This is a genomic window from Clostridia bacterium (assembly GCA_017394805.1).
Taxonomy (GTDB): domain Bacteria; phylum Bacillota; class Clostridia; order Christensenellales; family CAG-1252; genus RUG14300.
In genome coordinates, this window is record JAFPXC010000001.1 from 1 (window position 1) to 57,671 (window position 57,671).

Sequence of the window (57,671 nt, forward strand, 5' to 3'; positions counted from 1 at the left end):
GACCGAGGTATATTGTCATCACGCTTGGCCTGCAACGCACGGTATCGTGAATCCTACCCGAATACTACCACTTTCCGCTATTACCTGTCAACGTATATACCATATTATCTTCCAATCAACATCATTCGACAATCCCCGACATGCCCCCGCGCTCGGCAATCGTTCCCAAACGAAAAACCGCAACGATATTCGTTGCGGCTCTTCGTTCGATAGGACGGGTTACTCGTCGTCCGCGTCCGCGTCGGTCGGCGGGGCGGCTTCGCAAGGGGCGGGGCTGTCAATCGAGGCGGGTTCCTCGTCTTCTTCGTTGTTGGCTTCGTCGGCGAGTGCCGCCGCCATTTCCGCTTCCTCGGTCTCGGCGAAGGCTTTTGCCTCTTCGATGACTTCGTCGTCCGACCGCGTTCGTCTGCTTAGCCGTTTGAAAAACTTCTTTCATTTTGACTATTTTGCCTCAAACACTTGCGCAAAGACGAATAATGTGCTACTATTACTAAGCACGGAAGAGTATCGAAGTGGTCGCAACGAGCCGCACTCGAAATGCGGTTGTCTGCAAAACAGGCACATGGGTTCGAATCCCATCTCTTCCGCCAAGAGCAACCTAAATCGAACCCATAAAGTTTGGTTTAGGTTTTTCTTTTGCAAAAATCCTGTGCTTTCCTGCGTTTTTCGGGTTTTATTATAGATTATCAGCGTGAAAAAGGTGTTCGTACAGGTGTGTTCGTATCGCTCTGTCCCTATCACCAAACGGACGTTTTATGCCGCGAAAGGTTCTTGACGTGAGAAAGGAGTGTGTTAGGCTATGTGCCGAAAAGGCAACGAAAAAGCCCCCCTTGGGGCTGTATCGGTTGGCTCTTTTAAGCCTTTCAATACACGCTCTGCGGAGGCTCGCGTCAAGAACACCGTGGAATAAATAGTCCGTGTTCTTATTCTACTTTCATTACAAATCTGAAATCCTGTGTTCCGTAGTTCTTCTTGTTTTGGATAACGTAAGGCATTTTGATATTACGCACATAAAAAGAAAAACCCTGACTTTCGTCAAGGTCAATCGTTTTAGGGGTGTTGTAGTGGATTATCATTTTGTCATCGAATAAGAGTATTTCTTTTATCAGATGATTTATCAGTTTCAACGGCTCTTTTTCAAGCCCTGCTTTGTAAAACCGAATGATGTCGGCTTTGGATAATCTGAAAGCGGATTTCGCTTTTTCTATCGTTATCTGTTTTTGCAAATCCTCGAGTTTTGTTTCAAGTTCTCGCAAACGCTTCATAACAGTTGCGCTTGTACCGCCTTGTTCTATGGCTTCCATAATATTGTTTATAGAGTTCTCCGTTTGGCGTATCTCTTTTGTCAATGCGTTTAATGCGGAGTTCTCTTTTATTTTGCGTTCTTGTATAGCCATAAGCCTGTCCGCTATGTAGTTTTGGATTTCGGGTTTGGATAATTGCTCGATAATGTTGTCAAGCACGTATTTCTCGAGTATCTCTTTCCGCACTTGCGACTTCTTACAGCCGTTTTGGTGTTTACGTCCGAGGCATTTGTAATAACGTATCTTTTCGCCGTTCTTTGCCGTTCCGCACTCTGCGGATATGGGACTACCGCAATAACCGCATTTGAGTTTGTTACGGAGTAAGTACACGACTTCAACGCTGCGTTTGCCGTATTTGTTGGTTTCTATCTTCTTGCGAACGATTTCGTATATTTCCGTCGGTACAATTTGCGGATGGATATTGTCAAACACTTCGTCGTTGTGTCTGTATATGCCCGAATACTTTTCGTTTTTGAGTATGTTATAAACGGTATTTCGGGCGAACTTCTTGCCACGATTGAATATCCCTTTTGCTGTTAAATGCGCAATAATGTCTTTAACGAAAACGCCTTGCGAATATTGGTCATAGATATAACGTACCACTTCGGCTTTTTCTTCGTCTATTAGTATCTTGTGATTTTCCACTTTATAGCCGTAAATGAGAAAACCACCCGTATAGTTGCCTTTCAATCTCGTTTCGTTCATACTGCGACGTACTTTTTGGGATAATTCTTCCGAATAGTGTTGTGCCATTGCTTCGAGCATACCTTCAAAGATTATCGCTTCGGGCGTATCGGGGATATATTCGGTTGCGGATACGACTTTTACGCCGTTGTCTTTAAGGGTTTTCTTATGTATCGCCGTTTCGTATTTGTTTCTTGAAAACCTGTCGAACTTATAGACGAGTACACAGTCAAAGTCCTTTTTCGCGCTGTCCGCTATCATATTACGGAAGTCGGGGCGATTATCGTTTGTGCCTGTCATAGCACGGTCGATATACGTTCTTATCACAAGCATATCGTGCGACTTAGCGTATTCGTTACATACGCGGAGTTGTCCCTCTATGGACTGTTCCGTTTGGTTATCGCTCGAATAACGAGCATAGATTACTACTGATTTCATTTTAACTTTTATCTCCTTTATGTTTTAGATTTGTCTTTCGACGGGAACGGACAAAACGAAAACGGCTTATCGTCTGTTTTGTTGTCGTCGGTTTTCTTTTCCGTCAAGGGTTGTGAAACAATGCACTTTACCCTTGACGGGAAAGACGGTTTCGTTTACGCTCCCCGATCCGAAAGACATATTGATTAGTTGCACTTCGGCAACTTCGCTATGGTTTCTTTGCTGACTTGCCCGATGATCTCGCCCTCGGTGATACAGGTAAAATCGTCGAACAATAACGCCTTTCTGTCGTCCACTCCGTAAGGACAGGCAATATCCGTTTCGAGAACGTCGGAAAGAAAGTAAGTTGGTAGTTTACCACCGTAAACAAGCCTTTCGCCCGTCTTTTCCAAATACTTGGTGATATACTTCGCCGCTTGAGATATATCGTCCTGCTCGTTTATCTCTCGGAAGTCGTTTCTCCCGAAGTGTTTGAGAAAATGACTGTTTGGATAGGTCGTTTGTCTGCGGCGATTCGTCGTGCTGTAATCTTCGATTGTTTCTATCGTTCCTATCATTTGCGGTATGTAGAATATTCCGTGGAAGTGTAAGCGTTGTTTGTCGGGTGAACGCTCCCATACGCCGATATACTTCCAACCGTTGCGATTGACAAGGTGTTTCAACGTGTTGGACAGTTTCTTTCTGAACGTTTCTTCGGTGTGCAATTTGTCGTCGTAGGTGAACGTGCAAAAATAGTTCCAGTCCTGCAATCGCAGTTTTCGCATAAGTCTGACCTTGCGTTTTATGGCGTTTGTCTTTACCTGCTCCATATTCGCATTGACGAAAGTGGTCAAATCTTCGCTATCTTCGAACTCGTCTTGCAAGGCTTCTTTGATTGCCTTTTTGCGTTCTTTTTTCGGTTTGGATAAACTATCCTTGTATGCCGTTTCAAAGTGTGTTGTTCTTTGGGTGTTTGTTTTCGCTTTGCCGTTGCCTTTTTACTGACTTTACCGCTCGAGAACGCGCCTTGCGGTATCGCTATGTAATGACTGCCGTCAAAGTAGATTTTTGCGTTTCGATAATTCATTTTCGTTTTGCTCCTTATTGAGATTTTCGTTTTGTCGGCAAGCGGAAAATAAAAAGAGCAGGACACAAAAAACTAACGTGTTTCTTGTATCCTGCTCCATAAACCCGACCACTGTTCCTATGCGGAAATCTCGGCTCGCGGTTGCGGTACTATCTCTCTATCTTAGACTTACCGTTCAAATATTCAGTTGTTTTGCAACGTGTTTTCAGCTTTGTTGCTTTTGACTTTCTTTGTACGTTTCGACTATGCTCTCATACAGCGAATCGAGAAAAGACGTTTGCTCGCTTTCCGTCATCGCCGTTATATCCGGCTTGCCGACCGTTTCAATCGTGAGTTCCGTTTTCAGCATTTCTTTCTACCTCCTTTTTTCGCTATGGTAACTTCCTAACTCGCAAGTTCTTTGCGACTTTGAAAAAAAGGAATAGAAAACGGACGAAAATTCTTTCGTATTCCGCCCGTTAAATGCAATCTCCGTCCCACAATACAAAAGATACCAAACGGAAAACAAATAAAAGACCACGGCGTAAAATGATGTAAAACTCAAAAACAGCCGACGGCGGATCATCGGGGCGATTCGCAAGCGGTTTAGCGAGAACGCCCCGATCCGCTCGGCTTTGAGTGTTTCATTTTACCGTGTCGATTTGGTTTTCGGCGGGTGCTTGACCGCGCCGAGCATCGGCGCGCTTGTATATGTCAAGCACCCGCCACAGTGCCATTTGTTTGTTTTATACATTTATGATATACTTTTATTTAAAAAGGAGGGTTATTTATGAAACCTATCGAAAAAGACTTTATATTGCAAACAACCACGCGCAAACAAATGAGAGACGATTTAATCAAAGAATTTCTCAAAGAAGAACCTGGCACTGGCAATGGAGATAATGCCTCCAAGTATTCATTTAGAGTGGAGACATTTGGAGTTTATCAAATCGTATTAGAAAGACCTGCACATAATAACAAAGGGATAGATTTTATTGTTAGAGTTAATGACATAACGTTTGAACATAAAGTAAATGGCAAAAAACTCAAGTATTCAAAATTCAACAATGCACCAAGCCATGATAATATACTTGATGCACTTGAATATTGCAAAAATAACTATACAAAACTATATAATTCATTTGTTATAAACGAGCTTTCAAAGATATATAACTGTAAAATAGTTGGGTATTCGAAGCCTTCTGGAGCATCATTTGTAGATTGTAAAGGAAACCAACATCCTATTGAAATGCTATTGTTGTCAATCAAGTGGCTTTTTATCGAGCAAGACTGTACATATTGGAACTACTCTGGTAGAAATATGTTATATACTGGTTTAAAAAATAAAAATCTTATTTAAAACGATAAAGATTTTCTTGCTATTATTCGCTATTTTGGAATATAATATTCTTATTAAAATTCGAGGTGATATTATGTTGAGTTTTATGTCCGCGAAAGAAGCCGCTGAAAAATGGGATATCTCTCAAAGGAGAGTTGCTATACTATGTTCCGAAAAACGTATCGACGGAGCAATGATGGTCGGCAATATGTGGATTATTCCGTCCACCGCTGAAAAACCTATTGATAAAAGAACCGTTCGTTATGAAAAAACAAAAACTGTCACACTTAAACCATTTGTAAAATGGGTCGGCGGTAAAAGTCAACTTGTCGATGAAATAGAAAAAATGTTACCGTCTGACGGTGAAAAAGTTTTGACGAAATACGCTGAACCTATGGTCGGCGGCGGCGCATTATTTTTCAATATCCTTTCAAAGTATGATTTTGAAGAACTTTATATAAGCGATATAAACGCTGAACTTATAAATGCATACAAGGCGGTAAAAACCGATATCGACAACTTGATCTCAAAACTCAATGAAATGCAAATGTCGTTCTTGCCTATGGATGAAAACGGCAGAAAGTATTTTTATTATAATATTCGCGAAAAATTTAATTCGACCATCTTATCTGCAGAAACTTCAACTGAAAAAGCCGCACAGTTTATTTTCTTGAATAAAACTTGTTTCAATGGCTTATATCGCGTAAATAGAAAAGGTCAATTTAACGTTCCTATGGGAGCATATAAAAATCCGACTATTTGTGATGATGAAAACTTGCGAAACATTCACGAAGCGTTGCAAAACGTAACGATTGTTTGCGGAGATTATTCGCTTTCAAAATCATTCATAGATAAAGATACTTTCGTATATCTTGATCCCCCTTATCGTCCTATTTCCGAAACATCTGCATTTACTTCATATAATTCTGAATCTTTTGATGATAATGAGCAGATACGACTTGCACAGTTTATTGATGAAATCAACAAGTTGGGAGCAAAGATTGTTTTAAGCAATTCGGATCCGAAAAACGTAAACGAAGATGACAATTTCTTTGATGATTTGTATAGAAATTATAAAATCAACCGTGTCGAAGCAAGCCGTGCAATCAATAGCAAAGGTGATAAGCGCGGTAAAATAAACGAATTGCTCATTTGCAACTGAGGTGAGTCAAATGACAAATGATAATTTCAGTATTTTGTTAGATTGTTTGCGGATAGTTGAAAATCCAAATATTGAACAGCAAGCAAAAGATAAGGCAATCAAAAATCTTATATGTAAAATGATAGATATGAATATGGCTTACGGCAATATTACTAAACAAGACTTGAAGCATTTAGTTGATATTTCTAATACTGCAAAAGAATTATACGAAGTGGCTTCAGTATATTTCGCGAGTCATGACATTAGACTCTAAGGAGAAAACATATGAAAAGAGATTTTAATGAGTGGCTTAAAACATTCAAGTCGAGCATTTGCAATTATGGCTATTATGTTGATTTCGAGAAAGTTTACGGCAATATCGAGAATATAAAAGTTGAGTTGAATATTCTCAATTCTCTTATCGGCTCTAAAAATATAGAACATGATTTTGAAAAGCTTGTTGCAGAATATCCGCAAGTGTTGAAATGTATTCCGATTTTGCTTGCGGTGCGTGGGCGTGAAATATATGCTATTGACGGCGATGGCGAATATCTTTTTAATTTCCATACGCTCAATTACACGACAAAAGAGTATATAATGTTTATGCAAAAGACGGGTTTGTTTGATTTAATCGCAAATCACGTTATCAATAACCTTGTCGATTATGTTACGGGCGTAGAAGTAGGACTTGACAGTAACGGTCGCAAAAATCGCGGCGGACATTTAATGGAAAATCTTGTTGAAGATTATCTTGTAAAAGCGGGACTTATAAAAGGTGAAACATACTTTAAGGAGATGAAACTATCCGCTATTGAAAAGAAATGGGATATTGATTTATCGGGTATATCAAATCAAGGAAAAGCCGAAAAGCGGTTTGATTTTGTTGTTAAAAAAGGTAAAACAATTTATGGCATAGAAACGAATTTTTATACCGGTGGCGGCTCAAAATTAAACGAAACTGCACGCAGTTATAAAACAATCGCATTAGAGGCAAAACAAATCGACGATTTTTCCTTCGTGTGGCTTACCGACGGTTACGACGGTTGGAAATCTGCACGGCATAATTTGGAAGAAACTTTTGACGTGTTAGACAATATGTATTGTATAGCCGACTTGGAAAATGGCGTTATTGCTAAACTGTTCGATTGATATGGCAAAAAAGATTCCTTTACAACCCGAAGATTTCGAACTCGAAACAAATACCGTTTGGGCTTTTCCCGATCGCGGTAAATGGGCAACGCACGACGCTAAATATCGTGGAAATTGGTCACCGTATATTCCGAGAAACGTAATTCTGCGTTATTCGAAAGAGAACGACATTGTTTTGGATCAGTTTGTCGGTGGCGGCACTACTGCCGTTGAAGCCAAACTGACAGGCAGAAATTTTATCGGTGTTGATATTAACCCAAACGCACTTGAAATTACAAAAAGCAAATTGAATTTCGAGTGTGAATTTAATCCGACGATAAATATTATGCAAGGCGATGCGCGCAATCTTTCGTCTATTGCCGACGATTCGATAGACCTTATTTGCACACACCCGCCTTATGCCGATATTATTCATTACAGCGAAGATATCGACGGCGATATGTCGCTTATGCCGATGAAAGATTTTTTGTTTGAAATCGGCAAAGTCGCAGAAGAATGCTATCGGGTATTGAAAAAGGATAAGTTTTGCGTTATACTTATGGGAGATATGCGCAAAAAAGGTATGGTCCAACCACTTGCTTTTGAAACGATGCGTATTTTTGAAATGGCAGGGTTCAAAACGAAAGAAATTATAATCAAAGAACAACACAACTGCAAAGCCACGGGCTATTGGAAAACAAACAGTATAAAGTTTAATTTTCTTTTACTCGCCCACGAGTATATGTTTGTTTTAAAAAAGCGGTAAGTTTTGTAAAATGCAAGGTTTATTATAACCATCCACTACGCTTGATAGTAGTCGATAGTAGATAAGAAAAGTTATTAGGAGTGAAAAAAATGACAACTATTGTACGCTCAATCGAAGATGCATTGCATTACGAAATATCTCAAGTACAAGTTGAAGAATATTGGAATTTGGGTGATACTCCAGAATTAAAAATACATAGTATTCATGCATACCCAGCAAAATTTCCGGCATTTATCGCAAGCAAAGCCATTCAGTTGGCATATAAAAGTGGAATTGAAGTGAATACGGTTTCGGATATTTTTTGCGGTTGTGGGACAGTTGCAATTGAAGCTAAACTTAATGGTGTAAATTTCTGGGGATGTGATATCAATCCCATCGCAACCTTAATTACTAAGGCAAAAATAGGAAATTATAGTATAAGCAAATTAGAGGAACTGTATAATTTTATTCAAGATTCATATTCCAATAACAGAACCGTATATAATTACGAAGAGTCAAATGAACGTATAAGATACTGGTTCAAACAAGAGCAATTCTATGACTTAAGCAAGCTTAAAGAAGCAATTATGTCTATTCCCAAAGGAAAATATCGCACTTGTTTTGAGTGTCTGTTTTCATCCATATTAAAACCTACATCAAAATGGCTAACAAAATCTATAAAGCCACAAATTGATCCCAATAAGAATATTGCTGATGTTTGGAAAACTTTTGAACGTCAATTTAGAAAGTTTACTAAATGTGTGAGCGATATGCCTCAAACTCAATCTAATATTGAAATTGTGACATGTAGTATTTTAACAAAAAAAAGTTTGCCAAAAGTAGATTTAATTATTACTAGTCCGCCTTATGTAACCTCATATGAGTATGCGGATTTGCATCAACTTTCTTCCCTGTGGCTTGACTTTACGGATGATTACACTTTGCTACGGAAGGGAACGATGGGAAGCGCATATAATAGTGAAACATTTAACTATGATATTCTAGAATTAAATGAAACGGCACGTGAAATTATATTAGAATTAAAGTCAAATAAAAAAATTTCAAAGGCAAAAATTAAGTCTATTGCGAGATACTATATTGATATGCAAAAGGCTACAGAGCAGTGCTATAAAATGTTGAATCCGCACGGTATGGCGTTATTTGTAATTGGAGATACGGAATACAAAGGAACGCAAATACATAACTCTAGGCAACTTGTTGAATCTTTAATAAAAAGCGGGTTTCGGGAAGTTACTGTTTCTAAACGAAAGATTAGGAATAAAATATTAACTCCTTATAGAGATGAAAATGGCAAGTTTACTAGCAACAAAGATGATCGGGAAATCTATCACGAGGAATTTGTAATTACTGGGAGAAAATAACTATGGCTAAAAGAGAACTTATAAAAATTGAACCGTATGCAAGATTATTAACTATGCTTAGTGAACAACTTATCAAAAATGAAGTAGTTGCTTTAACCGAGATTGTTAAAAATGCATATGATGCAGATTCTAATTGGGTAAGAATAAGTTTTGAAAATTTTACAAGGAATTATAAGGCTCAAAAGGATTCAAGAATCATTATCGAAGATTGTGGATGTGGTATGACTGAAGAAGTTTTGAGACATGACTTTATTAATCCCGCTTCTGCAAATAAAAAAATTAAAAAGGAACGCGGAGAAACATCTCCTAACGGAAGAATACTTCAAGGAGAAAAAGGGATTGGCCGCTTTTCGTTATTCAAATTAGGCAAAACCGTTACGGTTTATACAAAAACAAAAGATGATACTAGTCCTAGAAAATTAATTGCAGATTTCTCAAAATATGGAGATGAGTTTTTAAATGATGATGAAAGTCAAATTATGCTTTCAGAATTAGATGTGGAATTCATTTCAGAAGCCACTGAATTCAGTTTTGAGCCGCAAGTTATGCTCGCGGATGGGTATGCCAAACGGCCCAATCAAGGGACAACTATTATAGTCGAAAATTTAAATGATAGCTGGGGAAAGGCAAAAATAGAAAAACTACAAGATGAATTAATGAGTCTTATCGGGAACGATGAAGATGATTTTTCTATATATATTTTTAAAGATAATTCTTTCCTTCCTTCTGTCGTGATAACTGAGGATGACAGATTGCAGAAAATCATTGATCAGAAAGCGGTATATAAAATTGAGGGTCACTATATAGAAAAAGAGTCTGCATTTGAATTTACAATTAATGGGAAAGCATATAAAAAAGATATTTACGATAAACAAATTAACAAGTTAAGTACATACAAAAAATATAAAGTTGATAAAGGCTTCAAGGAAAATGACAGCTTGGAAAATAATAGTGCATTAACAAATACAGAATGTGGCGATTTTTCTTTTAGATTTTATGTGTTTGATTTGGAAAAGCAATATGTGCGAGAAAAATTTAGACTCCCTGTTGATGATTTGAAAATTGTAAAGAAGAATCGCGTTTATTTATATCGAGACGGTATAAGGGTATTTCCATATGGAAGTATTAAGGATGATTGGTTGCAGGTTGATACTATTAGAGGAACGCAAAAGGCCAGTGCTATGTTTAGCAATGACCAATTAATTGGTTATGTAAATATAACCTATAAGGATAATCCCAACTTGAAAGATAAAACTAATCGTGAAGGATTAATGGAGGTAGGCAATGCCTATCTAGATTTTGTTGCCATGATCCAGTGCTTTTTGCAATACATCAAAGTATATCATTATGATTTGGATTATGCAAACAAAAAAAATGCAATAAAGAAATTTGATAAGAATGAGCAAATAAATCTGTCTAATAGTTTTTCTAAAGTAATAAAAGAAGTAAATGATGATTCAATCAAAAAGCAACTAATTAAAATACAACAAGATGTTGAAAAACAAAGCGAGTATCAGTTAGGCCGTATTCGTGTCGTAGAGGATTTAGCAGGGATCGGTCTATCAATTCAAGCAACGCACCATGACCTAAATAATTTTATCAAGAGAAGTTATAATGTTATTGATGACTACAGCAGAAATCTTTTGATAGACGACAATTCTTTTACAGATAAAAGCATTGTTTTAGAGAAATTAGAACGTCTGCGTGGTCTATTGTCTGCTATGGACGATCTTTTGGTAGACATGAAGAGTTTGTTTGCATCTACGCAAAGGAAATCCAAACAGATTCGCGTTGCGGAAGTATTAAATAAAGTAATCGGGTATTATAAAAATTTATTTGTAACTAAAAACATAAATTTCGATGTTAAATCAATTGGAAACAATCCTTTAGTTATTACTATGCCCGAAGCATTATTAATGACTATCTTTATTAACATATTTGACAATGCTATTTATTGGCTTGAAGATGAAGATAAACAGGCAAAACAAATACGGATAACCATAAATTGCGATGAACAATGTATCATTTTTTCAGATAATGGTCCGGGTATCTATCCCGAAGAGGAAGAAAAAATATTTGAAGCATTCTTTACAGGCAAAGGATTGGAAGGGCGCGGCCTTGGTTTATATATATGCAGGCAATTTATGGAACGATATGATTATCATATCCAAGTGATTAAAAACACCATTGATTGTTTGAACGGCGCTAATTTTTTGCTTGATTTTAACAAGGAGTGATACATATGGAAAACGTAAGACAAATGTTTTCAGGTGATATACTGATAATAGACGATGAAGTTAATGAAAAAGATACAGAAATTAATAGAATTAAAGAATTTTTGGAAACGAAGCGTTTTCATGTTATTGCATCTGAGTCTATTCCTACCCCAAATGAGTTAACAGACAAGAAAATTGCATTTGTTGTATGCGACTGGAAATTTAATAATATAGATGAGAATTTGAATGCACAGAATGTTATTAGTTTTCTAAACAATATTAACACAAATCGCTTAATTCCTATTTTTATATGTACGACTGTAGAAAAAGATGAAATTGAAGAATATCTGCTTGATGAAAATGGATGTAAAAAGTATAAGAAAAATGAAGCATCTTGTGTTTTTATAGTTAAAAAGTCCGAGATTGTAGGAGATAATATTTTTAAAGTTATCAATAACTGGATTGAGAAAAATCCTTCAATTCAATATATGAAAGCTTGGGAAAAAACTATCGAAATTGCAAAAGAAAAGATGTTCAGTGATTTATATAATGAATCTGAATTCTGGCCGCTTGTACTACATCAATGTTTTAAAAATGATGGCGATGATCCGACAGAAGAAATGGGACAATTTTTATCTCGGAATCTATTTTCTAGGGTTAGTGGCACGTATAAGTTTAAAGAATTAGAGCCAAGATCAATGGATGATATTCAATTAAAAAACATATTAGATGGAGAAAGGACATTTTATTATCAGGAAGAAAACATATCCGATGAAACGCTTTTACATACAGGCGATATATTTGAATTGGCAGGAAACTTATACATTAACATTAAAAGGCAGTGTGATTTATTGCGGAATAACAGAGATGTTTATTTGCTTAAGCTTGACTCTGCTGGTAAAATTAGTGATTCTCCAATTAAATTGTCTGATAACAAAGAGAATCTGCAGATTTTAGGGAAAAACTATAATATTGCTGATAAGCCTATAGAAAAAATCAACGACGCACTGGATAAAGCTTTTGCAAAAACTAATTCTTTTTATAACGGAAAATTTTTAGAAAAAATCAACGAAGTAATTATTCCATGTGTGTGTCATCTTGATGTCTGTAAAATTGATCTTCGTTCTTTAAGAGTTATATCAGTTGATAATTTAAAGACTGATTACAAACGCAAGGCGCGACTTTTAGAACCATATATCAGCATTGTCACGGAAAAATTTGCATCATATATTTCATCGAAAGGAACCATGCGTACACCTGAATCTTTGTTGACTCATAAGTTTATTTGTCAAGATATAGAATAAAACTCGATTTACGTTACTAACGCTCCGCCATAAAGAAACGGTTATTTTGATAGAATGACCGTTTCTTTTATTTTATCTCAAAACGGCTTGAAATAAGGGCATTTCGCCTTTTTCTTTATTGCCGTTCTTCCCCAAATACAAATCGTAGGATTATGGGGGGGTAATCGTTGGATTATGGTTTTAGTTGATACCTACACGCACTTTTTCGACTTTTTCTAACTTTTTTGAATTCGATCTCAATCTGACGGTTTTCGTCAAACGTCATCGATCGGAGCGCCGAGGAGCGCTTCGCTGAGTTTTTTTGCCTCTTCTTTTTCGCTTCGCATGTGAAACACCTTCCCCCGCAGGGAATCCATACGTTCGTCCAGTTCGGCACTGAGGTCCGCACACTTTTTGAGTTCATCCGACATTTCGCCGTCAAAGAGTGAACCCTTTTTATATCTCAGCTGATGCTCCAGACTCGCCCATGCGTCCATCGCAATGGTGCGAAGTTGTATTTCCGCTTTCATCACGCGCTTTTCCTGCTGCAGAAAAATAGGGACGGCTACGATCATATGGAGGCTGCGGTATCCGTTCTCTTTGGGAGAAGAGATATAATCCTTTTCCTGAATGATTTGTATATCGTCCTGCTTTTTCAACGCGTCCGCCAGCATAGAAACGTCGTCTGTAAAAGAGCAGATCACCCGTATCCCGGCAATATCGTTCAGGTTTTCCTCTATGCTGTTGATCGTGAGCGGATACCCGCGTGAGATCAGTTTATTCCTGATCGAAAGCGGATTTTTAAGTCTTGTTTTGATCGAGCTGATCGGCTGGCGATCAAAACGGAGCGAGAATTCCTCGTTCAGCACCTTGAACTTTGTCTCGATCTCCATCATGGCGCAGTTGTAATAGGACATGAGTTTCGCAAAGGAATAGGTTTTTTGTATCGCCGCTTCAAACATCTCCTTGCTGATCGGCATCTCGGAAAAGTCCGACCTGTCTTCCGACAAAGGCATCAATTCATTGTTTTTCATAAACATCGTCCCCTTTACTTTTTTCGCATTAAGATTGGTCATTCTTCCTTAGTTTTTTGCAGTACTGCGTACAAAGCTTATCCGTGCAGTCCGAGCATCGAAGCGCGGCGTTGGAATGCTCCCAGAAGCGTTCGGGAAACATCATAACGCAAAGTTTCCATATCAGCCACGCCGCAAACGCCATCAAAATCAGACTTGCCGAATAAAACCCCTTGACAGCAATCATCGGCGTAAACATCATCAGATGATCCCAGTTGAAGATCCTGCAGGTCGTACAGCATCTGTTTCGCATAATGAGGCGGAAAGGGCACCACACGAGAACACAGATCAGGTCGCAGACGTAGAACGCGCAGCTGATCATAAAAAGGTGCGTGTCGTTAAGCACGTCGTTCGGGCGCAGGAAGACGAGGTTGCATTTTTGTCTTTCACCGCAATCTTCCTCCCGATCATGATTCCGCCTTATGAAAAGGACCGGACTGCTGTTCGCAGCCCGGTCTTGAACGGTTCGTTCGTATGCCTTTGACGAGCGCGTACTTCCGGACTCAGTCTTTTTTCTTGAATTTTGCCTTGAAGTCCTCGAAATCCGCCTTCATCTTCGCCCGCTTTTCCTCGACTCTCTGACGGCGCGATTCCTTCTTTTCTTCGCGCAACTTTGCGCGGGCGTCTTTTTCCATTTGCTTCTGAAGCTTTTCCGCCTCTTCGATCTCTTCCGCGACCTCGGCGGCGTCAAGTCTTACGAGTACGGATTCGTATTTAGCAAAGCAGAGGTCTGCCGCAAGAGGCTCAAGTTCGGAAACGAGCTCGATGACGGCGGTGCTTTCCGGCAGGATTGCCTCACACACCTTCTCAATAAGCGATGCGTTTTTAGCCGCGTCGGAGGAGTCGATCGCACTGCCGATCAGAGCGCCCATGCCGCCGCCTAAAAGCATACCGATGGGTCCCCCGATGACGCCCACAAGACCGCCGATCAGTCCGCCGTGACGGGTATCGTCGGTCGTTTCAACGCCCGTGTCGAAATGATCCTTCATAACGATCCGTCCGCCCTCGTTCTTAACGATACACGCCTGCGAGACGATGAACGCCGGATTGACCGACGCCTGACGGATCTCGGAAAGCGCTTGATACGCTTCGCTTTCCACCTTGAAATTGACGACCAAAATATTCTCTGCCATTGTTGTTCTCTCCTTTTTTCTTTTCAGGCTCTTGACAAAGCCGTTTTTGCGTGGTACACTTGTTACACCGTCGCAATTGTACCACGGATTACACGCATATGTCAATACCATATCCGTCGGACTGAACAATCGTCGGGCAATTTGTAACGTCGGAAAGGGTAACTATTTATGACAGAGATTGAAAAGAACGAGATCCTCCGTCTCTCAAACGAGGAATCGAACGCCTTGACGAGAAAATGTCTTCAAACCGCTATGGGTAAAATGCTGGCGAGGCAGAGCCTTGAAAAGATCAGCATTTCCGAGCTTGTTCGTGTTGCGGGCGTTTCTCGGAACGCTTTTTACCGGAACTATGAGTCCAAAGAAGCACTCGTGGAGGAAATGTGCGCAGGCGTGACGTCATGGCTGAAAACGTCTGCGGAAAAATGGGAGAACAGCGATGATAAAGAGGAGAGTATGATCTCCATCTTCCGGTTCGTCCGCGATAACGCAATAACGTTCCGGATCCTCGTGGACGCCCGCCGCGCGCTGATCGAAAAGATCGAGTTTGCCGCCGTTCCGACTTACGGCGATGGACCTGAACGCTATCTCGGAGTAGCTCGCGCCGGAGTTTATATCATGATCCTCAAGGAATGGTTTGAAAGCGGGATGAAGGAATCTCCCGAAGAAATAGGAGCGCTTTGCAGCCGCTACGTCTCGGCTGTCGGCGCCCGCAAATGAAACGGCTTCCAACAGGAGCAAAAAAAAAGAATTCGAAAACTTCATAATATAAAGGAAACAAGAATCGTTAAAAAATAATGATATAATCTGTGTCATTTTTGCCCGAGAGCGTAAAAATGCAAGGAGCGTATCCTTCACAATGGAGGGTAACCACTCACCCCCCTTGCATGGATTCTATCAATATCTACTATGCAACACAAGTTTTGAGTGCGCCCGGCGATTGGGTATAGACGACGAAACGTACCATTTTGTAACAGGCGGATGGGATTAAGCGCTCGGTAGGGCTCCCACTCGCTCCGCCATAAGCCTTCAAGTTTGAACCATCAGACTTGAGGGCTTTTGTTTTGTCACGCATAGATGGTAAACGAAAATTTTTACGGTTAATCGGATAAAACACGCCGAAATCGCTTATAGATACTTCTCCATGCATACGGCGTCCGACTCGACGTCGTAGGGCGGATGGTTGGGGCAGACCGAATAGCCGTTGCGAAGATAAAACGCAATGGCGCGGGGGTTCCCGCCGCGGCACTCCAGTACGAGGCGGCGGTAACCTAAGGCGCGCGCCTCGTCTTCCACGGCCGCCATCTGCGCGGCGCCTACGCCACGACTGCGGGTGCGAGCGTACACGCGCTTCACTTCACCCGTTTCGTCGTCCAAAACGCGCACGCCGGCGCAACATATGGGCGTGCCACATTCGTATCCGACGAGGAAAAACGCTTTGTTTTGCCCGAAATCTTCGGGACAAACGTGAGGGTGCCGTCGTGCCCGAGTGTGCCGATAAGCACCTCGTTCAACTCTTGAAGAAGTGCTTTCGAATCGACGGATTCGATAGATGATTTTACGAAAGAAAGTGTCGTTTCCCCTTGCCTTATGCTCATAATACGCACAACTTTTTGCGGTGCGGTGCGCACCGCGATCGCTATGGATTATAGGGATTTCACGCCCGTTTGTCAAGCGTTCCACCTTGGGGGCATCGCCCGCGTCGGCCTTCTTCCGCTCACCCCGTAAAAAACGTAACTAAAGTTGTAATTCGGTATTGAAAAGCCGACGGCTACTTGTTATAATAGAAGCAAGTGTGCAAGCACGAGCGAAGCGAAGTATTTGCATAACGCTTGCGCCGCATTGCAACCGAACGCGGGGAGCGTAGCGACCAATCTATACGCAGTATAGATACCATTCGTAAGAATGGGCGTTCGTATGGTTGTATAATAGAAGCAAGCGTGCAAGCACGAGCGAAGCGAAGTATTTGCATAACGCTTGCGCCGCATTGCAACCGAACGCGGGGAGCGTAGCGACCAATCTATACGTAGTATAGATACCATTCGTAAGAATGGGCGTTCGTATGGTTGTATAATGAAAAAGTATTTTATCTGCGCGCCAACGCATACGCGCAGAAATAAGCGAGGAGAGAACTATGAAATTCGTCAAAAAAGCAATCGTGGTATTATTAATCGTCGCCGTCGTCGCCGGCGTTACGGCGTGCGCCAACGGCAAAGACGCCGTCAAGTTCGATACCTGGAACGAATGTACGGCCTTGACGTCGCTCAAAGAGTACGTCAAAGCGGTGACGGACAAAAACAGCAAAGAGTATATCCCCGTGGAAGATCGCATCGCGGTGTTCGACATGGACGGCACCTTGTGCGGCGAATTGTTCCCCGAGTATCTCGAGTATCTTCTCTTGGCCTACCGCTGCTTGGACGATCCTACCTACCAAGCGAGCGAAGACCTCGTCGAAGTCGCCACCGAGATACGCGAAGCTGGCAAGAACTACAAGACGCCCGCTATCCCCGAGTACGACGTGCGCCACGGCAAGGCGCAAGCCAAAGCCTTCGCGGGGATGACGCCCAACGAGTTTATACAATACGTCAAGACCTTCCTGCAACAGGACGCGCAAGGATTCACGGGGTTGAAATACGCCGACTCCATCTACAAACCCATGATAGAGGTGGTGACCTACCTGCAACAAAACGACTTTACCTGCTACGTGGTCAGCGGCTCCGACCGCATGATCTGCCGCGCGGTGGCGTGCGAAGCGCTCAACCTGCCCGAAAACCAAATCATCGGCATGGACGTCACCTTGGTGGCCACCAACGAGCCGACCTATGAGAACAACGAGGGCTATCACTACAACAATCTGCACTATCAATTCAACGACGGCGGCAAGGACACCTTGGTAAGAGGCGACAGTCTGTGGATAAAGAACCTCAAGATGAACAAGGTCTTCCAAATCGCGCAGGAGATCGGCAAGCAACCCGTGCTTTCCTTCGGCAACAGCAGCGGCGACGTGAGTATGCACGAGTACACCGTCACCGACAATAAATACCGCTCGATGGCCTTTATGCTCATCGCGGACGACGCCGAAAGAGACCACGCCGACCTCACGGAGACCGCCAAACGCAAAGCGCAATGGGAAACGCGCGGCTACACCATCATCTCGATGAAAAACGACTTCAAGACCATCTACGGCGAAGGCGTTACGATGACGAAATAATCGAAAAAGAGGAAACCGATATGGAACAAAAATTGCTGATAGAAGCGAAAAACCTCGTAAAAACCTACGGCGAGGGCGAAGGCTTGACCTTTGCGTTGAACAAGGTGTCCATCAACGTGTACGAACACGACTTTTTGGTGATCTTGGGCGGCTCGGGCTCGGGCAAGTCCACCTTCCTTAATATGCTGGGCGGCATAGACAAGGTGGAATCGGGCGAAATATTGGTCAACGGACAAGACATCGTCAAATTCAACGACAAGCAGTTGACCTTGTACCGCCGCAATACGATAGGATTCGTCTATCAGTTCTTCAACCTCATCAACGATATCACCGTCTATCAAAACGTCGTGTTGGCCCCCGGCTCGCGCAACAAAGAACGCGCCATGGCGCTCTTGGAACGCGTGGAATTGGCCGACAAAAAGGATAAATTCCCCCGTCAACTGTCGGGCGGACAGCAACAGCGCGTGGCCATCGCCCGCGCCCTCAACAAGCCCAGCGACATACTCCTCTGCGACGAACCCACGGGCGCATTGGACGACGTGTCGGGCAAAGCCGTCCTCAAACTGCTCGAGGACATACACAACGAAGGCAAAACCATCGTGTTGGTGACGCACACCCGCGAGATAGCTGGTATGGCCAACCGTATCATCACGATGAAAAACGGGCAAGTGGTCAAAGAGGAATACAACGACCACGTCGTCAAAGCGGAAGAGGTGATTTGGTAATATGATCGGCACGATGCTCAAGCCCTTTTTCAAGAAGTTCATAGGGCTGTTCATTTCTATGGTCTTCGTTTCGATGCTGTCCATCGGTCTCTTGACGGCGTTCGCCTCCACCTTGCGCAATTTGGGCGAGACCTTCCGCACCTATTTATCGGAATATGAGGACGTCAACGTCGTGGCCGATATCGGGTTCACTTCCCTCACCAAGCTGGCTGACTTGTCGCAAGTGGACGGCGTGGAAACCGTGGAGTACCGCCTGACCATGACCGCCAATATGAAAACGGCGGACGACAAGCACACGTACACGATGAAGCTGTTTACGTTCAAAGACGACGGCACGTCCCGCTTCAATCGCTTCGTGCTCAAAACGGCCGCCGAAAAGAGCGCGGACAAAGTCAACGTCTCCCTCGTGCGCAAATTCGCCGACAACAACGGCTTCAAGCCCGGCGATTCGGTCAAGATAGGGTTCTACGACACCTTCCTCGACTGCAACGTCTACGAGATCATCGAGACGCCCGAGGCCATTCTCCCCCGCGTCAACGCCCTCGTATGGTCGGACAACACCGACTTCGGCTACGTCTACGTCGCCGAGAGCGAATTGGACAAATTGATCGCCGAAGCGGCCGTCGCCATTGAAAACAAGATAGAAGCGAACGACGCGTTCCGCGCCGTTTACGAAAAAGCGGTCGAAGCCGCGGGCGGCACCATTCCCGACCTCGTCGATACCTACGTCCTGGGCATGGACTACACGCGCGTATTCGCCAACCAGATCCTCATCAAGGGCGAAGACGGACTGCCCGAAGAAGTGGTCGTCTACAACGTCAACAAGTATCTGAAAACCCCCGAAAAAGAGGTAAAGGTCGATTCCGTCACCGAAAATCACAAGCAAGCCTATTACGCCTACGTCGAGAACTCCATCAAGACCATGCGCGTGGCGGCGGTATTTTTGCCCGTGTTCTTCTTCTCGGTGACGATGATCATCATCAGCCTGTTTATCAACCAGATCATCAAGGCGATGACGCCGCAAATAGGCATTATGATGTCCATCGGCGCGGGCAAATTGGATATTATATCCATCTTCCAGGTGTTCACGCTCATTATGTCCCTTTGCGCGGGCGCGCTGGGTACGGGCGTCGCCATAGGCCTCAATCGTATGCTGGCCTCCGCCCTTATCAACGTCTATTCCATTCCGACCATTCCCTACGGCGTCAATCCCCTCATCGCGGTGTTGTCGGTGTTGGCGTTGATGGTATTCGCGCAAGGCGCCACGGCATTCTCCTGCCGTAGTATTTTCCGCATCACGCCCAAAGACGCCACCATCTCCAACGAGGCCAAGCGCAAGCGTATGTCGCCCAAATTGGAGGCCGCCATCGACCGCGCGCCTATGATTATAAGACTCGGCGTCAATTCCATCGCGCAAAACCCCAAGCGCTTTTTGGTGTCCGCTTTCGCCATCCTCGCGTCGTTCGTCATTATCCTTATGTCCCTCTTCTTCTACGACGCAAAGATGAACCTATTGCATCAGACGGTGGACGAGAGATGGTCTTTCGACGCGCAGGTCTATATGGCGTCCGTGGCCACCGAGGAAGATATAGCCGCCGTGCGCAGCCAGCCTTCGGTGAAACAATTTTTGGATTGCTACTGCACCTACGCCAAGGTCGAAAACCTGTACGACTCCAAAAAGCACGCGTCCATCGCTTGCGTGGGGTTTGACGAGGATCCCAACAACGATCTCATTGTCATTCCCGACGAAAAAGGCAAAGGTGATATGTCCTTGCCCTCGTCGGGCGTAGTCTTGCCGCAACCCGTCGCCAAGGCGATAGGCGTCAAGAAGGGCGATTGGGTGAAGATGAACGGCGTGCCCTACCGTGTGTCCGCCATCTCCTTCCAATACGGGCACACCATCGCCTTTATGACCAAGGCGGAACTCGTGCGTATGGATATGCAATATATCTCCACGTATATCCTCAATCTCAACGACGACGCGGCTTTCCTTACCTATATGCAGGAGCACAATCCCGCCACCGTCACCGTGTTCTCGAAAAATCTCCGCAAGGATATGCGCGGTATGTTCGGCGCCATCGACATCTTCATCTATCTGCTTATCGGATTCTCCCTCGCGATGGGCTTCATCATTTTGTGCATCATGGGGCAGAACGCCTTGATGGAGCAAAAACGGCAAATATCCGTCTTCCGCCTCATCGGCTTCACGGTGCTGGACGTGTCCAACCTGTGGACGTTGCAGGGCGTGGCGCAACTGGTATTGTCGTCCATCTTCGCCATTCCCGCGGGCGTGGGCGCGTCCGCCGCTCTGTACGCGATGGTCAATTCGTCCTCTCAGATATTCCCCCTCACCGTCAAGGCGACGACCGTTCTTGCCGCCTTTGCCTTCGTGTTCGTCATCATAGTCGCCAGCCACTTGTTGTCCATGCTGTCCATCAAGCGGTGGAACCTGGCCGACAACACGCGAAGCCGCGAATGATCGAGGATACGCGCGGCGCGGTTTTGCGGCAAAGTCGCCCGTAGGCGCGCCGCTCGACCGACAGATAAGGAGCGAACGGATATGGTAAAGGTGGTATTGGCAAAGACTCGTGGTCTGACGTGGGCAAAAGCCCGCGCCTTGCCCTTCGTCCTCGCAGAGGACGTAGCCGAGGCCGACCGCTACCGAAGCCCCGACGACAAGGTGCTGCACCTCGTATCGGCCTTTCTCAAACGGAAATACGTGGGGACGTGGACGGTTTCGCCCGAGGGCAAGCCCCTTTCCCTCGCCGTTTGCTTCAACGTGTCGCACACCGAATGGCTGGTGGCTTTGGCGCTCGCCCCCTTTGACGTGGGCGTAGACGTGGAGCGCGTCCGCACGGCCGACGCGGATTTGCGCAACTATATCGCCGCCTCCGACGAGCGGGCGCACGTCCACTCGGACGAGGACTTTTTCCGTCTGTGGACGGCCAAAGAGAGCCTGGTCAAAGCCGAAGGCACGGGCTTTGACGTCAAACCCGACGAAGTGCCCGCCTTGCCCCTCGAAGGGTGCAAGACCTACAAAAATCATCGCTATTATTCCCGCCAAACCGAGGTGGGCGACTGCGTGCTATCCGTCACGTGCCGCACCGACCGACCGTTTGAGTGGGCCATTGAAAAGGAGAATATACTATGAGCCAATATTATCCGCTGTCCAAAACCGAAGAAGGCATCTACGTATCCTGTCTTACGCCTACCGACGCCTACAACCTCACCAACGTACTGCGGTTGGGCAAATCCTTGGACGTTCCTCGTTTCACCGCCGCGGTGGCCGCGGTATTCGACGCGCACCCCTATCTGTTCACCGTGTTGTTCGAGGGAGAGGACGGCGGCATATACAAAAAACTCCAACCCGTACCCATAGAGTTGCCCGTCGTCGAGGTGGACGAACTCGACGTACAGTCGCCCCCCTTCGAGATGCTGGGGCGGCATTTGTTCCGCTTGGCTTTGTACCGCGTGGCGGGCGAATACGTCTTCGTCTTCGACTTCCATCATATCATTTTCGACGGCACTTCGGCCAAATTGTTCATCGACCAAGTGGGCGCCGTCTATCGCGGCGAATCCATCGAAAAAGAGACCTACAGCGCCAACGAATTCGGCCTTGACGAGCAAAAACGCCTGCAAACGGACGACTACCGCAAGGCAAAAGATTTCTTCGAGAAGGCCGTCAAAGACCCCGAGACCGATTCCGCGCTCATCGAGGACAAGTCGGAGGGCACGATCCTTCACGGCACGTTCCATCAGGACCTCACCGTCCTCAACGCGGACGTAAAAGACCTGACCAAACGGCTGAAAATCAAAACGTCGGCATTCTTCTTGGCGACTTTCGGCTATTTGTTGTCCAAAATCAATATGGACGACAAGGCGCTCTTCCTCACCGTCAACAACGGCCGCGACGAGATGACGCGCCATTCGTTGGGTATGTTCGTCAAGACCTTTCCCTTCTATCTGGAAAACAAAGAAACGGTGGCCGAATACCTCTCGGCCGCCAACGACTATCTGGTGGGCGCGACCGCCAGCCTACTGTATCCCTTCTCGGACGCGGTCAAGGATTTGGGCGTGCCCGACGGCGTGATGTTCGCCTATCAAGGGGACAGTTTCTACAAGACCGAGTGGGAGGGGCGTGACGCCTTCGTGTCCCTTCTCGACCGCAAGGACGGCAAGGACAAGTTGAGCGTGGAAGTATATCGTGAAAACGGGTGCTTCCTGGTGTGGGTAGAGTACCGCGCCGACCTCTACGAAGAGGACACCGTTCGGCACCTCATCCGCCTCTACGACGTGGCGCTCAAAGAGTTTTTGCGAAAAGCCGCGCTTGCCGACGTCGATCTCGTCGACGAAAAGGAAAAGGCGCTGTTGGATTCTTTCAACCGCGCGGACCTCTCCTATATAGACGCAAACCGCACGGTATTGGACGATTTCCGCGATATGGTAAAGAAATATCCCGACCACCCCGCCGTCGTGTTCCGCGACAAGCGCTACACCTATCGTGACGTGGATCGCTTGTCCGACAATATAGCCGCCTACCTCGCGGCCAAAGGCGTGGGCAAAGAGGACGTGGTGTCCGTACTCATCAACAAGAGCGAATATATCGTCATCGCCTCGTTGGGCGTGCTCAAATCGGGCGCGGCCTACCAGCCCCTCGATCCGTCTTACCCCGTGGAGCGATTGGCGTTCATGGTCAAGGACGTCGCCGCCAAGGCCCTCATCAAGGACCGTGACCTCGATTTGTTGCAAGACTACGACGGCCCCATTCTCTACACGGACGAAGTAGACGCGTTGCCCGACCACGCGGCGCCTCGGGTGGACGTGCGGCCCCGAGATTTGTTCATTATGCTGTATACGTCGGGTTCGACGGGCGTGCCGAAAGGCGTTATGCTCGAGCACGGCAACCTCAACACGTTCGCCACCTATCACGCGCGGCGGTTCGGCGTAGACCATACGGCCAGAGTAGCCGCCTACGCATCGTACGGGTTCGACGCGGATATGCTCGACCTCTATCCCACCCTCACGCACGGCGGGTGCGTATACGTCATACCCAACGAACTCAGGCTGGACCTCATCAAGTTGGGGGACTACTTCAACCAAAACGGCGTCACGCACGCCATGCTCACCACGCAGGTGGGGCGGCAATTCATCGAAATGATAGACGCGCCCACGTTGCGTTTCCTCTTGGTCGGCGGCGAAAAGTTGGTGCCCGTCGCACCGCCCAAATACACGTTGGCCAACGGCTACGGTCCCACCGAGGGCACGGTATATTGCTCGGCCCAAGTGGTGGATCGCACGTACTATCGCGTGCCTATCGGCAAAGCCAACGAAACCTACAAGACCTACGTCCTCGACAAAAACGGCCGTCGCCTGCCCACCTTGGCGCAAGGCGAATTGTGCATAGCCGGCCCGCAGGTGGCGAGGGGCTATCTCAACCGTGAGGAAGAGAACAAAAAAGCCTTTCTCCTTAATCCCTTCGACGAAGACGCCGCCTTTGCGCGGCTCTATCGCACGGGCGACGTGGTGCGCTATCTCGCGGACGGCACGTTGGACTTCATCGGTCGCAAGGACGGTCAGGTGAAGATACGCGGCTTCCGCGTGGAACTCTCGGAAGTGGAAAAGGTCATTCGGGAATACGCGGGCGTCAAAGACGCCACCGTCAAGGACTTCGTGGACCCCGCGGGCGTCAAGTATTTGTGCGCCTACGTCGTGTCGAACGACGAGATAGACGTGGACGACCTCAACGCCTTTATCGCGTCCAAAAAGCCCCCCTATATGGTGCCCGCCTACACGATGCAGATAGACGCCATTCCCCTCAACCAAAACCAAAAAGTCAACAAACGCGCCTTGCCGCAGCCCCAACTCAAACAGCGCGAAAAGGTAGCGCCCGCGGGTGAGGACGAGCAAGCGGTGTACGACATTCTCGCGGGCATTCTGGGCACGCGGGACTTCGGCGTTACCACGGACGTCTACGAGGCGGGCCTCACCAGCGTGTCCTCTATCCGTTTCGCCATTCTCTTGTCCAAACGATTCGGCAAAGAGGTGGGCAACGCCGACTTCCGCGCCTGCCCCACCGTGCGGGCGTTGACCGCGCGGCTGGCGGCCAAAGAGGAAGTGAAGACCTACGAAATACGGGCGGAATACCCCCTCTCCAAGTTGCAGGAAGGCATTTTCGTGGAATGTACCACCCACCCCGATACCACCGTCTACAATATCCCCGTTTTGATCAAACTCCACCCCTCGGTGGACGTAGAACGCCTGGCCGAGGCCGTAGAGAGGGTCGTGGACGCGCACCCCTATCTCAAAATGCGCCTGCACGTCCGTGACGACGGGGACGTGGTGGCCACCCGCGACGACGCGCGCAAGATAGCGGTCGGTCGCATCACGGTTGCCGAGGGCGAAACGAGCGGTCTCGTCAAGCCCTTCGACCTGCAAAAAGACGATCTCTTCCGCGCCGCCATCGTCACGGACGGCAAGCAGAATTATCTGTTCGTGGACGCGCACCATATCGTATTCGACGGCGAATCGCTGGTCGTCTTTATGCGCGAAGTGGAAGAAGCCTATCAAGGTCAAAGCGTCCCCGCCGAAACCTACACGGGGTTCGAAGTGGCCTTGGACGAAGAGGAAAGAGTAAAGAGCGACGACTATCGTCGGGCCAAAGCCTATTACGAGGATCTTTTGGGCGCGGTGGACACCGAATGTATGCCCATTCGCGACCGCGACGAAGGCGTCGACCGAGGGGAAGATTTCTTGGTGGCCGCCGTCATAGACAAAGCCCCTCTCGCCGCCTTCCTCAAAGATAGCGGCACCACCGTCAACGCCCTTTGGAACGCCGCGTTCGGCTACGCCTTGGCCAAGTTTCTGGCGCGGGAAGACTGCGTGTATACCACCGTCTACAACGGCCGTAGTGACAGTCGTCTGGCGGACGCCATCGGTATGTACGTGCACACATTGCCCGTGGTATTCCGCATGACGGCGGGGCAAAGCGCCAAAGACGCCGTGCGCAACGTGGCCAAACTGCTCGCAGACGACATGGCCAACGACGTCTATCCCTTTGCCGAAATATCCCGCAACTTCGGCGTCAAAGCCAACGTGATGTTCGTGTACGAGGGCAATATCGGCACGGGGCTGACGGTCGGCGGACAACCAGCCGAAAGCGTGATGCTCAAATTGGACGCGCTCAAAGCAGACCTCTCCGTCTTCGTGTACGAAACGGGAAACGGCTTCCGCTTAGATTGCGAATACAACGCGCGCTACTACGAAGAATGGAGCATTCGCTCCTTGCTGCAAAGCACCGTGGCGGCGCTCAACGCGATGATTTCGGGCGTCAAAATAGACGAAATATCCCTGCTTTCGCCCCAAGAAAAGGCCCGTCTGGACGCTACCTTCGTGGCGCACGAAACCGAGGATACCGACGTCGTTACCCTCTTCAGACGCGCCGCCGCGGCGTACCCCGAGCGCAACGCCGTCATCTTCCGCGACAAGCGCCTCACCTATCGGCAATTGGACGAGATATCCGACCGCGTGGCCGCCTACGTCCAAAGCCGTGGCGTGGGCAAAGAAGACCGCGTGTCCATTCTCGTCCCGAGAGGGGAATATATGGTGATAGCGGCCTTGGGCGTGCTCAAAGCGGGCGCGGCCTACGAGCCGTTGGATCCCTCCTATCCCCCCGAGCGGCTCAACTTTATGGTGCAAAACGCCAAGGCAAAATTGGTCATCGCGGATAGCGCCCTCATCGGGTTGCTGTCCGAATACGAGGGCGACCGCCTTTTCATCGAGGACGTTCCCTCTCTGCCGCAGGCGAAACCCGTCGATCCCTCGCTCAAAGGGAATAATATGTTCATCATCCTGTACACCTCGGGCACGACGGGCACGCCCAAGGGCGTGATGCTCGAGCATCACAACCTCGTCAACTTCTGCACTTGGTATAGAGCGCATTACGATCTCACCCCCGAATCGGTGGTGGGCGCTTACGCGAGTTTCGGCTTCGACGCGGATATGATGGATTTGTACCCCGCGCTCACGACGGGTGCGGCGGTCTACGTCATTCCCGAAGATATGCGCCTTGACCTCAACGCCCTCAACGAAGCGTTCAAGGAGAACGGGGTGTCGCACGTCTTTATGACCACCCAGATGGGGCGTATGTTCGCCGAAAACATTGCGGGCGAAAGCCTTGCGCACCTGTCGGTGGGCGGCGAAACGCTCGCTCCCGTCAATCCGCCCAAAGGGTTCGCGCTTTGGAACGGATACGGCCCCACCGAATGCACCATCTTCTCCACGATATGGAAGATAGATCGCCTCTACTACCGCAATCCCATCGGCGCGGCCTTGTGGAACTACAAACTGTACGTCGTGGGCAAAGCGGGCGACGAATTGCCCGTAGGCGCGTTGGGCGAGTTGTGGATAGCGGGCGCGGGCGTAGGCAGAGGCTACCTCGACCTACCCGAGCAGACCAAAAAGGTCTTTATTGCCAACCCCTTCGACAGCACCTCAGGCTTCGAGCGCGCGTATCGCACGGGCGACGTGGTGCGCCGCCTCGCGGACGGTAGCATCGACTTCGTAGGGCGCAACGACGGGCAGGTGAAGATACGCGGTTTCCGCATCGAATTGGCCGAGGTTGAAGGCGTTATACGCGAGTACCCCGGCGTCAAAAACGTGACCGTGCAAGCCTTCGAGGACAAGGCCTTCGGCGGCAAGTTCCTCGCGGCCTACGTCGTGGCGGACGACAAATTGGACTTCGGCGCCATCGGCGAGTTCATCAAGAGCAAAAAGCCCCCCTATATGGTGCCTGCGGCCTTTATGCAGTTGGACGAGATACCCCTCAACCAAAACCAAAAAGTCAACAAACGCGCTTTGCCCGCCCCCGTGCGCAACGCGGCGGATACGAGCGTCAAAGACGAGCCGACCACCGCGCTCGAACGCGAGATATGCAAGGTGTTCGCCAACATATTGGGACTTGAAAAAGTCGGCGCCACCGACGATTTCTTCGACATCGGCGGCACTTCGATAAGCGCCGCGAAGGTGTCTATGTACGCCGCGGGCAAGAGTTATCCCGTGGCCTACAAGGACATTTTCGACAATCCCACCGCCCGCGCTTTGGCCAAACATATCACCGAGGCGAGCGGCCAAACGGCAGAAACGCAAGCGGTGCAAGAGGAAGAAAAGAGCGAAGAGGCGCTCCGCCACAACGCGGTGACCTACGTCAACGAGATTGCGTCCGTGCGCCCCCTCGGCAGAACGCTCCTCGCGGGCGGCACGGGCTTCCTCGGCTCTCACATACTCAAAGCCCTCTTGGACGACGGGGTGGACACGGTGGTATTGAGCCGTAGCAGCAAGACCTTGGACGCCAAAACGCGCTTGTCGGCCATGATGATGTACTACTTCGACGAAACGGCGGACGACCTCGTGGACAATCGCCTCACCGTGATCGACGGCGACATCACCAACGCCGACCTCTTGGACAAACTGAAAGACGAGCAGATAGACACCATCATCAACGCGGCCGCCTGCGTCAAGCACTTCGCCGCGGACGACATTATCGAGCGCATCAACGTAGGCGGGGTGGAGAACCTTATCAAGGTGGCTTTGGCGCACGACGCCAGGCTCATTCAAATCTCCACTTTGTCCGTCGCGGGCGAGAATGTGGGCAACAAGTTCCCCCCGACCTACCGCATGAAAGAGACGCAACTCTACTTCGGGCAGGACATCTCCAACAAGTACGTCAATTCCAAATTCAAGGCCGAGCAAGCCATCGTAGAAGCCATCGAGCGCGAGGGGTTGGACGCCAAGATGATCCGCGTAGGCAACTTGATGAGCCGACTGTCGGACGGCGAGTTCCAGGTCAACGCCATCACCAACGGCTTTATGCGCAACCTCAAAGGCTACGCCACTCTCAAGAAGTTCCCCGTCAACAGTATGGACGCCGTCATCGACTTCACCCCCATCGACGAAGTGGCCAAGGCCGTGTTGCTACTGTCCACCACGGGCAAAGAGTTCACCACGTTCCACGCCGCCAACTCGCATCAGGTGCAGATGGGCGACGTCATCTACGCGATGAACGAGATGGGCTTCGGCATCGACGTGGTGCCGGACGAGGAATTTGTGCGCGCCCTCAAAGAAATGATGGCCGACGAAAAGAAGAATATGCTGGTGTCCGCTCTCATCAATTACGCCTCTTCGGACGGCAAGGCGCACGCCTTCATTCAATCGGACAACGAGTTTTCCAACAAAGCGCTCTATCATCTGGGCTACAAGTGGCCCATTACGGACGAGCGTTATCTCGAAAACGCCATTCGGGCTTTGGCCGAACTCAACTTCTTCATTCGCACGGATATCTAACGATAATCTCACTTTTGCAATCGCAAAAACAACTCTTATAGGAGAAAGAAAATGGAAGTCAACATTGAACACAACGAAGCAATGGTCATTGCCGTCAAAGGCAGATTGGACACGGTTACGTCCGCGCAGTTGGACGCCGCCATCAAGGCCGAAACCATCACGGAAAACTTGGTCGTCTTCGACTTCACCGACGTGGAGTACATTTCGTCGGCGGGGCTTCGCGTACTATTGGGGCTCAAACGCACCTTGGACGACGAAGGCAAAGCGCTCGAGGTACACAATATCAACGCGGTGGTACGAGAGATATTCTCGGTGACCGGTTTTATCAACGCGCTGACCGTCAAGTAACGCCCTCTTATGAAAATAAGCCTGCGTCTGAAGGTCGTGTTTATGACCGTTATTTTGTCGATGGCACTCATCGGCGCGTCCGTTCTCATCGCGTCGCTGTTTTTCACCGAGCGCACGCAAAAAGACGCCGATAACGATTGCGCCATGGCCGCCGCCAATATGGCGAAGCGCCTCGACGAATCGTATGGGGATTTTATCGTGAATTACGCCGCTTCCATGCGCCAAATCTACGAGGATAACTACGAAGATTTGGTGTATCACGAACAGCACGGATTCGCCTCCCGTGAGGAAGAAGCGGAGTATTACAAGAGCCTTACCGCGCCTTTGTTCCCCGCTTCGACCGGCTTCGGCATGAGTTACGCGCAGTCCGAGTTCCGCAACAACTACAACTTCGTTATGCAGGAATTGTTGCTGGTCTCCAACAATTTCAACACCGAGGGCGGCTATGTCTATCTCTACGACAGCCAAAACGATTATATCGTCTTTATGATGGATTGCACGGACGACGATTCGCCGTTGTACGCCTTCCCCGCCAGCATTCAGCGGCCCTCCCCACAATGGAAATCGGCCGTAGGCGACGCGAATACCGTGGTTACGTACCTCAAAAAATTGAACGGCGTGCAGTATTGCTACGGGACGTACCCGCTCTTGGACGAAGACGAGGGCACGGTCGTCGCCTACGTCGGATTCAACTACGATATGGCCAAATTGCAGACCGCCCAACGCGAATTTATCACCACGATCACCATCATTATGGTTATCGTGATGGCGGTCATCACCCTCGTGTATTTGTTGTTGGCGGAGTATTTCCTCATCAAAAACATTCGCAAACTGTCCCGCTCTACCGTGGCGTTCTCGGACAACCTCGCGGAAGGCAAGCGGTTGACCTACGTCGATAGCGGCGTCAAGTCCCGCGACGAGGTGGGTATGCTCTCCGCGCAGTTTGGCGTCATGCAGCACAAACTCATCGAATACGTGGACACCATCGCCCAAAAGACGGCGGAAGAGCACCGTCGCGGCGCGGAGTTGTCCATAGCCGCCGAGATACAGCAAGAAGAATTGCCGCCCTCCGCGTATTCGGACGAGGCGGTATCCGTTCGCGCCAGTTTCACCGCCGCCAAAGAGGTAGGCGGCGACTTCTACGATTATTTCTACGTGGACGAAGGACGAGTGGCGGTGGTGATAGCCGACGTCACGGGCAAAGGGATACCCGCCGCCTTGTTTATGATGAAAGCGAAGAGCATCATCAAGAGCGAGGTCAAGGCGACCGAAGACCTAGTCAGAGCGATGGCCAAAGCCAACGACGCCATTCTCGAAAACAACCGCGCGGGGCTGTTCGTCACGGCCTTCGTGGGCGTCGTAGACGTGCGTACGCGTCGTATGACGTGCGTCAGCGCGGGGCACGAAAAGCCCTACCTCGTGGGCGAGGACGGCGCGGTCGAACGGTTGAACGTGCACGCCAACTTCGTGCTGGGCGGCATCGCGGGCTTCCCCTATGCGGCGGACGAGGTCGACCTCGGCGATAGGCGGCTCTTCCTCTTCACGGACGGGCTGAACGAGTCCATCGACGGCAACGAAGAGGAGTTCGGCTATCAACGCGTCGAAGACGCGCTCCGCATTTCCGCCCATCTCGGCCAAGACCAAGTGCTGTCGGCGATGCAAGACGCACTCGGCGCTTTCGTGGGCGACAAAGAGCCGTTCGACGACGTGACGATGCTGTCGTTTGCGCTCAAAGACGCCGCCTTGCACTTACGATTCGACGATCCCGACTACGACGTTATCGAGCAAACGACGGAAGCGGTCAACGCCGCTTTCCCGCAACTCGAAAGGGAGGTCTTGGTCAAAGCGGGCGTTATTATCGACGAGATACTCAACAATCTGGTTTCCTACGAAAAGAAAGAGGGGTTCGTCGTCACCGTCGACGCCGCCGTCAAGGCGGACGGTTTGACCCTCGTTTTCTCTTCCAACGGCGACGCGTTCAACCCTCTCCAAACGAAAGGAAAGCCCCTTACCTCGGACGCCGCCGAAGCGACTCTCGGCGGTTGGGGCATCGCCATCACGCGAAGTCTGTCTTCGGGCGTTTCCTACGCCCGCGTAGACGATCGCAACGTGTTAGAGGTGACGTTCGCGCTCTGATATGCGCGCCGACAAGACGCGCACGCCGTAGCACGACCGCAAAGCGTTCCCCGCACGGGGAGCGTTTTTTCGTGCCGTCCGCACGGGTGATGGCGCAATTTCGGGTGGGACGTATGGCCGAAAACCGTACCGTTCTCCTCACGAATCTCGACTTGGGTCAAATAAAACTCGCTCGGATTTCGAAGATTCGAGCGAGTTTTATATGGCGTCGTTTCGGCTCGCTCGGTCGTCCGTGCCTCGTTTCCGACGGAGTAGCGGCGGTTATTCGTCGCCTTTACCCTCGGTGAAACATACGATCCAAGTCCCCGTCGCAACCTTGGGGCGCATACATAGTCCCTTCCCGCGCGGGGCATACTATCCCCAAAGGAGCGGTTATGGCAACAAAAGCGGGCTATCTCGAAATACCGATAGAAGTCTTCGTCAAATATACCGAAAAGGGCGACTGCATTCCCTACAAATTGATCTATACCGACCGACTGTTCGTCATCGACAAAGTGCTGGACGAAAGCCCGCCCTATCCCGCCAAGGTATACGGCTACGCGCCGCGCGTATTCACCTGTCTCATCGCCGGTCGCAAGCGGCAACTCTATTTCTACGCGCACGAAAGCAAGTGGGTATTGCTGAAGCCTTCTTTCTCCGCGTCTTTCGACGGATAGCCCATTCCGTCCCCGTTAAACATGACTCCATTTCCCTTTGCCTTCGCTGTTGTTTTAGTACCACTTTGAATCACATACGGCTAAAATGGGGGTATTGCACGGGATTTTCGGGAACAGGTTTTAGTACCATTTTGAATCACATACTGCTAAAACTGATTGTTAGACGTACTCTTGTCTGGACAAGTTTTAGTACCATTTTGAATCACATACGGCTAAGACTTGTGCGCTATATAGTACCCCTTAGACGCAGTTATAGTACCATTTTGAATCACATACGGCTAAAACATACGTTGGGTATAAAGTTTTCGTATGCCAGTTTTAGTACCATTTTGAATCACATACGGCTAAAACTTATTTTAGCGGTGGTAGGCGCAACAACAGGTTTTAGTACCATTTTGAATCACATACGGCTAAAACAGCGGTGCTTTGTTGATTTCCTCGGCGGTTGTTTTAGTACCATTTTGAATCACATGCGGCTAAAACGTTCGCCGGACGGCATCTCCTCGATGCGGAGTTTTAGTACCATTTTGAATCACATACGGCTAAAACCTCAAAACCCGCACGCGCCCAAAATAGGAACCGTATTATACTGTTATCATTATATCATAAAAATCCTCATCAACAACTATCTTTTTTCATTTTGCAAAAGATTATTCGCATCAACGTTATCTACTAGCAGTAGTTTTAAGCCGCTGTAGATGGTGCATTTGATGATTTCATTCAATTCTTCCACCGAAAAAAATGATTTTGCGTTAATCAAAACGCATATTTCATAAGCCTTGGTGAGCGCGACTATTGCGATGAGGTTTTGCAAGTCTTCCACGATGGTGCCTGAAGTGTTGGCAATATGTGCATTGCATAGTTTAAGATAGGAAGAAATCGTTCGGGGCACATCATAATCCCATTGCAAATCGGTGTCTTCTATTTGTCGTAGTAGTCGGCATACCGCCTGTTCGACTTCATCCAAAAGAGATGTATATTCATCCCCTCGACAAGAGGAGTCCAGCAGTTTGCAATACTTGGCAAAGACGGTTTTTCCGATAGTAGCCAAAGAATAATAGTCAAGGATAACGACGGCTTCCTTCGTCCAATTCAGAGATCGATCGCCGAATAAAACAGCAATATGACCGTCCGCATAGCCGTTGCATTGCGCCACCAACGAGGCGAAGTACGCCCGACTCTTGCAAACGACGCCTATGACTTCGCCGTCCGCGGGCAAAATTTCATCCGCATATCCCAACAATAATCGTGCCCCTCATTTTGTCCTATTTGCGAAAGCAGGCGTGCCTGATTGCAAATTTTCTGCCGAAGGATTGCCGCCGATACGATATCCTTGATCTCGTCATTCCAGTGTGCCTGCGTCATAATCCGCTTGGACGAGTGGTAGTGGTCGTGATGCCCTACCACTTCGCCCATAGGATTGTGCTTTTCATCACAAAAGATAATTTTCACCTTCGATTTGACCAATTCAGCCAACGCCATACCGGTGAAACTGACCTGAGGCGAAGCCAGAATAAGCACGTCGATTTCGGAGATATGTATTTGTACGTCCGCTTCTTTTTTGACGATGACGTAGCCGCCGCGATAACATATTTTACTGCGGCTGTCCACTATGATGGTGCGCCAGCCCATGGCTTACTTTTTGGTGCGATAGTAGCCCGTGACGGATTGGTCGAGCCATTTCACTTTGTCGGGGTATATCGTCTTGCCGGTCAGTCGTCCCCAACTGCTTCCGCCGTTCCACTCTTTGGGCATATCGACACGACCTGCGCCACGCTTGGCGACGGTCAACAAATTGTCTATGTACTGACACTTGTCAATAGGACTTAATCCATCGAACCCCGTTTCTAAGAATGATTTGACTCTGGCGGCAATGTTGGCATACAGCGGATAGTATCGACGCATTTTTTCCACGATTTGTTCGACCAAACCGTGCGCGTCCCGCTCTATAACGTCTGCGGCATTGTTTTCTATCCAATGCTCGGCCACCGCTTGCCCTCTGCTCTTGTCTTTTTTCAAGTTCATCGCGTGCTCTATGGCGGCGATACACGCCATATAAGGGACATCCGTCACCAACTGCCTGGCGTTTTGCACCTCTTTCTCGCCTACGATATATACCAGATGTCCCTCGAGCGAAATCAGTTGGTATTTATACACGATACCACCCAGTACCTCGCCGCCCGAGTAGTTGTCTCGAACGTATGTTTCCAACGTAGTGTCTCCATTCTTTATGGCGGTGGCCGCTTGAACAGGTATGCCCACCAACGTCGTTTCACTCTTTTTGCCTTTGTCTCGGCTCACCTTGACGAAGTAGGCGCAATTCTCGTTGCTGTACCCGCCGTAAATGGCGGTATCGAGCGGTACGCGATTGCCGTCCTTGTCGGTTACGTAACGCAGGGGTATGCTTCCCTTGCCCGCGGGCATAATGGTTTGATTGTAAAAACCGCTATTTGCCCAAGGCTCCTTGATATACACCACGGCGATATCGTTATGGTCCATCTGACGGCAAATATTGCCGAACGCTACGTCCTCGGGGATGATTTCACCGTCCCCGTTGGTCGGCTTGTAGGGATAATGTCCGTATCGCAGCAGTTGTAAAATAGCGCCGTAGTAGTTGTTCTTTTGGGCAATCATGCGTGCGGCTTCCGTTTCTTCCTGCATATACTGTTTGGCACTGCGTACGCATTCGTTTTGCCCCCACATGGGATACAAATCAGTGGTAAATGTGCCCAATACGCCGGCCAAATAGGCGTCCTTGGCATGGTGCAGGTCGTTTAAGGTGCGCAATTTGAAAAAACTGCCATATCGAATGGAATCTTCGTCCGTCATCATGTGGCGGAAGTTACTGCTCAATCCTGCGCGGATATTACGCACGAATTGTTCTTGCATTCGGTGCGCAGGGAATGCGCGATAGATAACCTCGGCGAAGCACTTGTTGATTTGGGTGGTTTCTACCAACTGACGATTGATAAAGCCCGATAGTGCCTGCTCGTCCCAATGGTTGCGCTGTAGATTGTCCAATTTCTTTTGCGATATAAATCCTTTGCGTTGGAGAAATTGCCACCAACCGAGCATACGCTCGATGATTGCATCCGACAAGGCTTGGTCGCGCTTGCGCTGATTGCTGCTATGCAACACCAGTGCTTTGTTGTCGAGACTGTTATCCGTAATGTAACTGCGCGGGACGATGTGGTCTACCTCATAGTCGTTCAAGTGGTCGAGCGACAACGGCTCGCCCGTGTACATACAGCGCCCCATTTGAAGAAAATAGAGGAACACCTTTTCGTTATCGAAGTATTTTTGGGAGCCATCTTCTTTTTCCTTTGTCATTAATTCCTTTTTGCAGGATGGATAGCTTTCAGCGGCCCAGCCGTATTCCGCCACTTGTTGTTGTATGTTCTTGTACAACAGATCCAACATCTTTTGTCGACTGCTCTTTTTTTGCCCCTTGACATCGTCTTCCCGCGTGGTTTCCACAAAGATGTGTTGCGGCTCACAGCCCATTATCTGCACCACTTCACACACCACTTTGTAGGCTTGCCATACCGCTTTCTTGACCGCGGCGTCGGCATACAGCGGTTCTATCAACGCCTCGTACGTCAGGGCTTCGGCCGCTTCGTCGTTTCGTTGGAAGAGATCGACGAACCCGTATCGTTCGTCGTGAATGATTTGCTGCATGTTGTCGGGCGTTTCGTACAATAAATCCAGCACGCAACGTGGGGGCATGGCTGCGCTTGTTACCTCACACAAAGTGTGGCGCGAATATTTACCCCACCCCGCATATTTTTTCTTGCACAGCGTATCAATGTACTTTCTTAGGTACGAACGGGATTGGAATAAGGTATTCAGCACGCGCTTGCGCGCGTCGCGATCGGTGAACACGGTCAGACACTCTATCACTTTGTCGTAGAGAGGAACGTCGGCTTCGGCATAATCACTACCGAAAAGCGTTCGTAGGTCATACTCGGTTTTCATCCCGAAATCAAGCGCGTCATTGGCGTTTGGCGACGTAAATTTATAGTCGTTGATGTCGTTGCTCCACCGATAGTGGTTGTTGAGATATCCCAGAATCTCCTTTATTTTTATGTCCGCGCGTCCGCGAATCAAATGGTTGAAAACGTCTTGTTTTACTTCCACGGGGAATGGGTTGCCTTTATAGCGCAAGTTATTCAATCCGTTGAGGGTAATGTACCGCTGATAGGTGATGGATTGCAAAGGTAGCACGTATTCTTCGGGGAAAAATTGGTCGTGGGACAGCATACGCGCAATAAAGTTGAGATTGGCGGCATCCAAGTTCACCTTATCGGCGAAGTTCCAAGGATACACCCTTTCTTCGATTGTTTGGTCTATCCAACCCCCCTTCAACGTACCCACCGAATACGGACGGCGGAAAGAGAGAAGGGAGAGGATTTTGTCGCGGTTGGCGGCCAGTTCGGGATAATAAGGCGCTTGATTATCCAATATGTTCTTCAATTCGTTGAGTCCCAGTTGGTAGGGGACCACGCCGTTGTCGGTGCTGTTGAGACGCGGCATAAAGGTTTCGCACTCGATCAGGCGCAGTACCTCTGCCTTCGCGTCGCTGTCGGGCAGTTGGGCCAGCACCGATTTGACGTATTTGTAAAAGTCTTCTCGGGTGCATCCGCCCGCTTTGCCGCTATCTTTCCTGCTATAGCGCGTGCGACGCGTAGACGTCCGCACGTACGAGGGATAGTTGTCCAACGCGGTGGAATTTTTGCGCGGGGAATAAAACACTTGCCGGTATAATACTTTATTGCCGCGCAACAAATCTTTTAACAACTTCAAATGCTTACGATGTTGCTCGTACTTCGCCATCATCGCCTGCGAAAAAGAAGTATTGCCTTCTCCCAGTATATCTACGAAGCAATACTCGGTGTAGGCGACATGGAGAGCGTCCAAAAAGTTGCCGATTTCGTCGCCGAAAAGGGTATGGCAAGCGGCCAGTTGTTCTTCGGCGGTGTCCGTGCCGAATTGCAATTTTATCTCCACTTCGCCTTCCCATTTGAGCATTTGCCGCAATTCTTTTTCGGTTAGCAGGTATCCGCACAGCAGTTTTGCCATGCCTTTGGCAAAGTCGGTTGCGCTGCCGCATACGCCGACCATATCCTTTTGCCTATCCTTGCGGGGTTTCGACTTGTCTTTCATCTTGTCGTAGTAATCTTTGCCGTCGAAAGAATAATCCTCGGGCGTGAGGTCTGCCTCTATGGCAAGTTCTATCGCGTCTCGTAGCAGTTTTATTACGCCGTCACCGCTAACCGTGATGCTTTCCTCTTCGTGCAAAAAATTGCCGCGATATTTGATAATGTGGTGCATAGCAAGATAGACCAAACGTATATCCTTTCGTTCGGTCGTGCGGGTGAGCGCGTCACGCAAATGATAGATGGTGGGATATTCCTTGTAGTATTGCTTGTCCGTGTAGGCGCCGTTGAATAAGTTGTAGCGATAGTTGCGCCCCGTTTTGGCGTCGACGCGATTGCCGGCCAAAAAAGACATATCCATGCGGTGAAAGAACTGGGGGTCGACGGCTTTTACCGATTCCGCAGTTAATTCGCGCAACAGTTCGATGCGCTCGCGCCGTCTTTCGTAGCGGCGACGGGCGCTTCGAGCCAGCCGTCGATCTTTTGCCGAATGCCCCTCATCGAAAAGCACTACGCCCCACAGGTGCTGATTGCCTCTCTTGATGACGCGAAAATCCTGCCCGACCGCGGCCCAGCCGACGGAATTTGTGCCCAAATCCAAAGAAAGATTATAATATTTGTCCATATCTATTGACAACCTCCTCGTTTGATGGTAGAATAAATTCAGCATTTTGAATCACATACGAAGTTAAAATAAATGCTAAACTCAATGCCTTTTTAGGTTCCGTTTTGACGGAGAAGTGCCACCTCGGTGGCATTTTTTTTAGATTGCACCTAAGTTCATCGTTATTTCTTCTCGTATGTAGTTTAATTTAATACTATATTACCTCTCCACTTCAGGATACACAATCTCTCGGGTACAGTCAACGCAAAGATGTCCGTTTATTCGGATAATACAGCGATTTTGGTTCGGAAAATAATAATCGTGATATCATAATAGGCCGAAACGATGCGCCCGCATCTATATTTTAGCAGGTTTTATTATAAAAACAAGCCAAAAATCAAAAAATTTTTGTTGCATTTTTTCATTTTCCGAAACCCATTGAAAATTCGGTTAATATGGAGTTTGGATATTCATAATAATATGCTTCGTTTTATATCGACAGCGCCCGTTGGTGCGGTGTATAATATCCGTGTCTTAAATGACTGGATACCGACTTCGGTATGCTCTTCGCCCCATAGAGACGATGTTAGCAGTCCCACTGTGTCATACTCGGGGCATATTTATTCTCGCCCCTTTAGGCGGCGGACTCTCTGCCCGTTCTTTCGTCCCCGTTGTTGGAAGCGGAATAGAGTTTTAACGACGCCAAACGCATAAAAACAGGAAGAGAAATCAATCTCTTCCTGCTGTGCGTTTTTTTATAGAGTGGACCCAACGGGGGTTCACTTTAGACGCTTGCACGTTTTGTCGTTATTGGGCTTTCATCTTGCGGCGGAAGGCGAGGATGGCGACCACCTGAACGACCACGGTGTAGGCAAGCACGATGAGGAAGGGCGCGAGGACGTCCGCAAAGGGGTCGGCGGTGCCGTTGACCACGTTTTGGAGCGCCATCGTGACGTTCTTGAAGGGTAGGACGCGCATAACGACGAGGATGCCTTTGGGCAAGCCCTCGATGGGAAACCACATACCCGACAGAATGGATTGTCCCGTGATGACGATGGAGCACACGCCCCCGATGGCGCGTTCGTTGCACACCGAGCCGAAGAGAAGTCCCAGCGCGATATACAGCACCGAGGTGACCACGCTCATCAAAACGCCCCATATCATGCCGACGCTCCAGAAGGTGGGGTCGATGATGCCGCCGACCACGAAGAACAGGACGGACTGTACGAGGCTGAACGGCAGCAAGGCGACGGTATAGCCCAAGATAAACTCGTACGATTTGGCGGGGCTGACGTAGAGGCGGGTGAGGAAAGAGGACGAGCGGTCCAACGCCAAAAGTATCCCCGTGAAGAGGGTGAGAAAACTCTGCGCAAAGCCCACGATACCCGTGGCGAGATAGCGCATTTCGAACTGCGCCGTCATGTTGTGAAAAATATAGTAGAACAACACTTCCATCACCAAGGGAAGTCCCAACATAAAGACGAGGCCCAACGGCTCGCGCACGAGTTCTTTGAGGTTACGCGCAGCCAATACGAACACGCGACGGCACGAATTACGCATATACGTCACCCCCTTCTACGATACGCACGAAGGCTTCTTCCACGTTGGACGCGTTCGTTTTGGCGTACAGTTCTTCTTTGGTTCCCACGAAGAAGAGCCGCCCGTCTTTCATGACGCCTATGCGGTCGGCGAGCGCCTCGGCTTCTTCCATATAGTGGGTGGTCAGTACGATGGTCACCTTGCCCTTGAGCGTTTCGATGACCTTCCACAATTCACGCCGCGCCAGCACGTCCAAACCCAACGTCGGCTCGTCCAAAAACAGCACCTTCGGATCGCTCACCAACGCCAACGCGATGGACAACTTGCGTTGCCACCCGCCCGACAGTTTGGCGGCACGCTTGTCCTTGACCGAGTCCAATCCAAAGCGCTCGTAGATGGTACGCAAAGTCTCGGCCACCTGCGCCTTGTCCTGTCCGTTGAGTCGGGCGTAAAAGCGGATATTCTCTTCCACGGTCAATTTGCGAGCGACAGCGGTCTCCTGCATGGATACGTCGATACGCTGCTTGACCGCCGACAGTTCTTTGGTGACGGAGTGTCCCATCACGTACGCTTCGCCCTCGGTGGGCGTAGACAGCCCCGTCAACATTTTGACGGTCGTGGTCTTGCCCGCGCCGTTGACGCCCATCAGCGCAAACAGTTCGCCTTCCTCTATCGTGAGGTCGAGCGAGTCCACCGCCACCGTATCGCGGTATCGTTTGGACAATCCTATCGTCTCAATGGCCGCCATCGTCTACGATACCTCCCATCAGTTTGTAAAACTCGTCGGCTTTGACGAGCGCAAGCCCGCGCGTGCGGTCGCCCATCACCATGAGGGTATCGCCCTCGTTGATGTCGAACATTCGCCTGGCCTCTTTGGGCACGGTGATCTGTCCTTTCGGCCCCACACGAACGCTGACGATAAACCTATCTTCTTGCACGTCTTTCATAATTTCCTCTTATTTTTCTTAGTTTTCTTATATTATATCGCGTTCACAGCGATTTGTCAAGACGTTGCGAGCCGATTGTCGGAATTTGCCGACCTCTCCATGAAACGCGGATAGAACGCCCATTCCGTAGGGCGACATACAATGGAATAAGGAGGGATTATGCAAGAACAAGAACCTATCACGAATCAAACGCAACCCGAACCGCGATCCGCCGCGGGCGAAGTGCTCAACGTCAGCCAAATCACCTGCGCCAACCCCTATTATCGCAAGGAAATATGGACGGGCGATTATATGCAGTTGACCGTTATGAGCATCCCCACGGGCGGCGAAGTGGGGCTGGAACGACACGAAACCTTCGACCAAATGCTGCGCGTGGAGAGCGGCGTGGGCACGGTCTACATGGGCGCGACTAAGCAGGAAGTCAAATTCGTGGGCTACGCCAACGCGGACAGCCTCATCCTCGTGCCCGCTGGCACGTGGCACAATGTCCTCAACGACCAAAACCGTCCGCTGAAACTCTACTCGGTGTACGCGCCGCCCCATCATCCGGTGGGCACGTTGCAAAAGACGAAATTCGAGGCCGACCTCGCGGATTATTAGCAAAACGAACGCAGACGAAAAAGGGCTATGCCGACCGAATGGTCGATATAGCCCCTATACGTCGTATGCTTTTTGCGACCAAAAGGCCGCCGATGCCTCAGTCTTTCGGCAAATCTTCCGCGAGCGCTTCGCCTTCCTCGTCCGTGGCCTCCGCCGCATCCTCCTGCACGACTTCTCCCGTCGTTTCGGGCGCGGCCGCTTGCGCTTCGACTGCGGCTTGCTTGCCGAACAAGGCCTTGACGTGGCAACCCTTGCACACGAATATCTCGCGCATGATCATCGCGCCCGCAAAGGCGATGGTACCGCCGAACAGCACGTCGCTCATAAAGTGCGCGCCCGCCACGATGCGGCTGACGGCCACCAAACCGACGTAGGCGACGGTGCACAGCCACAACGTCAACTTAACGCCTTTCTTCGCGCACTTCTCGGACACGTACGGCAACCCCAACAAAGTATAAATCATACCGGCCGAGAACGTGTGTCCGCTGGGGAAGGACTTGCAGGTATCCGACGCCACGATGATGGCGGCCTTGGTCTCGGCGGTAGAGGCGACGATGCCGTCCGCCGTCAGGACGCGCTTACCGTTGAGGACGTACCAGCGCGTATAGTAATCGAAGTCGCCGAGGTAGTTCATCGTGCGGAAACGCGCTCTACCAACGGGCCCCTTGATGAAGTGCGGCACGAAGAAGAAGATCATCGTGCCCACGATGGCGATGGCCCACCAGATCATCTTGTCGTTGGTGCTCTTGGCGATGCGCCCCCAGGCGACCAACAAGCAGACGGCGGGCATAGCGCCCACGACTACCGAAACCGCGGTGAGGTATCCCGCGCCGGCCAATTTGTGCGCGGCCAAAACCAAACTGCCGTCGGTGAGGTTGGCGCCGATATACTCGGCGGCATAGCCGAACAAGTCCTTGACAGTCAGCGTAAAGCCGGCCACGGCCGCCGCTATGCCGATCACGGACAAGATGCGCAACTTGCCGCTCTTACGCCAGAAAAACCAAAAGACGATAGCGCCCGCAATGGAACCCATCAAATAGATGGGGCAGCACCCGATCGTCTCGAAAAGCAGAGCGAATCCGTTGTGCGAAATGTATTCTCCCTCGCTCAAACTGTGCTTGGTGAGGATGCGGCTGATATCGAGGTCGTAGAACGTGGCGACGACCGTCAACCCCGCGAAGACGACGGCGAAACACGCCAACGCGATGATCGTCTTGGCACGAAGCGAAAGTTCTTTGGACGTTTTGAGCATATTCTTTCTCCCGTAAAAAAGATTATCCACACACGATGGATATTATAATTATACGCCACCCGCCCGCGTCTGTCAATAGCGCACTTTTCGCAAAAAACGAAAAAGCCGCCCATTCAGAGCTGTTCCATTAGGGATTTTACAAAAAACTAAAATTCAAAGGTAATCGCACTTTCAAGCGGTCAAAAAAAACAGGCATTCGGAATGTTCCGAGTGCCTGTTTCTTTTTTTTGTCATTCGTATCATTCTCCGGCTTTGTAATCGGTACGCCTTCTCAAAAATCCGGCGACGTATGCGGGGGGATCGGTCATGCCTCGCCGGATCCATTCGTTTACAAGTCCGCAAATAATGCCCGAAACTCTCGCCGTCAGATAGGCTTGTTCTTTGTCGATCAGACTGCGACCGCCTTTCGCACAATCGAAAACGTGCTTTTCAAATGGATAGTACAAACCTTTTTGATAGACGAGCAATAGTTCTTCTTTCATGGTAAGCAAATGCTCGAAAACGCTCGTTTCCACCTCTTTTTCACCGTAGAGGAACGTCTGCTCGTTTTCCTTCCACCAACTTTGCGTTTTATCCATGAAATAGGAATAGATCACATTCTCAAACGAATTGAAATTCCGATAAAACGAACTGCGGCTCACGCCCGCTTTCGTAACCAGATCCGTGACCGAAATCTCCGATAATTCTTTCTCTTTCAATAGGATAAACAGCGCTTGAATGATGGAATCGGTAATGATAACGTCTTTTCTTTTCATAATGGCTCCTTTTTTGCGACAAATCGCCGATCTTGTTTCCTTATGGCTGTAATTTCGCCGATTTTCTTGATTTTGTTTTTGTCTTATGATACAACTGTATCGCAAAGCAAATTCAAATGCAACACTTTTTTGAAAAAAGGAGAAATTTTTATGGCTGAACATGTAAAAAAGAAAAAGAAACATGTGGTGCTTATTGTAGTCTTGGTGATTGTAGCAGTCATTATTGCAGTAGGCGTCGTCGCGACCGTCCTTCTGAAAAAAACGATCTTTATGAGTTACCCGGAATTGAATGGAACGCCGGAGGTCGGTCAATGGTATCAGGTGACGCCCGAAGGGACCATCTCGTCCAACGGAACCGAATGGCACGGTATTTTCAGAAAGGGTACGGAAAACAAAGTCGTCGTCTATTTCTTCGGCGGCGGGGTAAGCATCACCCCCGAAACCTCTGAGCAGGGGAAAACGTTTTTTGCGGTCGATATGACGGCGCAGAACTTTGTTGCGCAGGGCGGGATCGGAAGCACTGCGGAAGACAACCCATTCAAAGATTGGTCGTTTATCGTCATTCCGTATGCTTCCGGGGATTTCCACACGGGAACGGGTGAATACCGTTACACGTCCGACGGAAAGGAAAAGACCGTTTATCACCACGGTTATACCAACTATGCCGCAATGGTGGAAACCGTCAAACCGTATATCGGAGAACCGGACGCCTTGCTTGTAACGGGTTTTTCTGCGGGCGGTTTTGCAACGTCGCTGCTTGCGGACGACGTGATCGACCGTTTCCCCTCGGCAAATAACGTTACGGTCTGCGTGGACAGTTCGCTTCTTCTGTACGACGGTTGGCATGAAACCGCACGGGACCTTTGGAAGTCGCCGGCGGAAATTACGGAACGGCTCACAACGAACAACATCGTTCTCGACAGTCTGACAGCCCTTTCCAACAAGCGCGGCGACAGCGTGAAAATTCTGTTTGATTGCTCGTACAGAGACGATACCTTACAACAATATCAAGGGTATATCAACAACGGGAAAATGGAAAAGAACAAGGCAAACGGCGATCGGTTCCAAGCGGATCTGAAAGAAATGGTCGCCGGACTGAAAACAAACATTCCGAACGCCGGTATTTATATATGGGACTATAAAGCAGACGTGGAAACCAAAAACACGCAGCACACCATTATTTCAAGCGATTTCCTTGTGGAACTGGAAAGCGGGAAAAGCATTGCCGATTGGCTAAACGACGCGATCAACGGAACGGTTCGGTCTTATGGGTTGGATTTGTTGGATAAATAATATTCGGAGACAAGCATAATGGAAACAAAGAAAAACCATAAAGGACTTATAATCGCAGGCTCCATTATCGGATCGTTTCTGCTCTTACTGTTTGTTTTATTTTTCGTACTTACAACGCATACGCAGATCGTGGTCGGGCTGATCCAGAAAGCAACTTACGGCGACAAATCGTTTAATTCTTACGAGCCGTATTATGAGCCGATCAACGGGTTAAAGGAAAACGGACAATATCTGATCAGTGAGATCAAATACGATACGGAATATCCAAACAGTTATCTCGATATTACCTATCCGGACGGTGATTTGGCCGCCGATCGCCCGACGCTAATCTATTTCCATGGCGGCGGTTTCTTTGCCGGGAGCAAAAACATGGGTGATCCGCTTGCCGCAAGCGAAGCGACGGCGCTCCTTGACGATATTTGCACGCAAGGATACAACATTGTCAACGTCGATTATGCGCTTGTTCCCGCGGCGCATTTTCCCGTTCCGCTTATTCAGGCGAACAGGGCGTTTGCATATCTGCTTGCACATCAAGACGAGTACCATCTTGATATGGACAATATAGTTATTATGGGTAGTTCTGCCGGCGCGATCATATCCAGCCAAATGGGAAGCATCGTTACAAATCCCGAATATGCGGACCTTCTCGGTATAACGCCCACCCTAAAACCAGAACAAGTAAAAGCGGTCGTTCTCGACGACGCGCCGCTTGATTATAATCATTTTGATCTTGCGACGAAAATGCTTGTCGGCAATTATGTTAAAGGCAGTATATATCTGAACAAGGAAGAAATAAAAAAATATAACAATATCGGTAGTCTTACCGCAAACTATCCTGCCGCCGTACTTCTCGGCAGTGAGTACAGAAACGATATGAACGTCATGCACAAAGAGTTGGATAGCCTCGGTTGTGAGCATATTCTCGTCGATCCGTATGCGGAACACGGTGTTCAGAAACCGCATTGCTTTGTTGCGGAAGAACGGGTTGACGCAATTGCAAAAGACGCATTCGATAGAATGATGGATTTTATAAACAACAAAACGAAATAAGTAGTTAGCCTACTACACCAAACGTTGTTTGGTCGTAGGCTCTGCGAGGCTTTTTGTCCACCGAACAAAGTCGAGATGACTATTTCTACGCACCTATTTCGCACAACAAAAAACGGTGAATCGAAATCATGTACAACTTTGTCGGAGCCGTTGAAATCCCCGACTTCGACTGAAACAAACAAGAGAAAAGGTGGCATCACGCCACGCCTGATTTTCAAAGGACAGCCTTACCGAAAATTCCCTAATGGAAGTGCGATTCTACGGACGACTTTTTGATTGTTTTCGTATTATTTTCACCGAACGACGGAAGATACCGCCGCCGCTTGCCCCGCCTTACAGCGTGGCGCTTATCCCCGCCGCACGGAGGGCCGCCATTGCCTTTTCGTTGTCGTCCACGCGGAAGACCATCATCGCCTTGCCTTCTTCGGAAGAGGTGAATGCGTAGGCGTATTCCACGTCGATATCGCCGCCCAACGCGGCCATGATCTTGGCCAAACTGCCCGCCTTGTCCTCGGTCTTGACGACCAGCACCTCGGTCACCTTGACGAGGTAGCCGTTGTCGGTGAGCGTCCGCACGGCCACGTCCACTTCGTCGGTAGCCAAACGCAGTATGCCGTACTCCACGCTGTCCGCTATGCAGAGCGCCTTCAAGTTGACGTTGCGGGAGGCGAGCAACTCGGTCACCGCCGCCAATTTACCTTTTTCGTTCTCGATAAATACGGATATTTGTTTCATACGATTCTCCTTGCCTTAGTCGTGCAACTTGCGTTTGTCCACCACGCGCACCGCTTTCCCCTCGCTGCGTTCGATGGTTTTGGGCGCCACCAAATGCACCTTGGGGTTGATGCCGAGCATGGTTTTCATCGCCGAAGCGAGTTCTTTCTCCTTGGACGCCACTACCTTGATCGTGTCGTCGAATTGCTCGGGATCCATCTCGACGTACACGTCGAACGTGTCGGTATTGTTCACCCTATCCAATTCGATGCGGTAGTTGGGCGTATAGCCTTGCTCCAGCAATACGGTTTCGATTTGGGAGGGGAAGACGTTGACGCCCCGTATAATGAGCATATCGTCGCTTCTGCCCATGGGCTTGCACATCTTGATAAAGGTACGCCCGCACCCGCACTTGCACCGATTGAGGACGCAAATATCCCGCGTGCGGTAGCGCAAGAGGGGAAACGCCTTTTTGTCCAACGACGTAAACACGAGTTCGCCTTTCGAGCCCTCGGGCAGCGGCTCCAAGGTGTTGGGGTCGATGATTTCGGCGTAGAAGTGGTCCTCGTTGATATGCATACCCGATTGCTCGCTGCACTCGAAGGCCACCCCCGGGCCGCTCGTCTCGGTCAGACCGTAGATATCGTAGGCCTTCAGCCCCAACGACTTCTCGATATCCCTGCGCATCTCTTCCGTCCAAGGCTCCGCGCCGAAGATACCCGCTTTCAGTTGGATATCGTCGGGCGTCAATCCCATTTCTTTGAGCGTTTCGCCGATATAAGCCGCGTAGGAGGGCGTACAGCAGAGGATGGTCGCGCCGAGGTCGCGCATAAAGGTGATTTGCCGCTCGGTATTGCCGCTCGACATGGGCAAGGTCAAACACCCTACCTTGTGTGAGCCGCCGTTCAACCCCGCGCCGCCCGTAAAGAGGCCGAAGCCGTAGGCGATTTGGCACACGTCGTCCTTGGAGCCGCCCGCCGCCACGATGGCACGGGCCACGCAGTCGTCCCACAGGTCGATATCTTCCTGCGTGTAAAAGGCCACCACGCGCTTGCCCGTCGTGCCGCTCGTGGAATGGATGCGCACGCACTCGGACAAAGGTACCGCCAACAAGCCGTACGGATAGGCGTCGCGAAGGTCGGCCTTGCTGAGGAAGGGCAACTTGCTGATGTCGTCTATCGACCGTATATCCTCGGGCTTCACGCCCTTTGCGTCCATCAAATCGCGATAGTACTTCACGTTGGCGTAAACGTGCGCCACTTGCTTGACGATTTTGGCGTTCTGTATCGCCCGTATCTCCTCGAGGGGCGCCGTTTCTATTTCCTTTTGATAATAATCGTTACTCATAAGTTTTACCCGAACTTTTCGTATATTTCCGTCCTTCGACGGCTCTATTTCAATTTTATCATATCGTTTTTCCCCGTGTCAAACCGTAGAAGAGAGCAAATCAATTATATTTGGCGGTTTTCCGCCTCGAAATCGCCCGATAAACCCCACGCGCGCAAGCGGCAAACCGCCGCGACGTCGAGGACGCCAAAGGGCGCAAAGACAAAGTAGCCGAACGGCCACCCCATATTATACGGCGTATTGAATTGACATTTTGGATAAAATGATAGTACGATATAGAATATATAAATAAAGAAGCCGTGGGCGAGCGCGCCCGTGCAAGCGGCTTCGCATCAATCGAAATCCTCGAAAGGAGAATTGCAAAATGAACCGAACTATGAGAATGACCGAAGTGACGTATTTGGTCTTGGCTGCCGTGGTCGTGCTGGCCGTGGTAGGCTTGGCCGTCTTCGGCGCTATGGCAGTCAAAGCCACGGCGTCGGCCGAGCCCGAACACGTACATAGCTTCACTTACGAAGTCGTCAACAAGAACGGGTTGGATTATATCTACGCGACTTGTTCGGGCGACGATTGCCCGTTGCCGAACCATCAAGCCGGTGCGATGCTGAGCAGCAAAACTGTCATCACCTACACGGGCAGTCCGGTCAATCCGTTGCAGTGGTACTACAACGCCGACTTTTTGGACAAGACCGGCATCGATGTCACGACCTTCGACCCCGTCTATACGGGCACGTCGAACGGCGGCGTGGCGTACGGCCCTTCCACGACCGCGCCGACCGACGCGGGCGACTACGTGGGCACGGTGACCGTGACCATCGACGGCAACGACTACGCGCTGTCGAGAGCCTTTACGGTCAATAAAACGGACGTGTCGCTGACGACGAATCCGACCTGTCCCACGTACAACGGCACCGAACAGCCGATCTTCACCGACCCGGTCGCCGGCTGCCAAGCGACTTTCACGTATATGTACAGGTCCAAAGTGGGCGACGCATGGGGCGCATGGACGGACGGATACATTGCGGGAATCCCCACCGAAACGAATTGTATTCCGTATCAGGTCCAGTTCAAGATCATACCGACGGGCGACGACGCCGGCAACTACAACGTAACTACTACCTATTCGTATAATGTCGGCGTCAAGCAGGCGTCGTATGGCGTTTACAATGGCAGTGCCAGCGGCGACAACAAGCGGAATTTGCAGTTCTATTTGGACGGCGTGTCCACGACCGTTGCGCCTTTGGACAGCGGCAGCAACTGGAACAGATATTATCCCGCCGGCTTCGCGTACGACGGCAACGCGCACACGTTCGAAGCGAAAATCACGGGCGTGGGCGACGAAGTGATCACGGTAATATCCATTACGAGAACCGATGCGGGAAGAAACGCGTCTACGATTGTAGCCGGGAATTATGCCGCAGAAGGAAGCGACTATCAAAACTATTATTTGTCGCAAGGCGTCAACAGTTCGTTCGGCATCAATATACTCAAAGCCGACTACGATATGTCGGGTGTGGTGTACGACACCGAAAAAGAGTACAACGGCGAAATGCAATTCCTGACCGTCGGCAATCTACCCGTTGGCTTGGACGGCGTAGCCGTGACCGCCTCTTGCTCGGGCAATCCCGCGACCTATCCTTCGAACGGGGAGCAGCTGTGGACGGTGACCTTCGCCACCACCAGCACCAACTATAACGTGCCCGCCGCCGTCAACAAGAACTTCTCCATCGTCAAAAAGAACGTGACGGTCTCCGTCGGCGACGTGGGGTACTACGACGGCACCGCCAAACTGCCCCTCGTCACCTTTACGGGTACCGAGGAGGGAGAGGAAGCCGCTGTCGCGCTCGTTGACAATACGCAGGACAACGTCAACGCGGGCACTTTCGACGTGACCATCGAGGTGGACGACGACCTCTACACCTTGGTAGCGGGCGAAGGCTACACCGTCACGGCGGGCGTGGGCGCGGCCACCGTCACCATTGCCAAGCGCCCCATCGAAGTCACCCTCACGGGCGCGACCTCGGTCTACGGCGAGGCCATCGCCGTGCCGGCGGTCGAGGTGACGTCCGCTGTGGACGTCGTCGAGGGCGACAACCCTTGGGCGACCACCGCAGCCTACGAGGCGCTCACCGCCACCACTACGGTAGGGGCGGGCAGCGTGGCAGTTCTCCAATCGAGCGACGACAATTATCAAATCACGTTCGTGGGCAATACCTACGCCATTACGCCCAAACCCATCACCGTCACGGCGGACGACAAGTCCTCTCCCTACGGCGATGCCACCGTGGCCTTGACGGCTACCTTGTCTGCGGCGTTGGTGGGTGCCGACCAAGAGGCCGACCTCTTCTACCTTACCAAAGAAGCGGGTACGGACGCGGGCGATTATACCATCGCGGTCGTCCCCTCTAATAACCTCAACTACGATCTTACCGCCGAGGACGGCGTTTACACCATCGTACCTCGCGCCATCACCGTCACCATCGAGGACAAGACCTCGACCTACGGCGACAACCGCGTGCCCCTGACGGCCGGCGTCACCGAGGGCACTCTCGCGGTGGGTGACGCAGCGCCCTATACGCTTTCTTGCGCCGCCACCGAGACCTATATCTACTTCAGCGACGCGCAGGGTTGGGGCTATCCCATATACGCCTACGCCTGGTCGGACGATCCCGCCGTGGGCAGCAACGCCGCTTGGCCCGGCATGGAATGCACCTGGCTCGAAAAGAACGAGTATTTCGAGGACGTCTACTATTACGACCTCGGCGACAAAGGTTACACCAAGATCATCTTCTCGTCCAACGGCAGACAAACGCAGGACGTCGTGCTGTCCGCCGCCTACAACGCCTACTACAGCACCAACGTGGCGGACGGCCTCGGGCATTACGCGGCCGAGGGCTACCTGCACGCCTTTACCAAAGCGGCATCGAACGCGGGCGAGTACGCCATCGAGGGTACCGCCACCGACGACAACTACGCCGTGACCTTCGTCACGGGCACCTACGTGGTAGCGCCCCGCCAAGTGACCGTGTCGGGCATCGAGGTTACCGGTCGTGCCTACGACGGCACCGCCGAGGCCACTTTGGACTACACCTCGCTCCAAATCGAGGGCGTTCTCAAGGGCGACGAACTCACCGTCACCGCCACGGGTACTTTCGACAGCAAGAACGTGGGCGTAGACAAGACCGTGTCCATCACGGATTACGTCTTCGGCGGCACGTCGGCCGCCAACTATGCCGTGAAGAACGACAGCCAAACCCTCGCCACCGCCACCATCACGGCGTTGGAAATCGTGGTTGCGGGCATCGAGGCCGAGGATAAGACCTACGACGGCACCACCGCCGCCACCCTCGATTATACGGGCGTGACCTTGGACGGCGGGCTCGACGGGGACGACCTCGCGGTCACCGCCACGGGCACCTTCAACAGCAAGAACGTGGGCGAGGACAAGGCCGTAGCCATCTCCGGCCTCACCCTCGTGGGTGCGGACGCGGTCAACTACTATCTGGCCGCCGAGGGGCAACAGACCGCTTCCGTGGCCACCATCGCCCAACAGGCCATCGTGGTGTCGGGCGTCCAAGACGCTTCCACGCGGTATCCCTATTTCAAAAAGTCCTACGACGGCACGACCAACGTCGAAAGCCTGTATTTCGTTACGAGCGACGCCGTACTTGACGGCAAAGCGGACGGCGACGATTTGACCGTTACGGTCACGGGCACGTTAGAAGACAAATACCCCGGCGAAAACAAGACCGCGGCCATTTTGTTGCAATTGAGTGGCGCCGACGTAGCCAACTACTACCTTGCCGCCGAGGGACAGCAGACCACGGTCACCGGCCTTATCGTCAACAAAAAGACGCTCATTCCGAGTGTGAGCGGCTTGACTGCCGAGGGCGCAAGGAAAGTATATAACGGTTCGATTTATCAGACGTTTGCGGGGTCCGATTTCACGGGGATAGGCTGGTTCAGCGGCAGTGCACCCGTCGCGGGCGACGACGTCTATATCGAGAGCGTCACCGCCAAGGTCGGCAAGAACGTCGGCTCTCATCAAATCGTGGTCAATACTTCCGAGAACCCCGGTTGTATCGTATTGGGCGGCGCGGACAAGGATTATTACAACATTGCCACCCGCAATACGCAATACGGCAGTTTCTACGTCATCTATGCGACCGTCGTCGCCAGAAACTTGATCGTGACGGGGCTTACCGCGGGGGATAAGAACTACGACGGTACGATATATGCGCAAATCAATATTTCGGGCGCCGCGCTCACGGGCGTCATCGAGGGGGACGACGTCAGCCTCGTAAACGGCGGCACGTCGGGCACTTTCGCGGATGCTTCTGCGGGCGAAGACAAATTGGTCACCGTTTCGGGCTTCACCCTCGAGGGCGAGGCTGCCGGCAACTACGTCATCGCCTCGTGCCGAGCCACCGCGACCATCCACCCCAAGCAAGTGACGGTTGCGGGCATCGAGGCTGCGGATAAGACCTACGACGGCACCACCGCCGCCACCCTTAGTTACGAGGGCGTCACCCTGACGGGCAAAGTAGGCGAGGACGAACTCACCGTCACCGCCACGGGCACCTTCGCGGACAAGAACGCCGCCGAGGGCAAGACGGTCACCATTTCGGACATCACCTTCGGCGGTGCTGCGGCCTCTAACTATGTCGTCAAGTCCAACAGTCAGACCTCTGCAACCGCCACCATCAACCAAAGAGAAGTTGAGATCGAGTGGGGCAACGACGCGTTGACTTACAACGGCGTGGCGCAACAACCCACGGCAACGGTTGCCAATGCGGTGGAAGGCGACGTCGTCACGATTACGGTCAGCGGTGCGCAAACCGATTATAGCGCGGACGCCTATACCGCCACGGTGACCGCCGTGGACGACGCCAACTACAAGTTGCCCGCCTCCGTTACGCACGAATATACCATCGCGCAATTCGAGGTGGAACTCGTTTGGAATAACGACGCGTTGACCTACGACGGTACCGCGCAACAACCCATCGCCACCGTCGGCAACAAACCCGCCGAGGGCGAGGCCGTGACCGTGACCGTTGAGGGCGCGGCGACGGATTACAGCGCGGAAGCGTACGTCGCTACGGCGACCGCGTTGAGCAGCGACAACTACAAGTTGCCCGCTTCTGCCACGCACGCGTTCACCATTGCCCAATTCGAGGTGGAACTCGTTTGGGCGAACGACGCGTTGACCTACAACGCTTCGCAACAAAAACCCATCGCCACCGTCGGCAACAAACCCGCCAACGGCGAGGCCGTGACCGTGACCGTAGAGGGCGCGGCGACGAATTACAGCGCGGAAGCGTACGTCGCTACGGCGACCGCGTTGAGTAGCGACAACTACAAGTTGCCTGCCGACGTCACGCACGAGTTCACGATCGCGCGCAAGACGGTTGTCGTCACGTACAAAGAAACGGGGCCGATGAGTTTTACCTACGGCGATCAAGGCAGTTACAACGTCTCCAACGTCGGCGGAGCGTCGCAAAACTTGGTCAATAACGTCACGGCGACGGGGCAGTATTATTGCACGCAACTCGATATGATTGCGGATATTCAAGCGCAAAACGTCGAAACGGGCGAGATAGTACCCGGCAACGGTTTCCGTTATTACACGCCCGTCGGCACCTATCATTTCCTCGTTACGGCCAGGAATGTCGCGCTTGCCGACAACTACGAGATCGTCGGCGCCGTCAACGACGACGATCGCGCCATTATCACCATCAATCCCGCGACGATTACCAATATCTCCATCTCCGATATAGCCACACCCACGTATGACGGCAGCAATACCGCCGTCGCCACCGTCACGGCTACGGCTACCGTGCAACGTCCGTTTGAAAACCAAGCCTCTCTGGCCTTCGTTTACAGCGCGACCGATAGCGGCGAATATACGGCGGCAATTCCGCAGTTCGTCACGGCGGGTGACTACACGGTGTATTACAAGGTTTCGGCAGACAATCACAATACCGCTACCGGTACGTTTACGGTAACGGTCGCCAAGAGAACGGTCGAACTCGTCACGTATTTTAACGATGACGCTACGCAAACCGCTACTTCCTATATGGGTGCGGCGCAGACCTTCCACGCGATCGTGGCCAATCCGGCCAAAGCCGACGGCGTCAATGACGACGACGTGACCGTCACGCTTTCACTGAATGGCGGTACCGCCGCAGGCGAATACGCGGTGACGTTGAGCATTGCCAACGACAACTATGCGTTCGACAACGGCGCGGCCGCCAAGGACGTGGTCTTCTCCATCGCCAAGGCCACCTACGCCGTGACCTTCGAAGACCTCACCGTCACCTACGACGGCACCGCGAAGTCCGTCTATACGAGCGAATTGAGCGAGGAAATTACGGTCGAGTACGCGGGCAACGGTCAAATCAACGCGGGCGAGTACGTCGTGACCGCCCACTTCACCGTGAGCGACAACTACAATCCCATCGCTGATAAGACGGCCACCTTGACCATCAACAAGGCCACGGTCAGTATGTCTTCGGTGACGTTCAACGACGTGAGTTACACCTACAACAACACCGAACGCACCGTTACGATAGGCGGCTCCGTACCCGCCATCGTGCGCGTAACGTACACCAATAACACGCGTACCAACGCAGGCTCGCAAGTGGCGACGGCCTCTTTCGAGGTCATCGAAGGTGCCGACAACTACAACCCCATCGCGGATATGACCGCCACCTTGACCATCAACAAAGCCAACTACAATATGTATGGCATCGAGTATCCCAACCAGGTCAAGACCTACAACGGCGAGACGCAATATCCCGACACCAAGGGCAAAGTTGCTTTGCCTACGGGTTTGGACGGCGTACAACTGACGGCTTCTTTCTCGAGCGGCGTGACCAACGTGTCCGAGGGCAACAAGGCCATCACCGTGACCTTCGTTACCGAGAGCGCCAACTACAATGCGCCCGCCTCTCGCACGGTAAATTTGCAACTCTACGCCAAGCACGTGACGGTGGTCTGGTCGAATAGCGAGCTCGTCTTCAACGGGCAGAACCAAGCGCCCACGGCCGTCGTAGAGGATGAATTGTGCGGGGACGACGCCCTCAACGTCGTTGTGCGCGGCGAACAAATGAATTACAGCGCCAATGCCTACACCGCTACCGCCTACCTGTACAACTTGGATAATACGCCCAATACCAACTATAGTGCCGGCAGCACGGGGACGTGCAGTTTCACCATCGCCAAGCGCGTGGTCGAGTACTACGTCACCTTGGACGGCGCGGAAGTCTCCGAGGATAATATTCACGCTACCTACGGCGTCAACTACGATACGGGTGCCTACGTCAATGGGGCGACCGTTTACGGCCATTCGATGGACGCGGTGGTGACCAACAGCGTAGGCGCGGGTGCTCGATTGGACCACGGCGGCGACTACTACAAGACGAATGCGGGCACCTATTCCGTCCGTTTTGTTCTGGCGGGCGGCGCTGCCGCCAACTATCAATTCGCGGACGGTACTACCGAACGCGAGGTGACTTGGTACGTCGATCCTTTGACCGTCAACGTGACCTTGGCGGGCAATACCATCACCTATGGTGATGAGGTTACTTGGCCTTATGCCACTACCAATGTTCCGTGGACGACGTTGGCCGTGGATGCGGACAGCGTGTACGAGGTTGTGTGCGCGGCGGCGGATATCGTCAATGCAGGCGAGCGTCCCAATGCGGGCACCTATCCCATCACCGTGGTAGACAAACACAACCCAAACTTCACGGTCAACGTCACCAATACGGCGAACCTCGTCATCAACAAGCGCAACATTTCCGTGAGTTTCGTGGGCGAGTCCAAGACCTTTACCTATGGTGACGCGGACGCTTGGGAGACCGTGAAAGCATACTACGTGGACAACGATATGCAACTGGAGGTCGTCGGCGAGGATGACGCCGCGCTGGTCGAGGAAGACGGCGGCATCGCCGACTTCGTCTACCTTGCCTTCTATACGTACAACGCCCAAGAGCAAAGCACCGTGCAAGGCAATTTAGAGGCGGAATATCTCTATGCGGGCACCTATAGATTGGTGGTGAACGACGCGAACAACGGCGACAACTACAAAGTGGACTACTTGGTCGTGCAGGGCGCTATCGTCGTCGAACAAGCGACGCTTGCGGTGAGCGTAGATGTTCCGGGCAAGACTTACGACGGCGTCGCGCTGCCCACTGTCAACTTCTTGTACAACTACGTGACCGTGACCGGTTTTGTCGGCAACGACGCGGTCGGCTCCGGCGAATTTGTCGGTTATAATCTCATTGAAAATCACTATGCTTTCAAGTACGCTTCCGCCGAGGGCAGAGCGTGGGACGCCGTTCCCGAGGAAGAGTGGACGAGCGTTGCGCCCGCCAATGCGGAGCAATACTACGTGCTGGTCGCAATCAGTGGGCTTTGTAACTACGCCGATACTGTGGCTGTCGGCACCGTCACCATCGAGCGTCGCACCGTCAACATCGTGCCCGTCTACGGTCAAGGCAAGGTCTACGGCGAAGAGGACGGCACGCTCGTCTACGAGGTGCTCAACGTCGTCGTGGGCGAGCAGGTCGTGCTTACGGGCAGTCTGGCGTACGAAGGCGACGGTGGCGCAGGCGTACACGCCTTCACGATGGGCACTTTGGCGTTGACCGAGGACGAAGTTAACGTCAACTATGTGCTTTCGCTGTCCGCCGAGGTGTACACCATCACCAAGGCGACCTTCGAGGGCGAAATTCGCTTCGAGGATGCGACCTACGTCTACGATGGCACCGCAAAGTCCCTCGCCGTCGAGGCCGAGTTGAACGACGAGATCACCGTGTCGTACGAGAATAACGATCAAGTGAACGCGGGCGAGTACGTCGTGACCGCCCACTTCATCGTGAGCGCCAACTACAACGCCATCGCGGACGTCACGGCCACCCTTACCATCAACAAGGCCGTCTACGATATGACGGGCGTGTCCTTTGCGGACGTTGTGACCGTCTACGACGGCAATGCGCACACGATCACCGTGACGGGCGAACTGCCCGCGGGCGTGACGGTAGCGTACGCCGACAACAGCCTCGTCAACGTGGGCACTACCACCGCCACGGCGACCTTCCAAGGCGATTACGACAATTACGAAAGCGTCGCTTCTATGCTGGCCACCCTCACCGTCAGCAAAGCCACCTACGATATGTCTTCGGTGGTCTTCGCGGATGTCACGGCCACCTACGACGGCGCGGCCCATACGGCCACCGTATCGGGCGACCTGCCCGCGGGCGTCACCGTGACCTACATCAACAACAGCCTCATCAACGCGGGCGCTGTGGAGGCCATCGCCATCTTCCAAGGCGACTACGCCAACTACAAGGCCATCACGGATATGACCGCCACCGTCACCGTGCGCAAGGCGCGTATCGACATAGGTGCGTTCAACGACGGCACCTTCGTCTACGACGGCAGCGAGAAGGCCATCACGATGGGCGAGTTGCCCGAGGTCGTCGCCGTATCCTACGAGGGCAATGGCGTCAAAAACGTGGGTACGTATGTGGTTATTGCGCACTTCATCGTGGGTGCCAACTACGAGTCCATCGCGGACAAGACGGCCACCATCACCATCACCAAGGCCACCTACGATATGACGGGCGTCACCTTCGCGGACGTAGTGGCCGCCTATGACGGCGCGGCCCATACGGCCACCGTAGCGGGCGAATTGCCCGAGGGCGTGACGGTCGCGTACGAGAACAATAGCCTCACCAAAGTGGGCGTCTTGACCGCCAAAGCGATCTTCAGCGGTGATTACGACAACTACAACGCCATCGCCGATATGACGGCTACCATCACCGTCACCGAGGCGGCGCCCACCCAAAACGAGGACGGCTCCAAGACCTACGAGAAAGAGGTCGACCAAAAACAAGCGGCTTCCGAGGGCGTGGACATGACCGCCATCTTCGACGACGCGGCCAAGGACGACAGCACCGAGAAAGAAGTCAAACTGTCCGTGGGTACGACCGAGATCGTCTTCGACGCGGCGGCCATCGCGGCCATCGCGGGCAAGGACGTCAAGTTGCAGGTCAACGTCATTATGCCCGACGAGAACGACGCCGA

General features: G+C 50.6%; 38 protein-coding genes and 1 tRNA gene (1 of these 39 running past the window's edge). 22 read left to right on the forward strand and 17 right to left on the reverse strand.

Annotation, left to right across the window (positions count from 1 at the left end; genetic code table 11):
• Positions 1-498: 498 nt before the first annotated feature.
• A tRNA-Ser gene (locus II896_00005) sits at positions 499-590 on the forward strand.
• A 333-nt stretch (positions 591-923) separates the two neighbouring features.
• Here II896_00005 and II896_00010 read toward each other — a convergent pair.
• From II896_00010 to II896_00020, 3 genes are all read right to left on the reverse strand, one after another.
• Positions 924-2,426, reverse strand: coding sequence for a recombinase family protein (locus tag II896_00010; GenBank protein MBQ4443028.1), 1,503 nt, complete (start codon positions 2,424-2,426; stop codon positions 924-926).
• Positions 2,427-2,611: 185 nt separating this feature from the next.
• Positions 2,612-3,190 (reverse strand): hypothetical protein, encoded by a 579-nt coding sequence (locus tag II896_00015; GenBank protein ID MBQ4443029.1) that lies wholly within the window; start codon positions 3,188-3,190, stop codon positions 2,612-2,614.
• 507 nt (positions 3,191-3,697) lie between these two features.
• Complete coding sequence (locus II896_00020) at positions 3,698-3,841, reverse strand: hypothetical protein (GenBank protein MBQ4443030.1); 144 nt, start codon at positions 3,839-3,841, stop codon at positions 3,698-3,700.
• Between the two features lie 420 nt (positions 3,842-4,261).
• Between II896_00020 and II896_00025 the strand changes: the two genes are divergently transcribed.
• From II896_00025 to II896_00060, 8 genes are all read left to right on the forward strand, one after another.
• On the forward strand, positions 4,262-4,831 hold the full coding sequence (locus II896_00025) for a hypothetical protein (protein MBQ4443031.1): 570 nt from the start codon (positions 4,262-4,264) through the stop codon (positions 4,829-4,831).
• A 73-nt stretch (positions 4,832-4,904) separates the two neighbouring features.
• The gene (locus tag II896_00030) at positions 4,905-5,972 is read left to right on the forward strand and encodes a DNA adenine methylase (protein ID MBQ4443032.1); all 1,068 of its coding nucleotides are present in this window, start codon (positions 4,905-4,907) and stop codon (positions 5,970-5,972) included.
• Positions 5,973-5,982: 10 nt separating this feature from the next.
• Positions 5,983-6,225 (forward strand): hypothetical protein, encoded by a 243-nt coding sequence (locus II896_00035; protein ID MBQ4443033.1) that lies wholly within the window; start codon positions 5,983-5,985, stop codon positions 6,223-6,225.
• A gap of 11 nt (positions 6,226-6,236) precedes the next feature.
• Positions 6,237-7,100 (forward strand): type II restriction endonuclease, encoded by an 864-nt coding sequence (locus II896_00040; GenBank protein ID MBQ4443034.1) that lies wholly within the window; start codon positions 6,237-6,239, stop codon positions 7,098-7,100.
• 1 nt (position 7,101) lies between these two features.
• Positions 7,102-7,845: a methyltransferase domain-containing protein gene (locus II896_00045; GenBank protein ID MBQ4443035.1), complete on the forward strand. Its 744-nt coding sequence runs from the start codon at positions 7,102-7,104 to the stop codon at positions 7,843-7,845.
• Between the two features lie 89 nt (positions 7,846-7,934).
• Positions 7,935-9,206: a DNA adenine methylase gene (locus II896_00050; GenBank protein ID MBQ4443036.1), complete on the forward strand. Its 1,272-nt coding sequence runs from the start codon at positions 7,935-7,937 to the stop codon at positions 9,204-9,206.
• A 2-nt stretch (positions 9,207-9,208) separates the two neighbouring features.
• A complete protein-coding gene (locus II896_00055) occupies positions 9,209-11,443 on the forward strand; it encodes a sensor histidine kinase (protein ID MBQ4443037.1) in 2,235 nt (744 codons plus the stop codon).
• Between the two features lie 5 nt (positions 11,444-11,448).
• Positions 11,449-12,726: a hypothetical protein gene (locus II896_00060; protein ID MBQ4443038.1), complete on the forward strand. Its 1,278-nt coding sequence runs from the start codon at positions 11,449-11,451 to the stop codon at positions 12,724-12,726.
• A 254-nt stretch (positions 12,727-12,980) separates the two neighbouring features.
• Here the strand turns inward: II896_00060 and II896_00065 are convergent, their stop codons facing one another.
• The 3 genes from II896_00065 to II896_00075 form a co-directional block, all read right to left on the reverse strand.
• Positions 12,981-13,721 carry a GTP pyrophosphokinase family protein gene (locus II896_00065; GenBank protein ID MBQ4443039.1) on the reverse strand — a complete coding sequence of 247 codons (741 nt, stop codon included), beginning with the start codon at positions 13,719-13,721 and terminating at the stop codon, positions 12,981-12,983.
• A gap of 95 nt (positions 13,722-13,816) precedes the next feature.
• On the reverse strand, positions 13,817-14,020 hold the full coding sequence (locus tag II896_00070; protein MBQ4443040.1) for a hypothetical protein: 204 nt from the start codon (positions 14,018-14,020) through the stop codon (positions 13,817-13,819).
• Between the two features lie 261 nt (positions 14,021-14,281).
• Positions 14,282-14,911, reverse strand: coding sequence for a DUF1269 domain-containing protein (locus II896_00075; protein MBQ4443041.1), 630 nt, complete (start codon positions 14,909-14,911; stop codon positions 14,282-14,284).
• Between the two features lie 168 nt (positions 14,912-15,079).
• On the opposite strand from II896_00075, the gene II896_00080 reads away from it, so the two are divergent.
• A complete protein-coding gene (locus tag II896_00080; GenBank protein ID MBQ4443042.1) occupies positions 15,080-15,628 on the forward strand; it encodes a TetR/AcrR family transcriptional regulator in 549 nt (182 codons plus the stop codon).
• Between the two features lie 408 nt (positions 15,629-16,036).
• Here II896_00080 and II896_00085 read toward each other — a convergent pair whose 3' ends face one another.
• The gene (locus II896_00085) at positions 16,037-16,591 is read right to left on the reverse strand and encodes a GNAT family N-acetyltransferase (protein ID MBQ4443043.1); all 555 of its coding nucleotides are present in this window, start codon (positions 16,589-16,591) and stop codon (positions 16,037-16,039) included.
• Between the two features lie 451 nt (positions 16,592-17,042).
• Between II896_00085 and II896_00090 the strand changes: the two genes are divergently transcribed.
• From II896_00090 to II896_00125, 8 genes are all read left to right on the forward strand, one after another.
• Entirely contained in the window at positions 17,043-18,119 is a 1,077-nt protein-coding gene (locus II896_00090; protein MBQ4443044.1) for a haloacid dehalogenase-like hydrolase, read from the forward strand.
• Positions 18,120-18,139: 20 nt separating this feature from the next.
• Positions 18,140-18,844 carry an ABC transporter ATP-binding protein gene (locus tag II896_00095; GenBank protein MBQ4443045.1) on the forward strand — a complete coding sequence of 235 codons (705 nt, stop codon included), beginning with the start codon at positions 18,140-18,142 and terminating at the stop codon, positions 18,842-18,844.
• A 1-nt stretch (position 18,845) separates the two neighbouring features.
• Entirely contained in the window at positions 18,846-21,323 is a 2,478-nt protein-coding gene (locus II896_00100; GenBank protein MBQ4443046.1) for a hypothetical protein, read from the forward strand.
• 81 nt (positions 21,324-21,404) lie between these two features.
• Positions 21,405-21,995 (forward strand): 4'-phosphopantetheinyl transferase superfamily protein, encoded by a 591-nt coding sequence (locus II896_00105; GenBank protein ID MBQ4443047.1) that lies wholly within the window; start codon positions 21,405-21,407, stop codon positions 21,993-21,995.
• A complete protein-coding gene (locus II896_00110; GenBank protein MBQ4443048.1) occupies positions 21,992-29,182 on the forward strand; it encodes an amino acid adenylation domain-containing protein in 7,191 nt (2,396 codons plus the stop codon). Before II896_00105 ends, II896_00110 begins: the two co-directional genes overlap by 4 nt.
• A 51-nt stretch (positions 29,183-29,233) precedes the next feature.
• A complete protein-coding gene (locus II896_00115) occupies positions 29,234-29,530 on the forward strand; it encodes an STAS domain-containing protein (GenBank protein MBQ4443049.1) in 297 nt (98 codons plus the stop codon).
• A gap of 9 nt (positions 29,531-29,539) precedes the next feature.
• Entirely contained in the window at positions 29,540-31,666 is a 2,127-nt protein-coding gene (locus II896_00120) for a SpoIIE family protein phosphatase (protein ID MBQ4443050.1), read from the forward strand.
• A 374-nt stretch (positions 31,667-32,040) separates the two neighbouring features.
• Positions 32,041-32,322 carry a hypothetical protein gene (locus II896_00125; protein ID MBQ4443051.1) on the forward strand — a complete coding sequence of 94 codons (282 nt, stop codon included), beginning with the start codon at positions 32,041-32,043 and terminating at the stop codon, positions 32,320-32,322.
• A 625-nt stretch (positions 32,323-32,947) separates the two neighbouring features.
• On the opposite strand, the gene csn2 is transcribed toward II896_00125, so the two are convergent.
• The 6 genes from csn2 to II896_00155 all read right to left on the reverse strand — a co-directional run bounded on the left by csn2 (position 32,948) and on the right by II896_00155 (position 40,568).
• A complete protein-coding gene (gene csn2, locus II896_00130) occupies positions 32,948-33,562 on the reverse strand; it encodes a type II-A CRISPR-associated protein Csn2 (GenBank protein MBQ4443052.1) in 615 nt (204 codons plus the stop codon).
• On the reverse strand, positions 33,517-33,954 hold the full coding sequence (locus II896_00135) for a CRISPR-associated endonuclease Cas1 (protein MBQ4443053.1): 438 nt from the start codon (positions 33,952-33,954) through the stop codon (positions 33,517-33,519). Before II896_00135 ends, csn2 begins: the two co-directional genes overlap by 46 nt.
• 3 nt (positions 33,955-33,957) lie before the next feature.
• Positions 33,958-38,103, reverse strand: coding sequence for a type II CRISPR RNA-guided endonuclease Cas9 (cas9, locus tag II896_00140; protein MBQ4443054.1), 4,146 nt, complete (start codon positions 38,101-38,103; stop codon positions 33,958-33,960).
• Between the two features lie 786 nt (positions 38,104-38,889).
• On the reverse strand, positions 38,890-39,642 hold the full coding sequence (locus tag II896_00145; protein MBQ4443055.1) for an ABC transporter permease: 753 nt from the start codon (positions 39,640-39,642) through the stop codon (positions 38,890-38,892).
• On the reverse strand, positions 39,635-40,369 hold the full coding sequence (locus tag II896_00150) for an ABC transporter ATP-binding protein (GenBank protein ID MBQ4443056.1): 735 nt from the start codon (positions 40,367-40,369) through the stop codon (positions 39,635-39,637). The genes II896_00145 and II896_00150 overlap by 8 nt, the downstream gene beginning before the upstream one ends.
• The gene (locus II896_00155) at positions 40,356-40,568 is read right to left on the reverse strand and encodes an AbrB/MazE/SpoVT family DNA-binding domain-containing protein (GenBank protein MBQ4443057.1); all 213 of its coding nucleotides are present in this window, start codon (positions 40,566-40,568) and stop codon (positions 40,356-40,358) included. Before II896_00155 ends, II896_00150 begins: the two co-directional genes overlap by 14 nt.
• Before the next feature lie 159 nt (positions 40,569-40,727).
• On the opposite strand from II896_00155, the gene II896_00160 reads away from it, so the two are divergent.
• Positions 40,728-41,168: a cupin domain-containing protein gene (locus II896_00160; protein ID MBQ4443058.1), complete on the forward strand. Its 441-nt coding sequence runs from the start codon at positions 40,728-40,730 to the stop codon at positions 41,166-41,168.
• 97 nt (positions 41,169-41,265) lie between these two features.
• Here II896_00160 and II896_00165 read toward each other — a convergent pair whose 3' ends face one another.
• Together II896_00165 and II896_00170 are read right to left on the reverse strand one after the other, a co-directional pair.
• On the reverse strand, positions 41,266-42,420 hold the full coding sequence (locus tag II896_00165; protein ID MBQ4443059.1) for a phosphatase PAP2 family protein: 1,155 nt from the start codon (positions 42,418-42,420) through the stop codon (positions 41,266-41,268).
• A 239-nt stretch (positions 42,421-42,659) separates the two neighbouring features.
• The gene (locus tag II896_00170) at positions 42,660-43,175 is read right to left on the reverse strand and encodes a TetR/AcrR family transcriptional regulator (protein ID MBQ4443060.1); all 516 of its coding nucleotides are present in this window, start codon (positions 43,173-43,175) and stop codon (positions 42,660-42,662) included.
• Between the two features lie 150 nt (positions 43,176-43,325).
• Between II896_00170 and II896_00175 the strand changes: the two genes are divergently transcribed.
• Together II896_00175 and II896_00180 are read left to right on the forward strand one after the other, a co-directional pair.
• Positions 43,326-44,468 (forward strand): pectin acetylesterase, encoded by a 1,143-nt coding sequence (locus II896_00175; GenBank protein MBQ4443061.1) that lies wholly within the window; start codon positions 43,326-43,328, stop codon positions 44,466-44,468.
• 18 nt (positions 44,469-44,486) lie between these two features.
• Entirely contained in the window at positions 44,487-45,518 is a 1,032-nt protein-coding gene (locus tag II896_00180; protein MBQ4443062.1) for an alpha/beta hydrolase, read from the forward strand.
• A 333-nt stretch (positions 45,519-45,851) separates the two neighbouring features.
• Here II896_00180 and II896_00185 read toward each other — a convergent pair whose 3' ends face one another.
• Together II896_00185 and II896_00190 are read right to left on the reverse strand one after the other, a co-directional pair.
• Complete coding sequence (locus tag II896_00185; protein MBQ4443063.1) at positions 45,852-46,253, reverse strand: acetolactate synthase; 402 nt, start codon at positions 46,251-46,253, stop codon at positions 45,852-45,854.
• A 15-nt stretch (positions 46,254-46,268) separates the two neighbouring features.
• Positions 46,269-47,579 (reverse strand): phenylacetate--CoA ligase, encoded by a 1,311-nt coding sequence (locus tag II896_00190; GenBank protein MBQ4443064.1) that lies wholly within the window; start codon positions 47,577-47,579, stop codon positions 46,269-46,271.
• A gap of 364 nt (positions 47,580-47,943) precedes the next feature.
• Between II896_00190 and II896_00195 the strand changes: the two genes are divergently transcribed.
• A protein-coding gene (locus tag II896_00195) for a starch-binding protein (protein ID MBQ4443065.1) crosses the window boundary here: on the forward strand, positions 47,944-57,671 show its 5' portion. 346 nt of this gene lie beyond the right edge of the window; the window shows 9,728 of its 10,074 coding nt (coding positions 1-9,728); its start codon is at positions 47,944-47,946; its stop codon lies off the right edge, out of view.

Bases quoted from the DNA above. Each gene is read 5' to 3' on its own strand.
- II896_00010 (MBQ4443028.1), bottom strand. From the start codon at position 2,426: ATGAAATCAGTAGTAATCTATGCTCGTTATTCGAGCGATAACCAAACG.
- II896_00015 (MBQ4443029.1), bottom strand. From the start codon at position 3,190: ATGCGAAAACTGCGATTGCAGGACTGGAACTATTTTTGCACGTTCACC.
- II896_00020 (MBQ4443030.1), bottom strand. From the start codon at position 3,841: ATGCTGAAAACGGAACTCACGATTGAAACGGTCGGCAAGCCGGATATA.
- II896_00025 (MBQ4443031.1), top strand. From the start codon at position 4,262: ATGAAACCTATCGAAAAAGACTTTATATTGCAAACAACCACGCGCAAA.
- II896_00030 (MBQ4443032.1), top strand. From the start codon at position 4,905: ATGTTGAGTTTTATGTCCGCGAAAGAAGCCGCTGAAAAATGGGATATC.
- II896_00035 (MBQ4443033.1), top strand. From the start codon at position 5,983: ATGACAAATGATAATTTCAGTATTTTGTTAGATTGTTTGCGGATAGTT.
- II896_00040 (MBQ4443034.1), top strand. From the start codon at position 6,237: ATGAAAAGAGATTTTAATGAGTGGCTTAAAACATTCAAGTCGAGCATT.
- II896_00045 (MBQ4443035.1), top strand. From the start codon at position 7,102: ATGGCAAAAAAGATTCCTTTACAACCCGAAGATTTCGAACTCGAAACA.
- II896_00050 (MBQ4443036.1), top strand. From the start codon at position 7,935: ATGACAACTATTGTACGCTCAATCGAAGATGCATTGCATTACGAAATA.
- II896_00055 (MBQ4443037.1), top strand. From the start codon at position 9,209: ATGGCTAAAAGAGAACTTATAAAAATTGAACCGTATGCAAGATTATTA.
- II896_00060 (MBQ4443038.1), top strand. From the start codon at position 11,449: ATGGAAAACGTAAGACAAATGTTTTCAGGTGATATACTGATAATAGAC.
- II896_00065 (MBQ4443039.1), bottom strand. From the start codon at position 13,721: ATGCCTTTGTCGGAAGACAGGTCGGACTTTTCCGAGATGCCGATCAGC.
- II896_00070 (MBQ4443040.1), bottom strand. From the start codon at position 14,020: ATGCTGTACGACCTGCAGGATCTTCAACTGGGATCATCTGATGATGTT.
- II896_00075 (MBQ4443041.1), bottom strand. From the start codon at position 14,911: ATGGCAGAGAATATTTTGGTCGTCAATTTCAAGGTGGAAAGCGAAGCG.
- II896_00080 (MBQ4443042.1), top strand. From the start codon at position 15,080: ATGACAGAGATTGAAAAGAACGAGATCCTCCGTCTCTCAAACGAGGAA.
- II896_00090 (MBQ4443044.1), top strand. From the start codon at position 17,043: ATGAAATTCGTCAAAAAAGCAATCGTGGTATTATTAATCGTCGCCGTC.
- II896_00095 (MBQ4443045.1), top strand. From the start codon at position 18,140: ATGGAACAAAAATTGCTGATAGAAGCGAAAAACCTCGTAAAAACCTAC.
- II896_00100 (MBQ4443046.1), top strand. From the start codon at position 18,846: ATGATCGGCACGATGCTCAAGCCCTTTTTCAAGAAGTTCATAGGGCTG.
- II896_00105 (MBQ4443047.1), top strand. From the start codon at position 21,405: ATGGTAAAGGTGGTATTGGCAAAGACTCGTGGTCTGACGTGGGCAAAA.
- II896_00110 (MBQ4443048.1), top strand. From the start codon at position 21,992: ATGAGCCAATATTATCCGCTGTCCAAAACCGAAGAAGGCATCTACGTA.
- II896_00115 (MBQ4443049.1), top strand. From the start codon at position 29,234: ATGGAAGTCAACATTGAACACAACGAAGCAATGGTCATTGCCGTCAAA.
- II896_00120 (MBQ4443050.1), top strand. From the start codon at position 29,540: ATGAAAATAAGCCTGCGTCTGAAGGTCGTGTTTATGACCGTTATTTTG.
- II896_00125 (MBQ4443051.1), top strand. From the start codon at position 32,041: ATGGCAACAAAAGCGGGCTATCTCGAAATACCGATAGAAGTCTTCGTC.
- II896_00135 (MBQ4443053.1), bottom strand. From the start codon at position 33,954: ATGGGCTGGCGCACCATCATAGTGGACAGCCGCAGTAAAATATGTTAT.
- cas9 (MBQ4443054.1), bottom strand. From the start codon at position 38,103: ATGGACAAATATTATAATCTTTCTTTGGATTTGGGCACAAATTCCGTC.
- II896_00145 (MBQ4443055.1), bottom strand. From the start codon at position 39,642: ATGCGTAATTCGTGCCGTCGCGTGTTCGTATTGGCTGCGCGTAACCTC.
- II896_00150 (MBQ4443056.1), bottom strand. From the start codon at position 40,369: ATGGCGGCCATTGAGACGATAGGATTGTCCAAACGATACCGCGATACG.
- II896_00155 (MBQ4443057.1), bottom strand. From the start codon at position 40,568: ATGAAAGACGTGCAAGAAGATAGGTTTATCGTCAGCGTTCGTGTGGGG.
- II896_00160 (MBQ4443058.1), top strand. From the start codon at position 40,728: ATGCAAGAACAAGAACCTATCACGAATCAAACGCAACCCGAACCGCGA.
- II896_00165 (MBQ4443059.1), bottom strand. From the start codon at position 42,420: ATGCTCAAAACGTCCAAAGAACTTTCGCTTCGTGCCAAGACGATCATC.
- II896_00170 (MBQ4443060.1), bottom strand. From the start codon at position 43,175: ATGAAAAGAAAAGACGTTATCATTACCGATTCCATCATTCAAGCGCTG.
- II896_00175 (MBQ4443061.1), top strand. From the start codon at position 43,326: ATGGCTGAACATGTAAAAAAGAAAAAGAAACATGTGGTGCTTATTGTA.
- II896_00180 (MBQ4443062.1), top strand. From the start codon at position 44,487: ATGGAAACAAAGAAAAACCATAAAGGACTTATAATCGCAGGCTCCATT.
- II896_00185 (MBQ4443063.1), bottom strand. From the start codon at position 46,253: ATGAAACAAATATCCGTATTTATCGAGAACGAAAAAGGTAAATTGGCG.
- II896_00190 (MBQ4443064.1), bottom strand. From the start codon at position 47,579: ATGAGTAACGATTATTATCAAAAGGAAATAGAAACGGCGCCCCTCGAG.